The following is a 56,843-nucleotide window of genomic DNA, read 5'->3' on the forward strand; positions in this document are numbered from 1 at the left end:
TAATATGCCAGTAGCCCTTATTTCTAAAGGTACAACACCGGACCAGAAAGTGGTGGTAGGAACTTTGGCAGACATTGCATCAAAAGTGACAGAACATCAAATTAAGGCACCCACCCTGACCATTATTGGTGAAGTAGTAAGTTTGCGCGAACAGTTACAGTGGCAAGGCTAATTCAAGCTTGTCATTTTATTTAAAGTAGAGAAATCCCGTGATTCATGTTGTATTGTATGAGCCAGAAATTCCTGCAAATACAGGGAATATTATTCGTTTATGTGCCAATACCGGTGCGCAACTTCATTTGGTAAAACCGCTTGGTTTTGAGCTGGATGATAAAAAGCTCAGACGTGCAGGTTTGGATTATCATGAATGGGCACATATGAAAGTTTGGGAAAACTTTGCAGAATGTGTTGCTCATTTAAAAGAGCAGGGTATTGAAAATGATGCAATTTATCCTTTAACCACCAAAGGTGTTGAAACCCCGCATACTTCAAATTTAAACCGTCCGGTAGCATTATTGATGGGACCTGAAACACGGGGTTTGCCTGAAGATGTACGTATGATGTTCCCGAAAGAACACTGGATTCGGTTGCCGATGGCAGAAAATTCACGCAGTTTGAATTTATCCAATGCAACTGCTGTGATCCTTTATGAAGCATGGCGTCAGCAAGGCTTTCAAGAATTAAAATAAGTTCTTCAAGTTTTATAAAAACCACTTTCGGGTGGTTTTTTTATGTAAGTTTCATTGATTTATCTTCAAAAAATGATCAATTTTAGTTATAAAAACTAAAACAGCGAAATAAGATAATCAACATGTTGAACTTTATAAGAAGCGTAAAATTTCAAAGTAGCTGGGGTGGTTTAATTAAGATTGTAGCACTTACTGCTTCTATATCTGCTTTTGCTAATCCGACAGCAGAGCGTGTATCTGAAAAAGTAGAACCACTTACACAAGCGGAAATCCAACAAAGCCTAAAAGATATGCAGACACGTATGAACCAGCAGATTGAAGCTTGGGGGAAGACATTAAAAGCAGAGGATTTTGAGCGGAGTTGGACGGGGCGGCAGTTGAAGAAATACAAGCGTCAGGAAGTGTGTGGAATTTATCAAAACATCATTAATGATATCTACCGGATGGCGGTTGAAAACAAGGCACGTTTAGCGGAGCAAGATCAAAAACTGTTGCATGATCGAAATGCCTTTATTCAGCGTCTGGGATATAAGGACAATATTGTAGATACCCAGATGGATTTTAACTGCCGGATTAAATAACAGCTATAAATAAAAAAGACGCATCAAGCGTCTTTTTTATGCAGTGAATGAAGCTATTAATGAGAATCATCAAACTCGTTATGTTGGGGAGCTGGGTGTTTAAAACCTTTGGTTTTATAACCAAGATATAAAATACCGAACATTGCCCACCATAAGCCATATTTCAACGATGTTTCTTCAATTTCTAACCACAGTGCAAACACACTAATGAAACCCAGTAATGGCACAATCACAAAGTTTAAAATATCTTTAAAGTTTTTGGTGCGTCCATCACGCAGTGCATAACGTGAAATGACTGACAGGTTAACAAAGGTAAATGCAGTTAAAGCACCGAAACTGATCAGTGAGATCACTGTATCAAGATTCATAAAGCCTGCAGTTAAAGCAACCGCACCGACAATTAAAATATTGTATGAAGGTGTCAGGCTTTTAGGACTGATATGGCCAAAGATTTTCTTGTTAATGACGCCATCACGACCCATAGCAAACATTAAGCGTGATACACCAGCATGTGCTGAAATACCTGATGCCAAAACCGTCACAATCGCAAAAGCAAGCACATAGGATTGGAATAGTGAACCCCCCACCAACATTAAAATATCGGGCTGAGTCGCTGCAATATCCTCAAAATATGTTTTTGGATCGTTCGGGAAGTAAATTTGCATGAAGTAGGTGCTGACAATAAAAATCACACCGGCAATCAAAGCAGTCAAGAAAATGGCTTTAGGCAAAGTCTTTTCAGTATCTTTGGTTTCTTCAGCAAGTGAACTTAAGGAGTCAAAACCGGTGAAGGAGAAGCACAGTAAAGTTGCACCGGTAATCAGTGCACCGACTGAAGTCAGCTCGTTCCAAAACGGTTCAAGGCTCCAAAGCTGATAGCGCTGATCTGCAGAGATTGGACCATCTGCATTAAAGCCCGCTTGTAGCTTGGTGTAAACCAAATAGGTAAATACAGCAATTACCACCAACTGTACCAACACAATCAAGCTATTGAAGTTCGCAACAAAGCGCGCACCCTTTAAGTTAACACCAGTCATGAATGCTGTAAGTACAACCACCCAAACCCAGTGGTTTACATCCGGGAAGAGCGCTTCCAGGTAAATTACTGCAAGAATGATGTTGACCATTGGGGACAGCAAGTAATCTAACCAAGATGACCAGCCGACCATAAAGCCGACATTGGGATGAATCGATTTTTGGGCATAGGTATACGCCGAACCCGAAGAAGGATAGCGACGAATCATATGACCATAACTCAGGGATGTTAATAAAATTGCAACGAGTGCAAATATGTAGGATGTCGGTACGTGAAAATGACTTTCTTCCGATACTAGGCCGAAAGTGTCAAATAACGTCATGGGCTGTATATAAGCTAAACCGATAATAATGATGTGCCAGAGTCCCAGCGTTTTTTGCAGTTTAGCTGCCGATGGAGTCCCAGAGATATTTGTCAACGGCGTTATCCTCTTAATCGTTGATCAAGGATCAGTCATGTTTATAAGGATCGTTTGAGACGAACGATCCCCCCTATACGAATAAAACAAAAGTGCGCCAATCTACTCTAGTTTGGTATCTTTTGCCAGTATCTTTGTAAATTGTTAATGCAGAAAATATGCCATTCGATATAAATAATTAGCTTTATCTTTCCACAAAGCAAAAGCCCGATGCTTAAAAAAACATCAGGCTAATATTTTGCTATATTGGCTTATTTTTCAATATTTACCAAGCTTTTTTTAGAATCGCTTTTAAATCACTTAAGGTCGCTTCTTTAGGGTTATAAATAATAGAACCATCATTTAATGCTTTTTCTGCTACTTCATCTAACTGTGCTTCAGATACCTTACCTGTTTCACGTAATGTACGTGGTAATTTGGTCAGGGTATTTAAGCGATCACGCATGGTGAGAATTGTTGCAATGGCCTTATCTGCCCGTAAGTGCGCAGGGGTCTGGGCGTAAATATCTGCACCGGCTAAAGGAAGCAATAATTCTGCTATTTTGTCGCCATTCACTTCTTTATTGTATTCCAGTACATACGGAAGGAACAGGTTCATGCATAAACCATGCGGTAGATGCGCAACAGCACCCAAGGCATGTCCTAATGAATGCACCAAGCCCACCATTGAGTTAGAGAAGGCGATACCTGCCATGGTAGACGCTTGAGCCAATTCCAGGCGACCAAACTCATCTGTTGGATTGTTGAGTACATTGAACAAACTATTGCTGACTTTTTTGATCGCAGCAGTGGCATAGGCATCACTAATCGGATTTGCAGCCATACAGGTATAAGCTTCAACTGCATGGGTCAATGCATCCATTGCAGTCATTGCCGTGAGGTGTGGTGGCAAGGTTTGGGTCATGCGCGGATCAAGAATGGCTGCATGCGGCATCAAATAATAAGATGCAAATGGCATTTTGACATTTTTTTCAAGGTCAGAAACTACAGCCACCATGGTCACTTCTGAACCGGTGCCTGAAGTCGTTGGAATAACGAAAAATGGTTTTAACGGTTTTGGAAGATTATGCGCACCTGAGAACTTCAGCAGGTCATCACCGCCTTCAGTCACCAAAATATTGGTGGCCTTAGACGTATCAATGACTGAGCCGCCACCGACCGCAATAATCGCATCACAGTTGTTGTCGCGATAGGCTTTTGCCGCATTACGAACGGTTTGTACGCTCGAATCAGGTGGTACATCATCAAAAATATAACCAATCACGGCATCGGTAGATTCAAATGCAGCTTCGATCGGTATTAGTAAATTATTTGCGCGTACGCCTTTATCGGTAATGATCAGTGGGCGTTTGGCACCCAAAGTCGCAAGTTCAAATGGGATGTGTTCTAACGCGGCATGACCTGCGATAACTTTTACTGGGCAGAAAAATTCGTAATAAGGCTTAGCCATGTTATGCACTCCGTTTAAAATATGATTGAGCTAGTTTCAAATAAATATTTGCAGCTCCGCTAAGTTTTTGTTTTAGGCTCAATTCCGTTGGATATTGTTTTACCGCAAGTTCGGCCAGGAGTTTAGGTAAAATCAGCGATTCCATTTTATTTAAGCAACGGACCAGACGAATGGCGTTTGACACATCACCATCTGCAATCATGCGGTCGTGCGCAAAGGCTTGTGCAGTACTTTCTTGAAAAGAAAAGACTAAAAAAGCATGGGTTAAATGCTTAAAAGTAATGGTTAAATCAGGCTTGATGTCTACAGATTTTAGTAATTTTAATTGATGGTCTTCCGTGACTTTCGCAATAAAAGCTGGGCCATTGGGAAATACTTTCATCGATAGAACAAAACCGACAGGGAAGTTGGCGACTTCCTGTTTTACTTCATCATCGACTTGACTCGCCATTACCAGACCTCTGCCAATCACATCCATCATGAGTTTGACATAGGTCAGTTGTAAAGCGGGCTTTACGGATTTGGTTGAAATCACTCGCGCATCCCTTATCTAAAAGTATTTTATTGATTTAGAGTAAATACTCTAATTTATTTTTATGTCAAAAGCAAAGTTATTGTTGCATGACTTGAATGTGATTAAAGTAACCGCTGTTGTTTAAAGTTTCAATGATGTCGACGCACAAGTTCTCGAATTTGGGATAGTTTGGCACCAAGTCCATGACACGGATCATTTCCAGTCCTGCATAACCGCATGGGTTAATTGTGTGGAAGCCCGACAGGTCGCAATCAATATTCAGTGCCAGCCCATGATAGCTGCGTCCTTTACGGATTTTAAAACCTAGAGAGCCAATTTTACGTTCCGTGACATATACGCCGGGTGCATCCGCTTTGGCGTAGGCTTCAATCCCGTATTTTTTGAGCAGTTCAATCATAAGGTTTTCGGCATAAGATACTAAGGTACGCACATTCCAGCCTAAACGGTTAAGGTCAAACATAAAGTAGGCAACCAACTGACCGGGGCCATGCCAGGTGACTTGTCCGCCACGATCGGTTTGCACTACTGGAATGTTGCTGGGCATCAGAATATGTTCAGGTTTTCCGGCTTGACCTTGCGTTAAAACTTGATGATGCTGCAAAATCCACAGTTCATCGGGAGTGTTTTCATCTCGGCTCTCCGTCAGGTTTTTCATGTCCTGAAAACGATCGAGATAGGGGGTGAGCTGGTTGAACTGACGAATAATCAGGGTTGGTTTTAGAACAGCAGCAGTCACGTAAAGTGCGTCCTTAAAGAAGTTTAATATTGTGAATGATTATAATGAAATCATGCTGGGATAGGGGCAATCCCCAGATGATTTGCCATTTTTATTGAAAAGGAATTCCATGATTTTCTGTAGATATAAAAAAACACGCCTCGAAGCGTGTTTTTTTATTTGTCTTAAAGCGCTGTTTTAATCAATGGACATGCGGCTAAATCGGCATAAAGCGCATGAACTTGTTCAAGCTCCAAGAAAAGCAGTTGTGCAGTTAAAGAGTGATATTTACCTGTGCGAGATACTTGAATTTTAATACTCGTGCTATCAAAGTCAGGAAAGTGTTTCACTAAAATGTCTACAACAGCGACATGTAAATCATCACTTGCTTCACCAATCAGTTTGATTGGATAATCCATAGGGAAAACCCATAGATCTTCTTGAAGTTCGCGAGATGGCGTACGGTCTAACATGGTCATAGTGGACCCCTTTATATCAAACGCCTGCATGAATGCAGGCGTTATATGTCTTCTGAATACTAAATGGGGATACCTGAATCGTTTTCAAGTCCCCATCGGTATCATCAAGGATTAGTCATTTTCTAGGAATGAACGTAAGTGTTCAGAACGAGAAGGATGACGTAATTTGCGTAATGCTTTGGCTTCAATCTGACGAATACGCTCACGTGTTACGTCAAACTGTTTACCGACTTCTTCCAAGGTATGGTCAGTTGGCATATCAATACCAAAACGCATTTTCAAGACTTTGGCTTCACGTTCGGTCAAGTTTTCAAGTACTTCACGAGTCGCTTCTTTTAAGCCTTCTGAAGTTGCAGCATCAATTGGAGAGGTAATGTTGCCATCTTCAATGAAGTCACCCAAATGCGAATCTTCATCATCACCAATCGGCGTTTCCATGGAAATCGGCTCTTTGGCAATTTTGAGTACTTTACGCACTTTAACTTCATCCATTTCCAGACGTTCGCCCAATTCTTCAGGAGTCGGTTCACGGCCCATTTCTTGAAGAAGTTGACGTGATACACGGTTGATCTTGTTAATGGTTTCGATCATGTGTACTGGAATACGAATGGTACGTGCCTGATCGGCAATAGAACGGGTAATCGCCTGACGAATCCACCAAGTTGCATAAGTCGAGAATTTATAACCACGACGGTATTCAAACTTGTCTACGGCTTTCATCAAGCCAATGTTACCTTCTTGAATCAAGTCAAGGAATTGCAAACCACGGTTGGTGTATTTTTTCGCAATCGAAATTACCAGACGCAAGTTTGCTTCAACCATTTCTTTTTTCGCGCGGCGTGCTTTGGCTTCACCAATCGACATGCGTTTAGAAATGTCTTTAATGCCTTTAACATCAAGACCCAGTTCTTTTTCAATGTCTGCAATCTTTTGTTGGAATGCAAGCACATCTGGACGTACTTTTTCTAAATAAGCTTTTTGATCAGCAGGTGCTTTGGCAATTTGTTCATCTAACCAGGCTGGATTTGATTCCTGACCCGGGAACGACGTACGGAAGTGGTCGCGGTCCATACGACCACGACGTACTGCGTAACGCATAACTTCACGTTCAGAAGCACGAATTTGTTCATGCGTACCCCGAATCATTTCTGAAATGATATCAAATAAACGTGGGGTAAATTTAAACATCATAAACACAGTTGCAAGCGCTTGCTGTGCTTCTTCAGCCTGTTTGCTGCCACGACCATACTTTTCAATCGCGATTTTGGTTAATTTCCAGGCATCTTCCAATTCGGTGAAGCGAATGCGGGCAATTTCTGGATCTGGACCTGACTCAACTTCAGAATCATCATCACTTTCAGCTTCTTCATCCTCGTCATCATCCAGTTTTACATCTTTGGTTGTTTTAGTTGCAGCTTCAGGTTCTTCAACAACAATTTCAGCTTCTTCTATAACTTCTGGAATTTCTTCATTAGATTCTGGGTCTAAATAACCAGATAAAATATCAGCAAGACGACGTTCGCCTTCGGCAACATCGCTATATTCTTTTAATACAACTTCAACCGCATTTGGCCAGTACGCAATAGAGTGAAGAACGTCACGAATACCTTCTTCAATACGTTTAGCAATGCTAATTTCGCCTTCACGGGTTAAAAGTTCAACCGTTCCCATTTCACGCATGTACATACGTACTGGATCCGTGGTACGACCAGGTTCGCTTTCAACTGAAGCAAGAACAGCAGCCGCTTCTTCTTCAGCGACTTCATCGGTTGCTTCTGCATTGTTACCGTCGAACATGGTGTCATCAGATTCAGGAGCACGTTCATGCACAGGAATACCAACGTCTTGAAGCATTTGAATAATGTCTTCAATCTGTTCGCTTTCCGTAATCGAGGCTGGGAGATGATCGTTAACTTCAGCGTAAGTTAAGTAACCTTGCTCTTTGCCTCGCTTAATCAGAGCCGCTACTTGCGAAGTAGGGGAAGTTATATCGCTCATCTTTGCTTACTCTTCATTGAATCTGTGGCGGTGAAAAACCGTGCATGATAGCACAATTCGCTTAAAATAGTTCTGAATTGATTGTTCAAGTCTCATTCGGAAAGATGACTTTGATTTAACAGTTGTTTTCAATATTGGGTTGGAATTTTATTTTTCAAGTCTGTTTGCTGGAATGTATTCAAAATATAATGCGTTTCTGCATGTGTCATGAATAAAATTCTACATCTTCATGAATACACAATTTTAGGGTCAAAAAACAAGACTAAATTGAGTTTGTTATATAAAAAATTAAAAAAAACTTGACAATAATTCGGAACAAAGATAAATAGCGCCTAGACCCATTCACTTTTTTTCACCATGAGGTAGTTTTAGTGTCTTCTACAGATTTTGAACTAGATGATAGCTTCAGTGAGGATGACGTTAGCTTTGATGAAGCCTCAAGCAAAATTAGTGCTAAAGAGTCTTTGGAAAAACGTCGTCTGATTGATGACCTGCTCGCACAACGTCGTTTGGAGCGTGAACTGAAAGATTTTGATTATGATCTGGATGATGACGACGATTTTGACGATGAAGAAGACTAAATTGTGATTTAGCATAGCCGGCTAAAATGCTATGCTATCCGCAGTTATTTTACTGAACTTGGATTTTAAATGAGTGCTTTAGATTTAGACCTATTGAGCGAATATCTAGATGGCGACCAAAATGAGCATGGTCTAGATTTTGCGGCAACTCATGGTTTTTTATGTGCAACTGCTGTTGGACCAACTTTTGATAAATGGCTCGATGAACTTTTCGATAACAATCAAAAGAAAGTACCTGCTGAAATGATTGCACAGGTAAAAGCATGGTTAGAAGCAATTCGTCAAAACTTGGCCAATGAAGAAGGGATTACATTCCCATTTGAAATTGAAGAAGCAGATACTGAATCAAGCTTGGGTGACTGGAGTGTGGGCTTTGTAGATGCCATGTTCTTAAATGAAGATGCTTGGTTCACACCTGAACATGAAGAACAGGTGGTCGATTTAACTTTACCAATGATGGTATTCAGCGGTGTGGATGACGAAGACCCACAAATGGAATCTTTCCGTCGCAATGGTCAGCTTATGGACGAAATTGCTGAAGAAATTCCAGAAAACTTAAATGAAATTTATTTGATGTATCACACACCAAAATAATTCAGACAAGTTTTAAAAAAGCACCTTTTGAGGTGCTTTTTTATGGGGCGTTTTTTTTCATTTTATGCTGAGAGGAATTCATCAGCAAAATTTATTTAAGCTATATCGGGCATAACCATTATAGGCGATATGAAAGATCAGTCCATGTAAAGCAATGGCAATCGCGACCAGAAATGAATTGCCGGCTCTACCAGCATAGCCTATGGTAATCAGAATTTCTTCAGCACGCGGATGTAGAAATATCAAGATAAAGCCTATGCTCATGGCGATGACTGTGGATCCCCAAACCAGTTTGTTTTTTTCGTTGTTGTTGGGTAAGTGCTGTTCTTTTTTAACAAAATGTCTGGTACTTAGAAAAGCAGACGCGATCAGAGCGGGTAGCAAGGTAATGGCACCGAGCTTCAGAGCATAAATCAATATGCTGAACAAAAGGATCAAGGCAATACTATAAACGATTGCAAAATATTTAAGATAATGCGACATCGTCTTAGTCTCCTGACAAGAGTCTGTGATCAGGATGGATGATTTTTACGCTGATGTCTACGGTATAGAATCCAGATAATAATGGCGGTTACGAGGATAATAATAAAATGGCTGATTTGGCTAAAAATATTCTGCATCAAGGCTTGGTTTTCGCCAAAATAAAAACCCACACAAGCCAACAATGTCGTCCAGATGACCGTACCTAAGCTACTGTAGAACATAAATTTCCAGAACGGCATGTGACTCATACCCGCAGGGATGCTAATTAACGAACGAACAGCTGGAATCATACGACCAAAAAACACAATACGATCTCCATATTGCTCAAACCAGTCGAGTGATTTTTTGACATCGAGGGATTTTATAAAAAGATATTTGCCGTAGCGATCTACAAAACGAAAAATACTGGCGTGATTAAACTTATAGCCAATCCAATACAGTATGGCAGCAGCGATGAGCGAGCCTATAGAACCCGCAATAATCACACCCACTAAAAAGAGTTGACCTTGTGATGCAGAATAGCCAGCGGATGGCATAATGATTTCAGAGGGAATGGGCGGAAAAATATTGTCGAGAAACATGAGTAGGGCAATACCGAAGTAGCCCAATTGTTCCATAATGGAAATAATCCATTCAGTCAGATTCATAAGTTTATAAAAATAATAATATCTGAACTATCCTAAAGTTTATTTATTGCAGGGTAAAGTATAGCCAAGTAATCAAAGTTGTTTATTCTTGGCTATATACCAGTGTGTGAATGTAGACCTTTCTTAAACTATACGACAATGCAAAAGGAATCACACTGAGCATTGCATATTCCAGTAGATTGGGTTTTAAGTGGTATGCAATAAATATAGATAAAATAGTGCCAATGACAGCGCCTAAGATCACAATAAAAAGATGTGATTCTTGTTCTAAAACTCTTTTTATTTCTTCTAATTTTTGATAATTTTTTTCACGAATGATATTAAAACGTCGCGTATAGTTGGCTGAACGGCTAATTGATCTTGGCATAATTTAATTCCTTTTCACGTTATAAATGAACAAGTTAGCTATTTATTGTGTTTTAAGTTTCAGATTATCAAATATTGAGTGACTTAATAAGCATTAATGGTGAAAATTGGTGATGTTTTCTTATCTATTGTTTATTTTAGGTAAATAAAAAACCCTCAAATGAGGGCTTTTTATATAACTTTACAAATCAGAGATTACAGACGTTTGCGTTTAGCTGCTGCAATTTGAGACTGACGCATACGGAAACCGGCTTTCTGTTGTTCTGTGGTTTTTTCGATGCAGTATTTGCACGATACCCCATGTTCGTAACTTGGAAGTTCAGCTTCTGCAGGGAGTAAAGGCCAACCGCAAGCATGACATTTAGTATTCTGACCTTCTTCTACGCCATGGGTAACCGCAGTACGACCATCAAATACGAAACATTCACCTTCCCACATACTTTCTTCAACAGGCGTTTCTTCCAGATATTTTAAAATACCGCCTTTCAGGTGATACACCTCATTAAAGCCTTCTTGAAGCAATAACGATGTTGATTTTTCACAACGAATTCCACCAGTACAGAACATCGCAATTTTCTTGTCTTTATGCTGTGCAAGGTTTTGTTTTACATAGTCTGGAAATTCACGGAAAGTTTCTGTTTTAGGGTCAACCGCACCTTTAAATGTACCGGCTTTATATTCGTAGTCATTACGTGTATCGACCAGTATTACGTCATCACGTGCAATCAGTTCATTCCATTGTTTAGGATCAAGATAATGACCTACAAGATCACGGGGTTTAACTTCCACACCTAAGGTTACAATCTCTTTTTTAAGCTTGATTTTCATTTTACGGAAAGGTTTTTCATCGCTATGAGACTCTTTGTACTCCATAGCGTTAAAGCCTTCATTCAAAAGAAAGGCATGAATTTGGTCAATCGCTTCACGATTCCCAGCCACAGTACCGTTAATCCCTTCACCAGCTACAATTAGAGTTCCACACAAGTTAATGCTGTTGACCAAGTCTAAAAGACGTTGCTGAAGATCGGCAGGATCTTGAACTTCTTTAAATTGATATAGTGCTGCAACAACCCAACTTGTGGTCGCTTGCTGTTCTACAGGTGCAAGCTGTTCTACAGTAGCGTTCATGGAATACTCCAAATGTATTATGATAGGACAAAATTCAAGGCGCGTATTTTAACGTGAATTGTATGAATAAGCGAGAAAACCATAACTAAAATATGGTTATTAAGCGAAAGGTGCCGATATAGGCTGTTATTGATCAAATCGATCTTGAATTAAATGAATTTGATAAATGATTTTATTAATGTCTAAAGTGTGTAGGAGTGTGTTTTGAGTACTGACCGTCGAATTACTTCTTTGACCCCATGTGCAGGGCGTTGTTCTACGGTATTTGGCGATTCAGTATGCCGTGGCTGTCGTCGCTTTAACCATGAAGTGATTCAGTGGAATACTTACACGCCTGAACAGCACACTGCGGTGTGGAAGCGTCTGGATGCACAACTGGATCAAATTTTAGTACCCATGCTTCCCCATGCCGATTTGCGTCATGTGGAAGGCTTTGTTCTCTCTAAACGGGTGCGTTTACGTGATGATGCATCCAAGGGGCGCAAGCTTTATCATGCACTTAAAATTTGTGAGAAGAATAAAAATTTAGCTGAAGAAAGCGGTTTGGGGATTCACGATAAACAGGTAAAACCATTGTGGCAGGAATTTGAACGTCGGGTACTCGCTTTGGCTACAGCAAGTTATGATTTTGCTTTTTTACGTGCCGATGGGATTAGCCATAATTTATTACAGATGATGCAAGAAGATTAAACCCATTATTTTTATTTAAAGTTTTAAAAAATTAAATTTGATTATTCAAGAGTTGAAAATGTGAATATCGCAGAATACCTGTTGTATTGCATGGCTGTCATTCTCATGATTGCGATACCTGGACCCGTCATGCTGTTGGTTGCAAGTGCAGGACTCAAAGGCGGTTATCGCAAAGCCCTGCAAACAATATTTGGAACTAATTTTGCATCACTCATTTTAATTATAATTTCCATTTTGATGCTCAAAGGCTTACTGGATATTAATAAACTGTGGTTTAACAGTATTAAAATTCTAGGCTGTTTCTATATTGCCTATTTGGGCCTTCAAATTTTAAAGGAAGTTTGTTGCTCAAAAGCAGATGAAGGTGAATCAGCGTTACCATTCAAATCTCGGTCAATGAATGGTGGTTTTAAACAGGGATTTCTGGTCGGTATTTCCAATCCTAAAGATATTATTTTCTTTGCTTCATTTTTCCCACAGTTTGTACACATCACGCCTCGTTTGGATATTAGTCTTGGGATGCTGACTTTGAGCTGGATTGTTTTAGACTTTGCCACGTTATCTTTCGTTTATTTAAGCTTTAATCGTTTATCCAAATCTAAGATTTATAGTAAATTGTTATTGGCTTGTGGTGCATTTCTAATCTTAATTGCTATATATGGTTTGTATTCGATATTGTTCTAAATATTCTGAATAATAAAAAGCCCCTAAAGTCAGGGCTTTTTATTATTTAAGTTTAAAGATTATGTGCTAAACGATACTGCACAATTTCTTCAATGGTAATCACGGTTAGATCATGAGTTTGTGCATACGACAGAACTTGAATGCCTGATGCCATTGTGCCATCAGGGTTGGTCAATTCACACAAAACACCAGCTGGTTTTAGACCCGCCAAACGTGCTAAATCAATTGTGCCTTCAGTATGCCCACGACGGGTTAACACACCACCATTAAGGGCGCGTAAAGGGAAAACATGACCTGGACGATTTAGGTCGCTGGCTACAGCACCATCCTTGATTGCAGCTTTAATTGTGGTGGTGCGGTCTTTTGCTGAAACACCAGTGGTTACGCCTTGTGCCGCTTCAATCGTTACGGTAAATGCAGTTTTAAACTGGCTGGAGTTATCCGCCACCATCGGTGGAAGTTGCAAATGATTGGCCAGTTCATCCGTTAAGCATAAGCAGACAATACCTGAACCATCACGAATCATACGTGCCATGGTTTCAACATTTAGTGTTTCTGCAGCAACAATGAGATCGGCTTCATTTTCACGGTCAAAGTCATCCATCACCAAAACCGGTTTGCCTTGGCGGATATCTTCTAATGCTTTTTCAATACGTTGCTCAGCTGGGGGAAGGGCTGAAAAGAAAATTTCGGGTTGAATCAAACTAGACATTGAAACGCTCTCGTAAAATAAAAATACGGTTGAACATTTCAGGACTGATGCAGAAATGGGGTCGCAGCGATATATCAAATATAAATATCCGTTACGTCGTCTTCTTTCATCCGGACTATACCGTCGGCTTTGGTTTTTCACCAAATCTGCGAGGCAATCTATTTATAACAATTGACAGGCTCGTGGGCTGATTTAGTCATTGCGCATGCAAGCTGAATTTTACCACCGGTGGGGAATTTCGCCCCGCCCTGAAGCGATGTGCAATGATTATAGACCTGTTTTAAATCAAGGGCGCAGCTTTCTATAGATCAATCAGTCATATTGATAGTAATTATGTGAATAATAAAATAAAAATCATTAGGCAATAAAAAAGCCCGCATATTGCGAGCTTTTAGTATCTTTAAATTTAAGCCACTTGAACAGGAATACAGTTCGCAGTGTGATTTACGGTATTGTTTGGGTTGGCATAAACAAGACGTGGTTTATGGGCATTTGCTTCGGCTTCAGTGAAATCACCAAATGTTGCGATAATCATCAAATCGCCAACGTCAGCTTGAAGGGCGGCACCGCCATTGACTGAAATAATGCCTGAGTTTTCTTCACCACGAATTGCATAAGTGGTAAAACGCTTACCATTAGTCACGTTCCACATATGAATTTCTTCATATTCGCGGATACCGGCTAAATCCAATAACACGCCGTCAATTGCACAAGAACCTTCATAATGTAATTCTGCTTGTGTAACGACACAACGGTGAATTTTAGCTTTTAATAAACGAGATAGCATGGCTAGCGTCTCCTTAGTGGGCCTAAGATTTTATCTTATGGTTAAATCAAATCACTTCTTACTGGATCAGTAATCCGCAGAAAACGCATTTTGCTCCGAAATAAGCAACATGGCAAGCAGGATTTTTCAACAATTTATGGAATGATCAGTTCGGTTTATAAGCATTGATTTGATTCATTGCTTGCTGTATGTCACCGCTTACCAGCAATTTAATGCGAGATAAAGCGTGAGCAATGGCCTCATCCATTAAATCTTGTTCGCTGCTCGGCGCTTTACTGAGTACATGTCCAGATACACGTTCTTTTGAACCAGGATGACCAATACCAATACGTAGACGATGGAAATTAGGACCTGTATGGGGAACGATATCGCGTAAACCGTTATGACCACCGTGACCACCGCCTGTTTTTAGGCGAATTACACCGGGATTCATATCCAGCTCATCATGCGCAATCAGCATCGCTTGTGGGGCAACTTGATAGAATTTTGCGAAGGGCACAACACTTTTGCCAGAGGCATTCATAAAGGTTGTGGGTAAAAGCAGACGAACGTCCTGACCTTCAATATTACCGCGACCGCTGATTCCGTAGAATTTAGGATCGGTTTTGAGGGAAATGCCATATTGTTCTGCAAGCCGTTCAACGAACCAAGCGCCTGCATTATGGCGGGTTTGGGCGTATTCCTTACCAGGATTGCCCAAACCGACAATTAGCGAAAGTTTTGACACTAATTATACCGTTAACACTTATGCGCGTTTAAAGTCAGCGTGCATAGGCGTGTTTTTAGCTGGATGACGTTGTAAAGCTTGGATTTTAACGCTTTCAACTTTGTCGCCCACTTGAATTTCAATCACTTCTTCAAAGAAAGAATTGTCTTCAAGGAATTTAACAAGTTGACGAAGTTCTAAAGTAACAGTTACAGGAGCAGCTTCGCCACCGTAAATGATTGCTGGAACTTTTTGTTCTAGACGAAGGCGGCGGCTCGAACCTTTCCCTTGTACTGATTCGTCACGAGCTACTGCATTTAATACGAAGTTTGCCATGATGACATTTCCTCATTGATTTTAATGGACTGAACCTTCGACCAGTTCAGTGATAGAAAGCCCTGCCATAGGGCAGGGCTTTTAAAATTTAGCGCTGTATTATAGATAACTATCGAACATTGCGCTAATAGATTCTTCGTTGTTAATACGACGAATTGTCTCAGCAACCATACCAGCGACTGAAACTTGGCGAATCTTGCCAATTTCTAATGCTTCTTGAGATAAAGGAATCGTATCTGTGACGACGAGTTCGTCGAGTACAGAATTCTTCAAATTCTCAAGTGCTTTACCAGAAAGTACAGGGTGTGTTGCATAAGCAACGACACGGCGAGCACCGAATTGTTTCAATGCTTCAGCAGCTTTACACAAAGTACCGGCAGTATCGACCATGTCATCCACGATTACGCAGTCACGATCTCTTACATCACCAATCAAATGCATCACTTGTGATTCATTTGCTTTTTGACGACGTTTATCAATGATTGCAAGATCGATATCACCCATTTGTTTAGCTACAGCACGAGCACGAACTACACCGCCAACGTCTGGAGAAACAACCATAAGATTATGGTGTTGCTGTTGACGAAGATCAGCAAGTAATGCAGGAGTACCGTAGATATTGTCTACAGGGATGTCGAAGAAACCTTGAATCTGGTCGGCATGAAGGTCGATCATTACAACGCGGTCAATACCTACAGTTGTTAGCATATCTGCTACAACTTTTGCAGTGATTGGCACACGGCTTGAACGAGGACGACGGTCTTGACGAGCATATCCGAAGTAAGGGATGACAGCAGTAATACGACCTGCGCTTGCACGGCGTAAAGCATCGGCCATTACGAGGACTTCCATAAGGTTGTCATTCGTTGGGGCACAAGTAGGCTGTACGAGAAATACGTCTTTACCACGAACATTTTCAGTAATTTCGACAGCAATTTCACCGTCAGAAAAATGACCTACAGATGCTGCACCTAAAGGAATGTGCAGGTGGCTTACGACTTTTTGGGCGAATTGTGGATGTGCAGTTCCACTAAAAACGACAAGATTGGGCATGAAGCACCCTTGGCGGTTGGAATGTTTGAAAATAGATGGCAGGGGTAGCTGGATTCGAACCAACGGATGCCGAGATCAAAACCCGGTGCCTTACCACTTGGCGATACCCCTAATGCGGCAGAACTTTAATATTTTTGCGGGTCTATGTCAAGGTAAATTAACAAATGAACTTGCAAACTCTATTCTATCTTTTTTGAGAAAATGGCAGGGGTAGCTGGATTCGAACCAACGGATGCCGAGATCAAAACCCGGTGCCTTACCACTTGGCGATACCCCTAAATTTGATTACTGTAATTTTGATTTAAACGCTGGGTTTAAATGGCAGGGGCGGCTGGATTCGAACCAACGGATGCCGAGATCAAAACCCGGTGCCTTACCACTTGGCGACGCCCCTAATACAGCAATCTACAGATGAAATAAATGGCAGGGGTAGCTGGATTCGAACCAACGGATGCCGAGATCAAAACCCGGTGCCTTACCACTTGGCGATACCCCTATCATATAACCTTGAAATGACGTAATGGTGATTCATTTAAACTATTGACCAAGTAAGCTTTACAAGGTGAATGAGCCAAAATCTCATCAATATTCATATCAGGAGTTACTTCAGTAAAAACACAAGCACCTGTACCTGTAAGTTTTGCAATACCGAACTGGTCTAAATATTGCATTGCTTCATTCACTTCAGGATATAGGCTTCTTGCCAAAGGCTCAAAGTTATTTCCAAAGTTAAATGGCGTTAACTGATAGGCGCAAAATTTAGTAGGCTTCGTGTCTCTTGTCAACGTTTTTTGTGAAAAAAGCAGTTGAGTGCTGATAAAACAGTCAGGTTTTAACACAATGTATTGTTTTTGATCTAAGTCTATGAATGTTAAGTGTTCACCAATGCCTTCTGCCCATGCATTGCGACCATGTATAAAAATAGGAACGTCTGCACCGAGTTTTAGCCCGAGTTCAGCCAATTGTGTAATATTTAGACCACACTGCCACAATTGGTTTACCACAATCAGGGTGGTGGCGGCATTGGAAGAGCCCCCTCCGAGTCCTGCACCCATCGGAATGTTTTTCTCAATAATGATTTTTAAACCCGTGGGCTGTTTAGCATAAGGTTCTAAAATTTGAGTGGCTTTATAGATCAGGTTTTGCTCTAAATCCACACTATTCAAACCATTAATTGAAATTGTTAGATCATCTGTTGGGGTGAATTCCAACCAGTCGGTTAAATCAATCAGCTGGAAAATAGTTTGCAATTCATGATAGCCATTGTCACGACGACCGGTGATATGCAAAAAAAGATTGAGCTTGGCAGGAGAGGGCACACGAATCATAGGATTTTTAACTTTTGCAGATTTAACGATTTTGAATAACCATTGTAATACGGTTTTCCTGACCCGATTCAAGTGCTTGCTTTAAAATCAATTTATTCGGCAATTGCGCCTGATCATTATAACTTAAATCCACAGTCCAGCCATCTTCCAGAAATTGGATGGGACGATTGCTTTCATCCTTACTGATTTTTGCTTGCGTAGTTGCAGGTTTGGCTTGAACCCAGTCGACTAAATGGGTAATCGGTGCTTGCCACCCGGTTGCACGTTGCAGTAATTCTTCTGGGGTTGCAGCTTTAATCAGCCCAGTTTTGGCGCTGTTTAAGGTGACTTGACCTGGGGTGCCTGAAATCTGGGTTTTGCCTACACCTAAAATTCCGCTTAACTCGATGTCAAATTCATTCTGCTGTTGTACCCAGGTGAAAAATGCACTACCAGATTGTGCCGGTGTTTTTACCCCAATTTTACCTTGCAGGCTGAAATTATTTGCTGCTTCGGGTATTTGCGAGACGCTCGGAGCTTGAGGTTGCGTATATTGTTGGCAACCTGTCAGTACCAGTGTACTTGTGGCGATTAGGGTTAAGCTGAATTTGGAAAAAATACGCATAAAGATCATTAACTCTTTTTCAGGTTTGGCGGTAACAATAACGATTTCAGTTGTTCTAATTGAGGATCATTGAGGTGTTTTTTTTGTAATTGTTGTAACACATGATTAAATTTTGTCAGATTGCCTTGCATATACAAGGCTTTTGCATAGCGCACTCCAATTTTGACACTTTGACTCATCTCATATGCTTTTTCTAAAACCAGCGCAGAGGTTTTAAAGTCATTCTGTAAAAAGGTGATATAGCCGAGCGTATCCAAAATAGACGCTTGTTCTGGTGCAAACTCCAAGGCATGTTCAACATATTGTCTGGCTTCCTCCAAACGTCTGTTTTGCAGTGCTAATGTGTAGGCATAAGCATTCAGATAGGTTGGGCTATTTGGCTCAATTTCCAGTAATTTTTTCAATAATTTATCAAGCTTCTCTTGGTCTTGATAAGCATCAAGCAGTAGCACTTCTGAATAGATCAGTTCAGGATCATCCGGTATATTTTTGATAGCTTCATCGAGCAGTCGCATGGCTGCTTTTTTATTGTCCATACGTTTTAGAATATCGGCCTGAGCCTGATAGAGGAAACTGGCATGTTGAGGGTAGTTGACGCGTTCTTGGGTTAAAAACCGTAGCGCATCAGTAAGCTGTTTTTGCTCTGAAAAAATATTAATCATGTTGCGGCGTGAAACGGTATAGAGACTGCCATCCACCAAACGGTAATAGGCTTTTGCAGTTTCAAAATGTTGTTTTCTTTCTGCATTTACAGCCAGATAATAATAGGCTTCATTTTGATATTGGTTGGAATATCGAAGCTCAACTAAAAACTTTTCCGCCTTTTCATATTCTTCTAAATCGATACTGGTTAAGCCGGCAATGAAAAGGGCTTCTTCCTCATGTGGCCATTTCTTAAGAATGGTTTCGAGTTTATCCAGCGCTTCTGTAGATTTATTAATTTTAATCAGATATTTAATTTCAGCCAAGCGTACTTCTAAATTGGATTTATGTTTACGGCTGGATCTGTCATACCATTTTAGAGTGACTTCTTCATCACCTAAGGCACTAAGTAGATTAGCTTTCATTAAAATAAAGCCGGTAACTTTAGGGCGTTTTTTAAGCGCACGATTAATTGTAATAAGCGCTTGCTCTAACTGTCCATTTTGCGCTTCCAAGCCTGAAATTAATACCAGGACAGAAGGGTTGTCGCGTTCTTTACTCTTGCTTAACGCCTCCAGTAGAACTTCTCGATCTTCCGCTTCTTCTGGCACAATGCCGACCAGGATTTTTTCCAGGTCGGCATTAGGGTCAATATTTAAAATTTTATCGAGTGTTTCGGATGCCAGTTCATACTCATGCGATTTCAGGGCAATATGTGAAAGATAAAATAAAGCCGGAACATCTGTAGGTTCCTGAACCACCCAATGCGTTGCAATGTCGAGCGCAGCTTTTAGGTCATTTTGTTCCAGTGCAACATTTAAAGCGCGCTGTTTAACCGTAGTCGAACTGCTTTTAATTGCAAGCACGGTGTAGTTGTGCAATGCTGTTGGAATGTCATGATAGGCCAGTGCAAATTCAGCAATCATGCTTTGTTTTATGGCATTATAGTTTGAATTGGCATGATAAATTTCTTCGGATGCTCTAATATGAACACTCGAAGCCATGCTACCCACAAGTAAGAATGTGGTAGAATATTGCTTAATTGTCGCGCCGTTTATTCGGCTATTTGTTTGACGCAATTTTTCTTGATCCAAGTAATGCTTTTTATGACACCAATATTGCACAATAGCATAAATTTAGCGAAATGATGATCTGATATGTCTTTCTTTGCACTAGGTGTCAATCATCAAACCGCTTCTGTAGAACTGCGTGAACAGATTGCCTTTAACCCGGAAAAGTTAACGCAATTGCTTGCCGAGCAAAGCCAAAACCATGACTTGAATGATATGGTTGTGGTTTCTACATGTAACCGAACTGAAGTTTATGCCATGTCTGAAAATGCAGATATGGTAATGAATTGGCTCGCCCAGACAAATGGCCTAGATGCTAAACAATTATTAAATCATATTTATCGTTATGAAAATGCGCAGGCTGTAACGCATCTGATGCGGGTTGCCAGTGGTCTTGACTCCTTGATGCTGGGTGAACCGCAAATTTTGGGACAAGTAAAGTCCGCGCTTTCTCTGGCGAAAGATGCCCATACCGTTTCTCCAAATTTAAACCGAATTTTTGAATATGCTTTTTACGCAGCCAAGCGTGTTCGCTCGGAAACTGCGGTCGGTAGTCATGCGGTTTCCATGGGGTATGCGGTGGCCCAGTTGGCACTTCAAGTCTTTAGCAAACCTGAAAAACTGACTGTAATGGTGGTTGCTGCAGGTGAAATGAATAGCTTGGTGGCGAAACATTTAGCCGAAATGGGCGTGGGAAAAGTGCTGATTTGTAACCGGACTCGTGCCCGCGCTGAAACTTTGGCGCAAGAAATTGCCCATCGTGTGGATGTGGAAATTATCGATTTTTCCGAGTTGGCTGCAAATTTATATCGCGCAGATGTCATTTCAAGCTGTACCGGAAGTTTGCATCAGGTCATCGCGTATCAGGATGTTAAAACTGCATTAAAAAAACGTCGCTATCAACAAATGCTGTTGGTGGATTTAGCGGTTCCGCGTGATATCGACCCCAAAGTTGAATCATTGGATGGCGTGTATTTATATGGCGTCGATGATTTGCAAAGTGTCATTGATGACAATCTGGCCCAACGTCGCCAAGCGGCTGTTGAAGCAGAAGTCATGGTCACCCAGTTGGCCACAGAGTTGCTCACCCAGCAAAAAATCAACAAAGCTGGCAGTACGATTCATGCCTATCGTGAACAAGGCGAAATCTTAAGACAAGAAGAGTTGGCTCTAGCAATGAGTCGAATTGCAGCGGGTGAAAATGCCGAGCAGGTGCTGCAAGAATTTTCACATCGCTTAACCCAGAAATTACTCCATCCGACCTCTATATTGTTGCGTCAAGCAGCAAAGTCTGAAGATCCAAGTTGTTTTGAATGGATGCGTGATGATCTGGACGCAATCTTTGCCAAGCGTCGTAAAACAAAAAAAGAAAAATAAGGGATTTTTTTAGCGTTTGATTATTCGTCAATTAAGGTCAGTGCTCTTTTTTTTGCAATCTCAGAAATGCGCAGTTTTAGATTCTTCATTTCTGCAATGCTGCTAAATTTTTTTGATTTCATCTTTTTCGTTAGATATTCATACTGTAATTTTGTTGATAAATCTGCTGCAAGCTTATCTGCTTGCTCTGGTGATGAAGTGTAATCGCTGACATTCGCATTCTGTAAAATATGCTGTAATTCATGGTGGTACGCTGCACAGGCACCCAAGACATAATATTGCGATAATTCAGGATCATCCGGCAAATCATCAAAAATCACATTAAAGATATTCAAAATTTTAGATAGCAATTGATCTTGTGAAATTAAAGCACTCAGCGGTTCAAAATGAATATACAAATAGGGGTGATTCATCAAAATTGCAAGCACATATTCTTTCGCATCAATTTTGGTACTAAAGCTTAAGGAGGCATCATTGTTAACTTGCGGTTGCCATTTACGGCTATAACCGAGCTTTTCACGGAAATATTGCTGTAATAAATAACGGTAAGAACCATGTTTTGGTAACAGTTCAGTGAGCTGTTTGAGTTCCCCCATGACCTGACTTTTACCTTCAGGCGATGTGCTGTTATAGTTCTGAGTTAAATGGGCAAAAATAAATTCGGATAATAAAGGCGCGGCTTGCAACATGCGTTGAAAGTTTTCTAAGCCTTCACGGCGAATGAGTGAATCCGGATCGTGATCATTCGGCAGTACGAAGAACTTGAGTTCACGACCGTCATTCAGTAATGGCAAAGCAATTTCTAAAGTACGTCGCGCTGCTTTTTGACCGGCAGCATCGCCATCAAAAGCCACGGTGATGCGATTATTTTGCTTAAATAAAATATTCAGATGGTCGGTGTTGCTGGCTGTACCTAGTGTCGCTACAGCACCAAAAACACCATATTGCTGTAAGGCAATAACGTCCATGTAGCCTTCAACCATCAGCCAGTCTTGGGCTTTTTGCTTGCGGCCTTCATATAGGCCATATAGTAACTGGTTTTTATGAAACACTTCAGAATCGGGTGAGTTGATATACTTGGGTTTGATTTCGTCATTTAAAGCACGACCGCCAAAACCAACCACACGACCTTTGGAATCACGAATCGGAAAAATGACCCGATCACGCAGCAGGTCAAAATCTCGCCCTTTGTCACTGGTACGGATTAAGCCCAGTTGTCTTAAACCTTCAATATCATAAGGGAAGGCTTTTTCCAGATGTTGCCAGTCTTCGGGCGCATAACCCAAACGCCAATAGGCAATGGTTTCAGCGCTTAAACCTCGTTGTTTGAAATATTGCTGTGCAGTCTGACTATGCGGTAATTGCTGTTCATAATACAGCGCAATATTTTCCAATAAATCGTATAAGTTACCGTCTTCAGTAATATCTTCAAATTGTGCGGTAGTTTGCTCAAACGCTGCAAACGGATCATTGCCATAGAATGTGTCCTCTTGCATTTGAAATTCTGCAAAAGGGTCATGATCAAGCGTGACCGGTGCCGGGTTATTAGAATTCTGTTGTAAATTTGCCGAAGCATTTTGAGTATGCGGTTCAATTTTTTTGGCAACAGGCTGCGGCTTGGCTGCTTCACGTTTGTATTTGATTTTATTTGAATCTTGATTGTCTTTGGGCAGCTCTATGCCGCTTCGACTTGATAGATCCTTCATCACATCGACAAAATTACGACCGTCGATATCCATTAAAAAGCGAATGGCATTACCGTTGGCCTGACAACCAAAGCAATGGAAGTACTGTTTGTCCCGATAAACATGGAACGATGGCGATTTTTCCTGATGAAAAGGGCAGCAGCCTGAATAGGTGCGACCAGTTTTCTTAAGTTTCACGCGCTGACCAATCAGATCGACAATATCTGTGCGATCTAGTATTTGATCAATCGTGTGTTGAGGAATAGCCATACGTATGCAATCGGGTTGTGATCTATCTATTAAAAATGGCTGACAAATAAGCTGTCAGAAGTTAGCTAAGTAAAAGTGCAGCAGTTATTAAAAGTTAATTTGTATACCTTTTGCGCACAATGATCAATATGATCGGTTAAAATAACAAAAGGGCAAGTATGATAACTTGCCCTTCATGAAAATGCGACCAATAAGCTCAGCTTATTTGGTTGCTGGCGCTTCTTCTGTAGTCGGCTCTTTAATCATTTCCTGTGTCGGTGCAGGAATAGTGCTTTCAGTTTTTGGTCGATCTAACAAACCAAAACTTAAACGATTGGTCATACTGCGTTTTTCGCCATCTTCAGAGTTTTGTTGTTGCTCTGCTTCTGTTGAATTCTGCGCTTCACGTCCAAATACACCTAACGTTGCGCGGTTAATCCAGCTACCTTCACTGCGTGCAGCACGAAGATTCACACTGCCATCGGCTTTAACAAGGTTTGGATAATTCAGCTTTAACACTTCAATATATTGTTGTGAAGTTTGCTTGTCACCTAGTTTGTCATATCCATAGGCAATCGTCGCCAAGGCTTCAGGCACTTGAGGGGTTTGTGGATAGTGTTCCACCACCCATTGAGAGCGTTCAACGGCAGCCAACCATGCCTTACGTTTGATATTAAAACGCGCTGCATTCATCTCGGCTTCAGCCAGTTCGGTACCAATAAACTTCATACGCTGTGCTGCATCGACGGCATAGCTGCTAGATGGGAAGCGACGAATGAAATCGACAAAGTTCTGATAAGCCACTTTTAAATAGCTGACATCACGATGGGCCTGCTTTAATGAGGTATAGCGCAATAGGCCATCATAGTTTTGTTCCATATTTGCTACGCCACGAACATAGTAGGCATAATCCACATTTGGATGTTGTGGATTCAAACGAATAAAACGTTCGGCAAGGGCGATTGCACCTTCATAATCTTTTTGTTGAAATTTAACGTACAACAATTCTAATTGTGCCTGTTGCGCATAGTCACCTGTAGGATAGTAGGTATCTAAGGCTTCAAGATGCTTAGCTGCGTCAGTATATTGACCACGTTCAAGAGCTTTTTCAGCTTTTTGAATATAAACTTGCTCGCTAGATTGTGGTCCTGTGTCCACAACATCTTTCTTTGGATTACTGCTACAGCCCGCTATTGCCGACGCAACGCCTAAAGATAAAGCAAGCATTGTCATTTTATAACGTGGTAACGACATAAAAATTCCTCTGTTAATACGGGCAATGAGCTACAATTGCACTATTAAACCACTTTTGTCTGAATGAGCAAATGAGTCAAGCACAATCTTCTAATTCTAATTTCCCTGAAACTGATTTCAATTTACTTGAAGATTCTGAGGATGCAGATAAACATACTTCAGACTCAACTGCAACACGTTTATCGTTGCAATTTCAATTGGATGAAAGCTATTTAGGGCAGCGTATCGACCAGGTTGCAGCGGTAGTCTGGAACGATTTTTCCCGTGAAAAACTGAAGCAGTGGCTGAAAGATGGCCATTTGTTGGTAAATGGTAACACTGTTAAACCCAAGTATAAATGTGAAGGTGATGAGCTTTTAACCCTCAATGTTGAGCTGGAAGTTCAAACCAAAAGCTTGCCTGAAGATATTCCATTAAATATTGTGTATGAAGATGACGATATTATTGTCATTAATAAACCGGTAGGCATGGTCGTTCATCCAGGTGCGGGTAATAGTTCGGGTACCTTGGTTAATGCCTTGTTGCATCACTATCCTAAATCGGCTGAGTTAACCCGTGCCGGTCTGGTACACCGAATTGATAAAGACACCAGTGGTTTGTTGGTGGTTGCGAAAAATCTGGAATCTCAATTTTCCCTAAGCAAGCAATTGGCGAAGAAAAGCGTCTATCGTGTTTACGATCTGGTGGTGTACGGTAAAATTATTGCCGGTGGCACCATAGATGAGCCAATTAAACGTCATCCGGTGGATCGAGTGAAAATGGCCATTTTGCCTGGCGGGAAAGATGCGGTCACCCATTACAACGTGAAAGAGCGTTTCCAGCATTTCACCCGTGTTCAAGCGCGTTTGGAAACTGGTCGTACCCATCAGATTCGTGTTCATTTTAGTTATTTGGGCTTTGGTTTGGTCGGAGATCCGGTGTATATGAGTCGTATCCGTGTTCCAGCAGGCGCATCAGAATTGCTGAGTGACACTTTACGTGGCTTTAAACGCCAAGCCTTACATGCATCTAAACTTGGCCTGGTTCATCCACGTTCAGGTGAAGAGATGATGTTTGAAGCACCATGGGCAGATGACTTCACTCAATTGGTTGAAGTGTTACGTAGCGAAAACAAAGCCTACTAAGGTATTTTATCGCGCGCTATGAATCATAAGGAAAGAGACATGCAATTTGTTCAAGGGCTTCCACAAGGCATATTTGTTGGGCAGACACGAGTGCATCATCAAAAAACTCAACCTTCTGCTCAACCTGAACTTGCAGGATTTAACTTGGCCTTGCATGTCCACGATGATGCAAAGCGTGTACAACAGCATCGTATGGTGTTACTGCAAGAGTTTGCGGAATTCGGGGTCGATAAAATCACCTGGATGACGCAAACTCACAGTACCATTTGCCATAGCATCGATGAAGAAATTCCTTTTACAGCGCTGGAAGGTGATGGGTTGGTCACACAGCGTAAAAAGCATGCGTTAATGATGATGACTGCGGATTGCCTGCCTGTCGTGCTCGGTAATGCTGATTGTACGGAAATAGCGAATCTACATGCCGGTTGGCGAGGGTTGGCGGGTGGTATTGTGGAAAATACTATTGCGACTATGCAAAGTCAGCCGACTTGGGCATGGTTAGGCGCTGCAATTAGTCAATCATGTTTTGAAATTGGTGAAGAAGTTAAATCTGCTTTTTGTTCAAAATATCCTGAACTCGACAGTGCTTTTAAAGTCAGTGAAAAAACCGCTAAGTTTTATGCCGATTTATATGCTATTGCACGATTTATTTTGCAGCAACAAGGTGTTGACCTTGTGTTGGGTGGGGATCAGTGCAGTTACCTGCAAGCGGAAGAATATTTTTCTTATCGCCGTGAAGCAAAAACAGGACGCATGGCCACATTCGTGTTTATGGCGTGAAAATGTTAAACTTGCTTAAAATTTACTGCCTTTATTGATATGTCTTTATCTTCGAAATCACTTGTCATCGTTTATCACAGCCCCTATGGACATACTGCAAAAGTAGCCTCTTTTATTGCTCAAGGTGCTGAGCAAACAGGCATTCATGTGCACTGCATGAACATCGAACATGTAGATTGGGATATATTGGATCAGGCGGATGCGATTGTTTTCGGTTGTCCGACCTATATGGGAAGTCTAACTGCTGCGTTGAAGTTGTTTATGGAGCAGTCTTCCAAGCGCTGGTTGGCACGCACATGGCAAGGCAAAATTGCAGCGGGTTTCACCAATGGTGGCGGTTTAAGCGGAGATAAGTTGGCTGTATTGCAACAGATCAATTTGTTTGCCATGCAACATGGCATGTTATGGACAGGCTTACCGATGATGCCTACCGGACGTAGCACACAGGATTTGAACCGGATGTCGAGTTTTTTAGGTTTAATGACACAGTCGGATAATGCGCCGGTTGAAATCACTCCGCCACAGGGCGATTTGGATACAGCCATCTGGTTTGGGGAATATATCGGCTTATTATTGGGTAAGCTAAAATAAACCCACATTGATGTGAATATTAAAAAACCTCCAGATAGAGGTTTTTTTGTTTTATGGATAGAAACTTTACTTCTAAAAAATTATTTATGGAAGATGCGGGCTTTATCACGTTGCCAGTCACGATCTTTTTCTGTAGCACGCTTATCATGTAATTGCTTACCGCGAACCAAGGCAATTTCAATTTTGGCTAACCGACCTTTCCAGTAACAAGCAAGCGGTACACATGAATAGCCTTTTTGATTGACTGCACCCATCAACTTTTCAAGTTCACGACGTGAAAGCAGCAATTTTCGGGTACGGGTCGCTTCAGGAGAGACATGCGTAGAAGCCGACAACAGCGGTTGGATCTGTGCGCCAAACAAGAATGCTTCGTTGTCTCTAAAAAGAATATAGCTTTCAGTAATGGTCATACGTCCAGCACGCAAAGACTTTACTTCCCAGCCTTGTAATGAAAGACCAGCTTCAAACTTCTCTTCAACAAAATAATCGTGACGCGCGCGTTTATTCTGCGCAATAGTGCCACCAGTATTTTTTTTAACTACGATTGATTTCGACATAATACGAATATTCCCAAGTTAACTATATTTTGCCTCAAACTGGCCGCAAGGTGAAGTTTTTTCAAAATTAAGGAGATTCTTCACTAAAAAAACAAGTTTTTGTTAAAATAAGCATCTACACAATAAACTGAGTACAAATGGATGTCTAAAACTCGCGTCATTTATCCGGGCACATTCGATCCTATCACCAATGGCCACATCGATTTGGTGTCCCGTGCAGCGAAAATGTTTGATGAAGTGGTGGTCGCCATTGCCATTGGTCATCATAAGAATCCAGTCTTTAGTTTAGAAGAGCGAGTAGATTTGGCGCAGAAATCCTTAAGTCACTTGCCCAATGTTGAATTTGTCGGTTTTGACGGCTTATTGGTCAATTTTTTCCGCGAACAAAAAGCTACAGCAGTGCTGCGTGGTTTACGTGCAGTATCTGACTTCGAGTACGAATTTCAGTTGGCCAATATGAATCGTCGACTTGATTCAAATTTTGAAGCGGTGTTTTTAACCCCTTCAGAGCAATATTCTTTTATTTCATCTACCTTAGTACGTGAAATAGCGCGTTTAAATGGTGATGTAAACCAGTTTGTACCGCATGGTGTGGTTGAAGCCTTTAAACGGAAACAGCAGCAAGGTTGGTAGCGTGTCTTTATATATTACAGATGAATGCATCAATTGTGATGTGTGTGAGCCGGTGTGTCCGAATGAGGCCATTTTTATGGGTGAAATCATATATGAAATTCATCCGGATTTATGTACCGAATGTGTCGGACATTTTGATGAACCACAGTGTCAATTATTCTGTCCAGTCGATTGTATTCCGCTAGACCCACAGCATGTGGAATCTCAAGATCAATTGATGGATAAATATAAAAAACTGATTGCTCAAAAAAGCACAAGCAATTAGTGCAGAAGTTTGATAAGATGCGCCCCGAAGTGAGCTAGACGATCGCTGCTGTGTAGATCTTCGTGATTGAAACAGGGGAGGAAAGTCCGGGCTTCATAGGGCAGGGTGCCAGGTAACGCCTGGGCGGCGAAAGCCGACGGCAAGTGCAGCAGAGAGTAGACCGCCATCTTTGCAATTTTCCTTCGGGAAGACCGAGAGAGATGGTAAGGGTGAAAGGGTGCGGTAAGAGCGCACCGCGTGTCTGGTAACAGTTCACGGCAAGGTAAACCCCACCAGAAGCAAGACCAAATAGGAATCCTGAGGCACGGCCCGTGCTGGATTCGGGTAGGTCGCTTGAGCGTACGAGTGATTGTGCGCCTAGAGGAATGATCGTTCACGACAGAACCCGGCTTATCGGCTCACTTCACCAAATATATTACAATTATTGTGTGATATTTCTTGACATATAGCATATGGAAATAGATAATACGCGCACAGTTTTGGCTATGTAGCTCAGTTGGTTAGAGCATCGCACTCATAATGCGGGGGTCACAGGTTCAAATCCCGTCATAGCCACCATTTTCATAGGTCACGCTTCTATAAGCGTGACCTTTTTTTATGTTTAAAATTTATATATAAAATTATTTATTCACATTGAATAGCGCTTGCCGCCAGTTTAATTTGTGGAAATTCTTGAGCATATTTTTCTAAAATAGCGTCTTTTTTATCTTGACCGAATACCATTGCTTGTAACTGTTTAATTTTATGTTCAGTTAGCTGTTGATAGTGTAAGTTTTCGGCCTATTTTGCACTATTTTGTTTTTTATTTTGCACTAAATATTTGCAGTTATTCTGCACTACCTAACGCTTTGCCAGATAGTGCAGGGCACTAAATTAACTCGTAGTAACGATAGCAAAACCAATACCGCCATCCCCACCAGAATTACCACCATTCTTCCACCCTTGGCCTTTGGCGCCGACAATAAGATTAAATGTAATAACTTCTCCAGTTGTGTTTGTGAATTTTACCTTCACGCGACCACCAGAACCGCCACCACCGCCAAATGACCAACGATCATCACCAATCCCTGTTGCACCATTACCGCCACCATTCACAGCACCAATGCTTGAAGCAATAGCAGTACCACCTTTTTGAGTTTCCCAACGTGAACCGATGACTGCATCATTACCTTTCTGGTTAATTTGGATCTCGAAACTTGAATCAGCAGTAATTGTATGTGTACCGCCAAGGCCAGCAGTACCATTTGAATAGCTTGAACCGTTACCCCAAACACCACCTGTACCTTTCTTACCTCCGCCCACTGTTAATGTATTGGCTAAGTAGGTTAGAACAACATTTCCACCATCTGACCCGTCAGGGCTTGCTGATGGTGAATAAACAGAACCAGCGCCACCAGCACCTGCACCATACATGTCTAAAGTAATGACCTGATTTGGTTGTACCTCAATAGTATGTGTGCCTTCATAATAGGTCTGAAGACCTTCAGGGTATTTGCTTGTATCCATTATTAATACATTTACATACTTGTTTGGAATATATGAAAGTGCAAATTTTAGCGTTTCGTTGCCTTCAGTCTTTTGATCCACAACCGCTGTAAGTGTATATGTAGCTTTGCCATCAGAGCCAAGTGTGAATTTACCCGTTAGAGCCGAAGGAGTAATATCAGCCTCTTGAACCCCTGTAATGGCCCAATCAACAAGAGTGCCAGCAGGCAGATCCGTGGTTGCTAATGTAAAAGTGACTTGCTCACCTTCATTTAATGCACTTTTATTGGCTGTCAGTGTATAAGTTGGAGCCGTAGCACCATCGGACAGACGCTGCCAAATTCGTGTAGTTTTACCCTGTACAGAGCCAACATTACTTAAAAGTGAAATTTGCCCAATCGGATCAGCAAAGTTTTCTACACCCACTGGAACATGAGGCCACAGCATCCAGGATGTTTGATAGCCAAAATAGGTTTGGAGTTCTACCGCTGGGTTCCAGTCAGTGTTATCCGTTATATGCTTTGAACCAACATGATAAATGCGCTGTACTAACGCTTTATTATGCAAGTTGAATAATTTGAACAGCTGACTTGGATCATTTGGATCTAAATTAAGTCCAGACTGCTCAATTGCATTTGCAAGCTCTTCCTGAACTACATTAAGCCAACCCGGTGTTAAATATGTTGCATCTTGCCCAGGTAAGTCAGCATTGTCATGAAAACCTTTTTTTCCTGAACCATTAGCATCTGGACGAGCGTTTACGCTATCAATTCTTTTCATGATATTTCCTTAAGTTCTTAAAGTTTTGTTTTGGTCAAATTGAGAGCGTAGATTTGTAGGTTTTACAAACTGTTTTGATTCATCAGCATTAAAAATACTCTTTGCTACTTCCTCAATATAGACTTGAGCAAGTAGAAAAATGCCTTGGTCGGATGATTCAGCATTTAAAATTACTTGAGCAGCAACAACATCAAGCGGCAAAGTTTTTTCTTCTTGTTCTTCAATTGGCTCAGTGCGAGCAACTCTCTGAGTAGGTTGATAAGAATCATATCTCTTTTCTTCAGCGTTAAAACCAACGCAAACAGGATATTCGCGTTCAGAATTTGAAACAGAATGAAAAGCCCATGCAGGAGCAAATTGTGACCAAAATTCACGACATACAGTAGTAGCAGAGTTATATCGAACACGGTTATAAATCCACTGATAATCCGGATCAGATGGATCGGAATTAGGCGGATAGTATTGAATCTGATTATTTGCTGGATTAAGCACCCAATCATTAACACCAGTCAATTGATTACCAGCATCCTTCACCGCTTGCCATTGCTGCATATCAGTATCATGCAATGATCGTACAATAGCGGCAGTTAAATCCAAATTTGCATAACTATCATAATATTCACGCTGATTGGTTTTATACGCTGTGTAGTGGGCAACACCGTTTGTGTTTACAGCTACACCAGAATTAAGAATCCAGTCGCCCCAAGGCATATCAATCACCCACTCAATACGCAAGTAACCTGGTAAATAGTTTTCAATAATGCAGCTCATATCCGCATTAACCGGATATTGAAGTCTTAAAAAGACCTTATAGCGCAGCTGTTCTGTATTTGCTGGCGAATCACATGCTGCGGTGCATAGCAAAGGCTTAAACTTCATCACATCAATTAAAACCACGCCAAAAATAGCCAAAATCTGTTCTAAATAAGCTCGATTAAATACATTTTGACTGGTACGCACCCACTTCAGAACCTGTAACCGTTCTTCAATCGTTCTGCTCGTATTCACCGCACATTTCAGCGGTAAGCCATACTCTAGTTCATATTCATTGATCAGCTCTTGTGGAATTGCTTCCAAAACACTGAGTATGCGTTTTGCATCTAAATCAGCTTGAGCAAACAGCTTTGCATGTGCATAAACATCTACAGAGAGTGCCTCAGTGTGAGGAGATGTGTCATAACCGCCGACAGGCAATAATTGACGCAATACTGATGCATAAAGGTCAGTTGTTTGCTCTAAGTTCATAATGCTGCGCTCACTGAAATAGTGCCTGCGCGAACCCAGTAGGTATGCATCCAGTTCACAATCGGCTGAATATTGGTATTTGGTGACAGTGTGACATCTTCAACATTTGCTAAAGCCATAATGCGTGAAACCAGCACATTGGCTTGGTATTCCTCCACTGGAGCCAACTCAGCAATGTAGGTACGAATTGTGGTTTCAACATCGGTGTAATTAATACCAATACCTTTGACAACTGCACTAATATCTAATAATTGTTCTGTTGGAGAATACACACGACAATCAGCCCAGAAACCAGCTTCTGCATCTAATACAAGTTGAGCAATATCTTTTAATGCTTGAGTCGGCAATGTTGGAGGATTACCCACAGCAGTAATTGCAACGTCCAATGAACCAAGGCCACGACGCTTTTTATAAATATAGATACGTCCAATACCAGGTATACTTTTCATTGCCCGCTCAAGATCAGATTCACGGTCACGTGCTTGTCCAAGCTGCTTGCTTTCCAGCATACGAGCACGCCAGGCCTCTAGCTCTTCTTCATCTGAACCACCTGCAATGGATACAACTGAGGCTGTACCATTTAAGCTCGCAATTGGACTGACCCAAAGTAATGTTGCTCCAGTAAAGTTCCAGGAAGCTCCGACCTGATCTGCTGAAACACTGATCACCGTTTCGACATTGGCATTCAAATTAGTGCTGGTAATCACACTCCAATAATGACCTTTACCATCGGTAATCTTGGAGCCTGCTTCAATAGTTAAATCAATATTAGAAGTCGCTTTAATTGAGCCTGAAGCACGCGTACCGCCTGAACGTGGAACCTGTAATTCTTCAGCATGAATATACAAATAAGGCTCGTCAGCTGTACGTACAAACAGCTGGCGTTGAATGTAAAGCTGATGATGATATAAACCTTCAACAATCGAAGCTTCGCCATCTGCACGAATAGCAGCATCAGAATCAGAGCTTATGCTTAGACCTGTTTTATTACGGATCTCTTGAACAATAGTCAGATGTAATTGATTGAATTTTGGAATTAGATACACGTTTAACCTCCGACTGGTACGAAATACATAATTTTTTGGATTTCGCCTGTTAAGCGGACAGCATCAACAATTAAATCAATTCGGCTTCTTTCAGACTGCTTGGCACTGACAACAATTGAATCAAAACGCTCTGGTACTAAATCGCTGAGTGCTTCCTCTGCATATTGCTTTGCCAGTAAGATATTTCGAGTTAAATCCTTGGATCGTTTTAATAAATATAAACGGCTTCCCAAGTTCGGATCTGCCCAATATTTACCGCGATGAATTCCTAAACGTGAACATACGCATTGCACGTCATCCTGGTTGAATGCAGCATCAAGACTGAGCAGGACATAATCTTTATTTTCTAAATTAATATTCGCCATGATTTCACCTACATTTTTTGATTTGGGGCAGGGGTATTACCATTGGTATGCTCGTTATATATCTCGCGCATTTCCTGCATAGAGCCTTTCTTATCAATGACTTCACCATTCAACACATGCAAATTACCGTCATCAACAAACAGATCACCGCCTTTGACGTGCGCACCATCTTCCTTCAGCCAAATTGCATGCCCAAATTGGTCATAAATGCAGGTTTCACCTTCTAGAACATCGACCACAATTGCACCGCCTGAAGTGGCAATAACCACCGATTTGGACGTTTTACCTTGTAATGGAATCACCACAACACGCGCATCTTTAGGTACAAAAGAACTAAAACCCACATGTTGAATCAGCTCCACTTCATCCATGACTTCATCTGAAAAACCAGTGAACTGAAGCATCTTTGAACCGCCACGAGCCACAATGCCAAGGAACGTTTGTCTAATTTGACCCAGACCTTTTTGTATTTGACGCTGAACCGCTTCAATCACTTTTTAGCTCCTTTTTTTGCATCTATTTTTTTAGGTTTTTTTGCCTGTGGATCTTTATATAAAAGTGGTTGTGCCCAATCGCCCTGGCGGTTTAGCTTTAGTACAGTTTGTTTGCCGTTAGAACGTGAAAGGTTCAGTGTGCGCCCCATCACAGCCCATTTTGCCGTGGCACGGTTTAAACGATTGGTTTCAAAGTGAAGATGCCAACCTGTAGACCAGGCTTTATTGTCAATTGACCAGCCCTGAACAGTTGCAGTCATGGCATAGGCTTGAAGATTATTATCTTTCGCTATTTTTTTAATTGCGGCATCGGCTTCAGCTTTAGTTTCTACATCACCCATAGCAATAATTTTTAGTCGCTTATGCTGATATGGGGTATCGGCTTTGGTACTTGCCAATATATGTTGACCTTTACCATCCTGACTCAGGATTTTGATTTCAGAAAAAACGTTAGAAATGTCTTCAGTGTATTTAGCATCAAGGACATTATTTGAATTACTGTACTTAATTAGCTGTAAAGCAGTTTCAACTTGATAGGCATTTAAGAAGGGATCACCAATCATTAAAGTGGCATCAGGCTCAAGCCATACATGCTGACCTGTTACTTGGGCAGCTTTTACAATGGCATCCCAAAGTGATTCACCTGGTTCAATAGAAGCTTTATTCTTAAGCCAGCTGTTATTTTGAATCTTAAAATTTTTAAATAAGCTGCCTAAATTGCCAGACAAAACAAACTTATTTACCAATTCTTCCAGGCTGATTTGACGACCATTAGAGATAGGAACTGAGCAATCAATAAGTTGACCAACTAAATCCCGACCTGAAATTTTAAGCGCATACCCAGAGCGATCACAGCCTTCCTCAACTGCATCTGCAATAGTGGTTAGGATCAGTTCATCACCATAAAAAGCCTGAACTTTGGCACCTGATTTCACCGTATCCGGCAGGACTAAATCTTCTAAACTAAAAAGACTAAAGCTCCATGCTTCAGAGGGTGTATCAATGACACTATCAATCGACGCATTATCCCAAGTGTTAATTTCATAACCACCGATGATTAAGCGAATCGTTTTGTTCTGATTATCGAGCATAGACGGTAATCTCCATGCCAGTTTGCAACACAGCAGGATTGACCAAATCAGGATTCAAACGACGGATTTCACTGGCACGATTCATATCTTCATAAAGATAATGAGCTAACCAATGTAGGGTGCAAGGCACTTCAATTTTTGCAGTGGTAATCGGAGGATGGATTTCAATGAGTTCTTGGATCTGTAAGTGAACTTGATCCGCCACATCTTTATAGACTTGAATCTGAACAACAGTATCAAGTTCCTCAAGTGGCTGTTGACGTTCAATCTGAATAATCTGTTGTAGGGTTTGACGGTTCTGCTGACGAATGACCGCAAGCTCGACTGGAGTAAAGCTTGTTTCTTGATTCTGAGCCATTTCATTGCGCATAGTTGCAACCACACTTTGAGTGATCGAAATCACTGAAGCGACTTGTGTTGCACGCCAAAGCTGTTTGAATTCTTCAGGTTCATGCTGGGCATCATCCGTATCAAATAGCTTATCAAAACGTTGAATGCGTTTAATTACATCACGCCATTTTGAAATCGCTGAAATACTGGTGTCAAAAGTGACTAGCTTTGTAATGTCATCAATTAAGCTAGTTGCCCAGGTCTCCGGAGATAAAATATTTTCAATGGCATTTTTGGCAATACCCATGACATTACGTACAGTTTGTATGCCTGTTCTGATTTTATTAATGACATTAAAAAATGCATTATTGTCAGTCAGTTTTAATTTTTCTAACGCTTGTTTTAATGCCGAAGCTGGATTTGAAACAAGATAAATAGGCTGAATTAAGTTTTGAGTTTTGACGGGGATAAAACGTTTTTTCTTTTGGTTTTGAGTAATTACAAACTCAATTGAGAACGTGCAGGCATCATAATTATCAACATCATGATTAACACTATGATTGGCAACCTGAGCATAACAAATACCAAAAATGGGATGAACTAACTCACCTGGACCCTTCTCTTCTAATGCAGCTAAAAGTGCATTTAACCAAGTTAAATAGTCATCACCCGCATACACAGCCTGAATAGAAACACGACGCGGTTCATTCCCCATGTCTTCAACTGAAGCATCGTTAGAGTAGGGTGCTTGCTGAATAGAAACAGTTTTGGACATAGAGTCACTGATGGTCGTACATTCAAACTGTACGCCACGGAAACTTGCATCATGTAATTCAGTTGCCCAGCCCATAAAAAACCCCACTTTCTATGAGGTCTATTGTTACAGCGATATGGCCTAATTTAATTTGGAAGAATTTCCTTAAATCCTATGATTAAAAAAGAAAAAGTGATAATTATTTAAAGGCCGGTTGGCATAAATTTCTTTATAAAAAAGGCGGTAAAAATGAGTAAGTATAAAATTGCCCATCTTCGAAAGCAGGGGCAGAATATGATTATTATTCCATTGGATAAAAATTTCGAATATAAAACTAACAATGAACAATCTGAAATTGTAGATTCTTTACAATCTTATGCAACAAGTGCTGGTTTAGCAGGTACGGTTGTTCCTGTGTGGCTGCATGGTCCTCAAATGAAGTTTATTGCACCGAGACCATGGCATCCATTTTTTAAATCGTTGACCTGGAATGCTGTTATAAGCAATTTAAATAAAGAACTTACTTGTGGCTAGGTAAATCTTCAACTTGTAAAAGTGCATCTTGTAGCTGCGCTTTTACAACTTTTAATACTTCAGGATCTAAAGGAGTAACGCCTCCGGTTTTACCTTCATGACTGAAACATGAAAACTGTGTATCACCATCAATTTCAACTATTACACGGATATTTTTATTTGACATTAGAATGCTTCTCAATGGATTGAAAAGTCATTTTGGCAATAACCCTAGTGATTGTTCTGGAGGAAATATTTCCTTATTTTCTGAGTAAATAAGCAGGTGGTGCACCATGTCTCTTTTCTTCATTTGCTGAATTCATCGACTGCATCAATGGACTTGAACCAGAAGGGAATGACATTGGCAAAGGTTTGTTTTGTGCTGTTACATTAATTAGCGTGCTAATTTTACTGACCATATCTTGAGATATTTTATTGGTCTGTTCTTGTTGAGCAATCATCTGGTCATATTTAGCTTGGTTTTCAAGGGCTTCTTTAGCATCATCATTGCCAAAAAGAGCTAAAGTTTTTGCAATAGTTTCACCGAGCTTGTCATCAAAATTTTGACCTGCTTCGGTCGTCATATATGCACCACGGATAAATGGCTTGAACCACAGTCAGAAGTAAAGTATCCATAGCACCCAATGGACGGGCATTATTTAAAGCATTCAGTAAAAGCCAACGCATATTTTCACGACGTGCACGGACTAAATCAGTCATTTTTGGGCCATTCCTTGTTTAATTTGTACGGTTTCTAATTTTGAAGCCAAAGCATCAAGCTTGGCTTCAATCACGGTTTGACCTCGGATATAGTCTTCACGAGCAACATAGGAGTGTGGCAAATCAATCTGAAACTGATAGAACTTACGTTCTAATTCACGAACGTCCTGCTGACTTTTTGCTGCCTGCTTAGAAACATCTTCAAGTTGGTTCTGTACAGTTTTAAAGTTGGTGTTTAGATTGAGTTCGATACGTCCCCAAAGAATTTTGACTGTTCCAACCACGGTACTAATGACCGTGATCAGAACTAAAATCCATTGGTAGGCTTCTAATTGAATCGCCACATAACCCCCTTAACCCACAAATGCTTGTAATACTGATCGACCACTGTTCAGCATCGTAATTAATTGATCAATAAACCAGGACACAGTGGTTCGCCAGCCAGTCCAAATCAGCTTAATTTCAGCTTTGGTTTCTACATATTCTTTTTCAATAAAGTCCAGTACGGCCAGTTTCTTTTCCAGACCTTTTAGTACCCCTTCATTTTCTACCGATTGCATGGCATTGGCTGTTTCTTGCAGCAAGTCATAGACGGCTACCAAGGTCAGCTTTGAATTGGTGTAAGTCTGTTTTGTTGCAATAATTCCGGCTTCAATGGTTGCGCTAATGTGTCCATAGTTTTTCAGAACAAAGTCAGCTAAACCAATGATGGCGTTTTTTGAGAATTTGACTTGCATGATTGTTTTCTCATTTTAAATTGTTGTATAGGACTGCGTATCCAGTCGTAAGCATCCATCACCGCATAGACCAGAACAGCAGCAAAATTCTTCCGTACAAATATTTTTAAGGCCATAACTTAATTGCTGGACTTTGATTGATATAACGCCCGACAAAACCACAAAAAGCAGTCCAGGCAATAACATAGAAACGAACATGCTCGGGTAACAATGCAAGCAATGCATCAGGAATAGGGGTCACAGCAAAGAACATCACCAGACCAAAACACCAGTTACTGACCCATTTCCACGAATCACGCCAGTTGTGGACAACGACGCTGTTATTCACAAATGGCAACAGCTCGCCTGTAACAAACTGACTCCGGGAACGATCTAGATCGTTATTTAAGCGGACAATGGTTTGTTGTTTTTGACTGACTTCATGTTTTAAATCACGAACACGTTCAGACAGTTCATTAGAACGTTGTCCCTGAGTGGTCAACAGTTTCTTTTTTTCAACAAGATCAAGCTGTAAATGATCAAGCTGGCTTTCGCGTTGGGATAGCGTTAGACGTAACTTTTGAATCTTGTCGGACTCGTTAGAGCGTGCTTCAGAATCCTGTTGCTTTAATATTTTTTCATACTCAAGGGCTTGATTTGAAAGTGCCAGTGCAACTTCAGCTTCAACACGTTTATGAACTTTGACAGATTGCGGGACTTTGCGTCCCTTATGTTTTGACTGCATTATTATTTCCCCCAAGGTAGTTGAAAATGTGGACCATCTTTAAAAGTTCTCCAGTCGCCACCCCATTCAATAGGGACATTGAGTTCTTTAATGTTTAATTAAAATCATGGCAGTTCTGTAGTCAGTCAATTGAATAATTAACCGAAGGTTCTCAGGTAGTTTGTCCAGGTAAGTCAATCGACCAGCCGACCAAGCGACGTGTTGCGACATCAATAATGGCTGTGATTTCAGGGCGAAAAGGTTTACCATGCATCGGATGTGCAATTTCAGCATCAAAGCAATGACCATCTGCGGTATACACATCCGTCGGCAAAAGTTGCTCAGTATCACGACGGATAAAAGGCTGTAAGTTCTTTAACTCACGGTTACCCATACGTCCGCGCTGAGCTTCAACATTGCCCATTTTTTCCTTAATAAAACGGTATGCCTGGTTATACGTTGGACAAGGTACATCGGCTTTTAAATAGCTTGGAAGTAATTCCAACACAGCAGCTAATGTCGGTTTTTGTGGTTGTGCCCAAAGCTTTAATAAATCCATTGCCCAGACAGGAATCTCTGAACGACGAGCTTTAGGTGCTAAGACACTGATGACATTAATTTTGTGTTGCTCAGATTCTTCAACAGCTTTCACCCAGTCAAAAACACTGCGACGTGATACAGTTCGGCCTTCACCAGCTTTAGCATTCGCTTTCTGAACAGTGAGCTGCATTTCTTTAGGCAAAATAAGAGCCTCTGCATCAGCAATGAATTTCTCGATTGCAGGTGTCTTTTTGGTTCCTTGCTTAATTTGCTGCTGGATATAGCGCACAACAAATAAGCGGCTTTCAGCTATCTCTCGTTGCCAATTCAATAGTTCATTAGATTGCTGATTACATATAACTTGTGTTGGGATTTCCTGTACTTTTACTTCAGAATTAACTTGGCTTTTAATTTCATTTAAATGCAAAATTGATTTAATTTCACTATTAACTTCGTATTCCTTTCGGATACCACCTTTTCCTCGGCTGGGAACTTCTCTATACTTCCAATTATTAGTTTTTACTAGATATTCCCAACCTCTACGTGTAGTAGGGAAGCCCTCTAGTTTTAAAGCTAATAGGTCAGCAATATTGTAGTGTGTTTTCATCAAGCACATTCCTTATTGCTGTAACGTGGGTAGATACGTTGGTTCTCTTTAGTCCAACGCTCTGGAAAGAGTATGTACAAAGGCTTTCCCAGAAAGTTGGCAATAACTAATTCGCCTTTTTTACTTGGGTGATACAGTGCATTACGGACTGTCCTGTCAGACAGTCCGTAATCTTTAGCGAGTTGAGTAACGCTTTTTCCCCGTCTCTCAATTTCTGCTTTAATACTGTATCTATCCCATTGTTCTGTGTGGATTTCCTTGAATCCCATAAGAACCTCCTTATGCCGTAATGGCTTTTTTTAACTCGTTAGAATGGGTATTTACCCTTTCACGAACAAAGATACTTCGTAATAACTTCGCAGTCAACACTTCGCAATTAAATTTACGAAGTAATTTTATGGGGATTTTATAAGTGGTTGATAATAATGATATTAATTTACTTCGCAATTCTAATTTTAATTGTGCCGAGTTTTCGCAATTTAAAGAATTTAATTGCGAAGAAGATTTAACCCCTATTCAGTCTCGTATGTACTTTTTGATGCTTAACGGTTTAATGCCTAGAGGTATAAGTGAGTCTCTATACGGTTGGTGTGGGCGTTTGGGATTATCCAACTCAACAGTCTTTGGTATTTTTAAGAAAAATAATAAAAATATGCACTTATCTGTAGCAGAAAAAATTGCGAAGACAACTGGTGCAAATGTTGAATGGTTACAGCATGGGACTGGGGAGCCAATTAAAATATGGACTTCAGAGGATATTCTTCAAAGACAAATCGACGAAGCTTTTGAACAAGATGAACCAAATTTAGTTTCTGAATTAGACACTTCATTACTCAAACAAGCTTTTGACACATTAGAACAGGCACTTGAAACAACTGGTCGCGTAATGCAACCTAAAGGTGTGAGTCGCTTCGTGGCAACGGTATACGCAAGTTTAAAAGAAGATGAAGAAATGGATACAGTTGTTTTACAAGACTGTATTCTGACCGTGGAAGAGGCACTTAAGGCTAAGCGACGAACCATGTCGTCGAAAGCAAAAACTGATTTGATTCTAGCTATTTACGAGCTGTATAGTGGCAATGCTTTATATAAGGAAGCAATGACATCAACAATAAACCAGCTAATAAGGAGCGTGTCTTAGTATGCTACAAACCAGTAATGATAAAAGCTTTGGATTGAATGATTTAAAAGGACAGGGTATTAAGCTAAGTACCAAAGCTATGGAAATATTTAAAGAAGAAGCAAAGGATCAAAATACTTCAGTACAGGTGAAATTGTTTGGAGATGAGCTATTCATACTCAAATTTAACCTGGAAGATATATATAATCCAGATAAAGCCGTTACACATATTGTAGGGGCAACTGTAGAAGCACTACTCAATCAAATCTCTCTTATTAAAACGGTGCAAAATAAAAACTAAGAAAACACCACATTCAGAGAAACTCTAAAATTCAGTGCAAAATAAAGGGCAAATCAAGTTCAACCTGGTTTGCCCTTAAAAAATCTTTCAAATCCTCATCAGCTCTAGCTTTCATCCCACATCATCCCAGAACTTCCCGAATCTTCCCACATCACACTAGTGCAGAATAAATAGATAACTCACAGATAGGCACAATGCAATGCGATCTGGTTTTGTTTGGCAATTGCCAGTTTTTGATCTTCTGGAATTTGTTCAATTTGATACAGTTTTTGCTGGGCTTTACTCAGCTGTACCAAGCTGCGTTTCTGTTGCATGCTTAGTAGCTGCTGATTGTTGATCCAGCTTGCCACATCACCACGTACGCCATTGTAGTCCACAAATAGAGGAGATATCAGTTGACAGCCTGTACTCAGCACAGCAATTAGATTTATAGCTATTAATTTAAAGTGATTCATATTTTTCTCGCTCTGTTAAGATTTTTATTTTCGGGATAATAAGAAAAATAATATGAATAAATACAGGTTTTGTATAAATATTAACTGAAGTTTCTTAAACTGCTTAAAGTCTGAACACTTGCAAAATAAAGGGGTTGACGCTACTCATTGAAATTTAGATAATGCGCACACAGTTTATGGCTATGTAGCTCAGTTGGTTAGAGCACCGCACTCATAATGCGGGGGTCACAGGTTCAAGTCCCGTCATAGCCACCATTTTTATAGACCACGCTCTCAGCGTGGTCTCTTTTTTTGTGGCTCAAGAAAATGTAGGTTTATATAAAAATATCATTAAAGACTTACAATTTATCTTGAATATACTGCTCAATAAACTGCTGTGTAGTTTCGCTTAAATAAAATGGCGAGATCAGTTGCTCCAGAATCCCGTCTAATAAACCTTGCTGTTCTAGTGCCTGAATGGTGTGCGGCAAGAAACGCAGCGCTTCCTGATGTAAATCATCTTCATCTAGTCCAACAGACTGCAATAATTCTTGTAAGTTATAATCGGCGAAATAATCATAGAAAACGGTCACAACATCTAAAATCATCTGTTGTAAATGTTCGCCTTGTCGCAACTGTCGCCAGGTTTCATAAACCAGAATGAAAAACTCTTCAAAGTCGATGGCCTGAAATTGAGAGAAAGTTTCTTTCAGCGTTCTTTGCTTAATATCATCCCATAAATGCAGGCTAATATCGGCCAGTTCTTCATTGGGCAATAAAATGATGTTGCCCAGTTGTTTGACCAGAGCTTGTGCCAATTGCTGTTCAAGTTTGAGTTCAATATTTTGTTGCTGGTCTTGAATAAAATTGAGTATTTTAGAGCCTAGACCTTGTTGATGGGTATTGAGTCTACGCAGATGATCAAGCCAAGGCGTGTTGCTTTCCAGAATCTGATTAGCCAACTGCAAACTGACATGCTTTACCTGTGGGTCATGCAGTAAATTGCTGTGGATGTAATGACGCAACTGGTCTAATTCAAGTATTTTATACAACCATAATTCAAAAGATTCATCTGACAGCAGTTGGTTAATTTGAGTTTGGCTATTGCTGGAAACATGATGGATTCTTTGTGCCACCATCCCAATAAACTCTAAAATTTCCGCGCCTAAATTTAATTCAAAAGCATATTTTTGAACCACATCTTGTAAGGATTCAAGTTGAATACACTGTTTTAATGAAACTTGATCTGAATGGGTATAAAGATGATGGACAAATTGTTCGATGTATGAATTATTTTGTTCTGCTAATAATTGTTTTTTGATAAAGCGAGTTTGCTCAAGCATAAGCGCTTGAGCAAACTGTTGAGCAAAGTCCTGCTTAGGCACCCGGTGCCCATCCATTAACAATTGGATAGCGACGTTCGCGGCCAAATGAGCGTGGACTAATGCGTGGACCAATCGCGGCTTGACGGCGTTTGTATTCGTTACGATCAACCAGACGAATTACTTTTTCCACCACTTCTTTCTTAAAGCCTTTGGCAATGATGTCATCTTGACTCATATCTTCTTCAATATAAGCATAAAGAATCGCATCAAGTACGTCATAAGGAGGTAGAGAGTCTTGATCTTTTTGATCAGGACGAAGTTCAGCCGAAGGTGGACGGGTAATCACACGTTCAGGAATCACAGGTGTTTCAGAAATGCTGTTACGGTATTTGGCCAGTTCAAAAACAATGGTTTTATATACGTCTTTAAGAACCGCATAGCCACCCACCATATCGCCATACAAGGTGCAGTAACCTACAGAAAGTTCTGATTTGTTACCGGTTGCCAATACAAGGTTGCCAAATTTATTCGACAGACCCATTAGCAGTGTACCGCGTGCACGTGCCTGTAAATTTTCTTCAGTAGTATCTGCGGGGCTGTTACCAAAGAAAGGATACAGGGTTTGCATGAAGCTGTTTACAATCGGATTGATTTCGGCAATACCAAAAGTCACGCCCATATTTTTCGCTTGTGCGGCAGCATCTTCAACACTGATTTGCGCGGTGTAGGTATACGGCATCATCACGGCTTGGACTTTATCTGCACCGATCGCATCAACCGCGATTGCAAGGGTTAATGCCGAGTCAATCCCGCCAGATAAACCAAGAATCACACCCGGAAAACCGGAACGTTGAATATAATCACGCGTCGCTAAAACTAGGCCTTGATAAATTTCAGCCATGGTATCTAAAGCAGGAGTCAGTGTTCCAACTTTATAAGCGTGTTGTTCGGCTTCATATTCAGCGTAATAAAGATCTTCTTTAAAGCTTGGTGCCTGTAAAGCAATGTTGCCGTCTTTATTGATGACAAAACTGGTGCCATCAAAAATAAGGTCATCTTGACCGCCGACTTGGTTGGCATAAACCAAATTAATATTTAACTGTTTAGCCAGCTCGCTCATGGTGGTCAGGCGATGTTGCGGTTTGCCGACTTCATAAGGTGAAGCATTTAAGACTAAAGCAGTTTCAACATTCAGCTGGGATAATTGATGTACGGTACTGAGTGACCAAATGTCTTCACAAATCAAAACACCGAATTTGTGTCCGAGATATTCAAAAACAAGATGTTGATGTCCTGCGCTAAAATAACGATTTTCATCAAATACGCTATAATTTGGCAAGTTCTGTTTGTTATAAATTCCCAGCACTTGACCATCTTTCATGACCGCTGCCGAATTATAGCGGTGACCATCTTCAGTTTGATTGACAAAACCAAAGACCATTACAATGTCTTTCACTTGGCTCAGTTTCTCAAATGCTTTTTGAGTGCGTTTAGCGAGGCTAGGGCGAAGTAACAAGTCTTCGGCAGGATAGCCAACGGTTGAAAGCTCTGGGAAGATAATTAAATCAGCTTTTTCTTTTTTGGCTTCATTTACCCGGTCAAGCATTTTTTGAGCATTTGCTTCGATATTGCCAGTATGTGGAGAGAATTGTGCAAGGGCAATTTTAAAACTTTTCATTCCAACTTAATCCTATACCTATAGGGATATATACACAGAGTTATGATTTATTATGGCTATTGGTTCAACGCTGTGTACGCGACGACAAACAAATAGATGTTTAATCAATAATTAGCAATTCGATACTATATACGAATTGCAGCATTTATTGAGATAAAAACAAAAAAAAATCCGAATTTAGACAAAAAAACTACAGCGTTAATGAGAGAATAAAAACACTAAAAACATGTGATTATTGCCAGATAAAATGACATTATTTATGAAGCCTCTACTGCATGCTTTGAATCAGTTATTTGAGGTTAAGAATCGAAAATTAACCCAAGGTGAAAAAAAACTTGCGCAGTCTGTTTTTGGTGCGCATTTGCAGCTGAATGCCATTAGAATTGTGGCACATCGCGGGGTCATTAAAAATTATGCGATTAGTCCCAACGGTAATATTTACTTCCACCCTCAAAACTGGTGCGAAGATTTCTCGACACTGTCTTTAGCCAAGCAGTCATGGTTAATTCATGAATTGACCCATGTCTGGCAAATTCAGCAGGGTTTGGCTGTAGTGCGTAAAGCAATATTTGACCGTAAATATCAGTATGTTTTAGAGCAGGGTAAGCTGTTTTTGCAGTATGGCATCGAACAGCAGGCACAGATGGTGCAGGACTATTTTATTAAAAAATCACAGGGTCAAGAGTGTTCGGCCTATGAGGACTGTATTCCTTTTTTGTCTCAAAAAGCATGATTCTGTACCGAGCTTAAAATAAAAATTTGATTCGTTAGGACATTCTGAATAATAAAAGTATTTTTGAATCATAAAAAAACCGCCCAAAGAGGCGGTTTTTTAAATCATTAAATTCTTAAAGAATTAACGACCTTGGATGTCACGTTGAACTTCACCAGTGTAAAGTTGACGTGGACGACCGATTTTGTAAGGGCCGCTGTGCATTTCTAACCAGTGGCTGATCCAGCCCACTGTACGTGCAAGAGCAAAGATTACAGTAAACATGGACGTCGGGATACCAATCGCTTTAAGGATGATACCTGAGTAGAAGTCTACGTTAGGGTATAGGTTACGTTTGATGAAGTATTCGTCAGACAACGCAATACGTTCAAGTTCCATTGCAAGCGCAAGTTGTGGATCTTTGATACCAAGAGCAGCAAGAACTTCATCACAAGTTTCTTTCATTACTTTTGCACGTGGATCGAAGTTTTTATAAACTCGGTGACCGAAGCCCATAAGTTTAACTTCTTTAGTTTTCACTTTTTCCATGAAGTCAGCAACGTTTTCTACAGAGCCGATTTCATCAAGCATCTTAAGAACAGCTTCGTTCGCGCCGCCGTGAGCAGGACCCCAAAGTGCAGAAATACCCGCAGCGATACATGCGTAAGGATTAGCACCAGTAGAACCCGCTAGACGTACAGTAGACGTAGAGGCATTTTGTTCGTGATCAGCATGAAGCGTAAAGATACGGTCCATTGCTTTCGCAAGAATTGGGTCAACTTTGTAATCACGATCTGCAGGAGTAGCAAACATCATGTACAGGAAGTTTTCAGCGTAGCTTAAGTCGTTACGTGGGTAAACAAACGGTTGACCAACTGTGTATTTGTAGCTCCAAGCTGCAAGCGTAGGAACTTTAGCAATCAAGCGGATTGCTGTAATTTCACGGTGATCAACATTTTCGATGTCTAGGTTGTTGTGATAGAACGCAGAAAGCGCACCCACTACACCAACCATGATTGCCATCGGATGAGCATCACGACGGAAACCATTAAAGAAGCGGCTAACTTGGTCGTGAACCATTGTATGGTTGCGAACTTTAGCGTCAAATTCTACTTTCTGTTCAGCTGTTGGAAGTTCGCCGTTTAACAATAAGTAGCAAGTTTCTAGATAGTCTGCTTTAGTTGCTAACTGGTCGATCGGGTAACCACGGTGTAAAAGAACACCTTTACCGCCATCGATAAATGTGATTTTAGATTCACATGCAGCTGTTGCCATAAAACCAGGATCAAAAGTAAAGTGACCTGCAGTCAACACATCTTTAACGTCGATTACATCTGGGCCCAATGTGCCGCTGTAAATTGGTAATTCAATTTCTTTGCCATCAAGCTGTAAAACGGCTTTTTTGCCAGTTGCTTCAGACATTCAATAGATCTCCTGTCCCGGTGAATGTTTTATCCGACTCGTAGTACTCATCTTTTAATGCGCGAATCAGATGGATCAAAAATTTGCTATAAGATTAGTGTGTACTGAAATTTTGTCAATTATACTTATGGATAAAAAGAGACGCTCTCACAGGGAGCTGGTCAAAAAATAATCCAGTAGTCATGAGGAAAATATCAGTATCGACGCAGTATAATAAGTCATATAAAGATAAGTTGCAGAAAAAAATATGCATACTGTTGGAATTTTAAGCAATTTTTAATTGTTAAAAACTCTAGCTGTCTTGAGGTTTTAGAATTTTTTATATCACTAAACTAGTCTAATTCCCATAACTTACCTAGATTGTTTTAAAGGGAAGTGGCGCTTTCTTATTCATAATAAAAAGCGATTAATCATTCGCAAAAAAATGTTCGTTTGTATAAAAAATAACTTGTTTAATGGAGTGTGAATGCTCACTTATTCATCAATTGGGTAGAGATAAGCCACTTTTTTGCATAAAAGTTAAACGTAATAAGAGTGGAATATGGAGTTATACACAGACTAAGTGGTTATTTCGTTTCATGATGTTGCTATCATGTATTTATAAATAAATACCATATATTTATTTTGTGAATATAGAATGTAATTCTGATAATTGTCATTATTTAAGGGGATAATAAGTTTTCGCGATGATTTGTTTATCTTTAGTCTAAATATATTTATTTAATTATCCAAGCAAAAAACGATCAATCAAATAGTATTTTAATTAATAAAAACCAACTATATAGCTATGTTTTGTTAGATCTATTTTGTCTGCTTTAAGGGGGTAATTCATGTTAATGATTCTTATTTAGGGCTTTTTTGAGGAAAAGGTAAATGGGATCGTTTGTATTTTAATAGTTGACGTTTTATAATTCCCTGTCGTTTTAAGTTTAGGTATTGCTGCAAATTGCAAATACCTAACAATGCTAGCTTTCCTTCGAATTAATTCCAACAAACTCCAGATGGAGTTTTTACTTACAGGATGCCCGCTGTGAAAAGCAACAGACCTGTCAATTTGTCCATGGGTCAAGTTTTAGAAGTAAACTTAAAATCCCCTGTGGCTATTGCATCAATTCTACACCGTCTTTCTGGTGTCATCGTATTTTTACTCGTACCGGTGCTTTTGTGGCTTTTAGACAAATCCCTGTCTTCGGCTGAAGGTTTTGCTCAAGTGCAAGAAATCTTCGGTAGCTTCATTGTGCGTTTTATCGTATGGGTATTTGTAGCCGGTTTAATATTCCACTTTATTGCGGGTATTAAGCATTTACTTGCAGATAACGGTATTGCCGAAGAACTGCAAAGTGGTCGTATAGCAGCTACTATTTCATTGATCTTGTCTGCGATTGGTATCATCGCAGCATTTGTATGGATTGTTCTCTAATGAAAAGTGCTACAGGTTTTACGGGTTCAGGTTCACGCGATTGGTTTATCCAACGTGTTAGTGCTGTTGTATTAGCTGTTTATACTGTTGTGGTATTTGGTTGGATTCTCTGCAATGGCGGATTTAACTACGAACAATGGTTTGGCTTTATGATGACATTACCAATGAAGATTTTATCTTTGTTGGCAGTCTTATCTCTTGTCGCACACGCTTGGATCGGCATGTGGCAGGTATTCACAGATTATGTGACTACTCGTCAAATGGGTCCTTCAGCTTCAGGTTTACGCCTAGTGTTGACGTCAGCAGTCATTATTGCTGTATTTGCATATGCAATCTGGGCGATCCAGATTTTTTGGGCGAATTGATAGGAAAATATCATGGGCGCAATAACCCCTAAAGAAGATTATACAAACATTCAACACCTCACTTTTGATGCAGTCATCGTTGGTGGGGGTGGTTCAGGTATGCGTGCTTCATATCAGCTTGCTCAAGCAGGTTTGAACGTTGCAGTCCTGACCAAAGTATTCCCGACACGTTCGCATACTGTTGCAGCGCAGGGTGGTATTGGTGCATCTCTTGGGAATATGCAGGAAGATAACTGGCACTACCATTTCTATGACACGGTAAAAGGTTCGGACTGGTTAGGTGATCAAGACGCAATTGAATTTATGTGTCGTGAAGCCCCTAAAGTTGTTTACGAACTTGAACACATGGGTATGCCATTTGACCGTAACGCAGACGGTACGATTTACCAGCGTCCATTCGGCGGTCACTCTGCAAACTACGGTGAAAAACCGGTTCCACGTGCATGTGCTGCGGCTGACCGTACCGGTCATGCGCTTCTTCATACGCTTTATCAAAGCAACGTGAAAATGGGTACACAATTCTTCGTAGAATGGATCGCGCTTGATCTGATTCGTAACGAAGCTGGCGATGTACTTGGTGTAACTGCAATTGACCAGGAAACCGGTAATATTGCGGTATTCCAAGCAAAAGCGACATTGTTTGCAACTGGTGGTGCGGGTCGTGTTTACCGTGCATCTACCAATGCGTATATCAATACTGGTGACGGTCTTGGTATGGCGGCGCGTTCTGGTATTCCATTACAAGATATGGAGTTCTGGCAGTTCCACCCAACGGGTGTTGCGGGCGCAGGCGTATTGTTGACTGAAGGTTGTCGTGGTGAAGGTGCAATCCTTCGTAATAAAGACGGCGAACCGTTCATGGAACGTTATGCTCCGACTTTGAAAGACTTGGCACCACGTGACTTCGTATCACGTTCAATGGATCAGGAAATCAAAGAAGGTCGTGGCTGTGGTCCTAAAGGTGATTATATCTTATTGGATATGACCCATTTGGGTGCTGATACGATCATGAAGCGTCTTCCGTCTGTATTTGAGATTGGCAAGAAGTTTGCAAACGTCGACATCACCAAAGAGCCAATTCCTGTAGTGCCGACAATCCATTATCAAATGGGTGGTATTCCAACCAATATTCATGGACAAGTTGTTGTTCCTGAAGGTGCGGCGGATACTAACTTTGAAGCAGGTTATGATAAAAGTGGTGACGTTTACTCAAGCAATGGTGGTGAGCGTAACTATACAAAACCTGTTAAAGGCTTCTATGCAATTGGTGAATGTTCTTGTGTGTCTGTACATGGTGCAAACCGTTTAGGTACCAACTCACTGCTTGACTTGGTTGTATTTGGTAAGGCTGCTGGCGAACACATCATTGATTACGTGACTAAACATCATGGTGATGAGTATCAACCGCTTCCGACCACTGTGTTTGAAAATACAAGAAAGCGTATGCGTCACTTGGATGAATCAACTGCGGGTGAAAATGCTCAAGAAGTTGCTGATGCAATTCGTGATATCGTTCAAGACCATGCAGGGGTATTCCGTACTCAAGCATTACTTGATGAAGGCGTGAAGCAAATTCTTGCGATTGAGCCGCGTGTTCGCAACATTCATTTAAAAGACAAATCTAAAGTATTTAACACTGCACGTGTTGAGGCTTTGGAAGTTGAAAACTTGTATGAAGTTGCTAAAGCAACCTTAATTTCGGCTGCTGCTCGTAAAGAATGTCGTGGTGCGCATACTGTTGTTGATTATGAATTGCCAGCAGATCACCCAACTTATTCTTACGGCCGTCGTGATGATGAATGGATGAAGCATACTTTATGGTTCTCTTCAGACAATCGTCTTGAGTACAAACCAGTCCGTTACAAACCAGTATCGGTTGATGCGATTCCACCAGCTCCACGTACATTCTAATCAGGAGAATAAAGATGAGTAGAGGTATCCGTACATTCCATATCTACCGCTATGATCCTGACAAGGATAAAGCACCGTACATGCAAACGTTTAAACTTGAGTTGACTGACAAGCACCGTATGTTGCTTGACGCTCTTCTTGCGTTGAAAATACAAGACGAATCTTTAACGTTCCGTCGTTCATGTCGTGAAGGTATTTGTGGTTCTGATGGCGTAAACATCAACGGTAAAAACGGTTTGGCGTGTTTGTGGAATCTTAACGATTTACCAAACGAAATCACCATCCGCCCTTTACCTGGTTTGCCTGTGATTAAAGATTTGGTTGTAGACATGAATCAGTTCTACGATCAATTCCATAAAATCCAGCCATTCCTGATTAACAATCAGCCTGCACCAGCGAAAGAGCGTTTACAGTCTCCTGAAGAGCGTGACCACTTGAATGGTCTTTATGAATGTATTCTTTGTGCATGTTGTTCAACAGCATGCCCATCATTCTGGTGGAACCCGGATAAATTCTTGGGTCCTTCAGCATTGTTGAATGCATACCGCTTCATTATTGACTCTCGTGATTCTGCAACGCAAGATCGTTTGGCTCGTCTTGACGACCCATTCAGCTTGTTCCGTTGTAAAGGCATCATGAACTGTGTATCGGTTTGTCCTAAAGGTTTAAATCCAACTAAAGCGATCGGTCACATCCGTAGCATGTTGTTAGACCAAGCAGGCTAATCTGTACCTGTTAAAAAAGCACACCTAAAGGTGTGCTTTTTTATATTTTAAATCACATAATGATTTATAGATTTATGCAAAAAATGTATGTAATGGGAGTGGGTGGTTGCTATTGGTAAAAAGCCAAATGACTGGAATTGTTTAAAATTAAGCCTAAATGACATGAAAGCTAAATTGAATTGTAGTGAAGTTGTTCGAATTGACAATTAAAGCACCAATCTCCAGCTTCAGTCTGCAAATTTGCTCTTAAAATGTTATCCTATAACATAAGCAAAGAGGGCCAGTTTAAAGAGTGCGCTCTCTTTTGTTGTATTGGAATGATTGGCTTGGGACTATGGTCTACATTGAATCCAATTATTAAATAAAGCACCATATGTTAGCTGAAAATAGTCATTATGTATTTCGCTAATTTATGAGAGGTATGTGTCAAAAAAATCAATTGTAACCAGATATCATGTTACGATTTGATACATCGCTATATTTAAAAAAAGCACCTTGTTTACGTACATTTTTTCAACATTTTAGAGGATGTAGAAGGTTTATAAGTAGAGATGAATCGTTTTAGAAAAACTAGGTCGCGTAGTTATTTTTTCTAAGTCGATTTGCAAAAAAATTGCTCGGTTTCGGTCGAGTATTTATGAGTGATGATGCCAATGAGGGCGTTATTATTCATTATTCACATTAGGTTATTCCTAGTGTAGTGATAACGCCTCATGGCTTATGCCTGCTGGGGACTAATGTCATGTTACCAATTTGACATTACTAATCATGGGTTCGCTTAAAAAGCATCCTGAAAATGTTTTTGCAATAGGAAATGGGTCCACAAATGCAAGAAGTTGCTGACGCACTGCGTCTTGACACTGAACTAAGCGCTGACAGTGCAGCGTATATTGAAGAACTTTATGAACATTATTTGACGTCACCAGACTCGGTTGGAGCTGACTGGCGTGAATATTTCGATAAATTCCCTAAAGGTGATCAACCACATAGCAATGTACGTGAGCAATTCCTTTTATTAGGCCGCAATTCAAGCCGCGTACAACCTGTTGTTCAAAGTTCTGTAAGTTCTGAGCATGAACGTCGTCAAATTGGCGTTTTACAACTGATTGCTGCTTATCGTAATCGTGGTCATCAAAAAGCAAAATTAGATCCATTAGGTCTGGCAAAACGTGAAGATGTGCCTGATCTTGATCTTGCTACGCACGGTTTGACTAAATCTGATTTCGATACAGTATTTAATACAGGCAACCTTGCACTGGGTAAAACACAAGCGACGCTTGGTGAAATGGTTGAAGCAATGGAAGCCGTTTATTGCGGTTCTGTTGGTACTGAATACATGCATATTGTTGACACCAAAGAGAAACGTTGGATTCAACAACGTCTTGAAGGTGCGAAAGGTCAATTTAACTTTACTGCAGAACAGAAAAAACACGTTCTTGAGCGTTTAACTGCTGCTGAAGGCTTGGAAAAATTCCTGGGTAACAAATACGTTGGTGCTAAACGCTTCGGTGTTGAAGGCGGTGAATCGTTTATCCCGATGGTAAATGAAATCATTCAACGTGCAGGTGCTGTAGGTTGTAAAGAAGTTGTGATTGGGATGCCACACCGTGGTCGTCTCAATCTTCTTGTTAACATCATGGGTAAAAATCCGGCAGATCTTTTTGGTGAATTTGAAGGTAAATCGATTCATAAAAAAGGTTCGGGTGACGTTAAATACCACCAAGGTTTCTCATCTAACGTGATGACTCCAGGCGGCGAAGTTCATTTGGCATTGGCGTTTAACCCATCACACTTGGAAATCGTTGGACCTGTAGTTGAAGGTTCTGTACGTGCTCGTCAGGTGCGTCGCAAAGACATTGGTGGCGATGACGTATTGCCAATCATTGTTCATGGTGATGCAGCATTTGCAGGTCAAGGTGTAAACCAAGAAACCTTCCAAATGTCACAAACTCGTGGTTATACAGTAGGTGGTACAGTTCACATTGTGGTGAATAACCAAGTGGGTTTTACAACATCTGATCCACGTGATGCGCGTTCTACAGAATACTGTACTGATATCGCGAAGATGATTCAGGCACCAGTATTCCATGTGAATGGCGATGATCCTGAAGCGGTGATTTTCGTTACTCAATTGGCACATGACTTCCGTCATACCTTCCGTAAAGACGTTGTGATTGACTTGTTCTGCTACCGTCGTCGTGGTCATAACGAAGCGGATGAGCCAGCAGCAACCCAGCCAATGATGTATCAAGTGATCAACAAAAAAGTGACTACACGTGCACTTTATGCAGATCAACTGGTTAAAGAAGGTGTGGTTGACCGTGCAGCTGCGGATCAAATGATTGAAAATTACCGTTCAGATCTTGAAGCCGGTAAACACGTTGCCAATGCATTGGTACTCGAACCAAATACAAAAATGTTTGTGGACTGGAAACCTTATTTAGGTCACGAATACACAGATATTTGGGATACTACTTTCCCAATTGAACGTTTGAAAGAACTTGGCGCAAAAATGCGCGAGCTTCCTGAAGGTTTCGTGATGCAACGTCAAGTCTCGAAAGTGATTGATGAACGCTTAAAAATGCAGACGGGTGAAATGCCATTGAACTGGGGTGCGGCTGAAACTTTAGCTTATGCTACCTTGCTTGATGAAAGCTATATGGTTCGTATTACTGGTGAAGACGTGGGGCGTGGTACGTTCTCACATCGGCATGCAAAATTGCACAATCAGGTAGATGGTTCGACTTATATTCCGCTTTGTCATATCAAAGAGAATCAGCCACGTACTGCAATTTATGACTCATTGTTGTCAGAGATGGCGGTGCTTGCGTTTGAATATGGTTATGCAACTACTATTCCGCATGGTTTAATCGTTTGGGAAGCCCAATTTGGTGACTTCGCGAACTGTGCACAGGTTGTGATTGACCAATTCATCGCTTCAGGTGAAACCAAATGGGAACGCGTATGTGGTTTAACCATGTTGCTTCCACACGGTTATGAAGGTCAGGGTCCAGAGCATTCATCTGCACGTTTAGAGCGTTTCTTACAGTTATGTGCTGAAGACAACATGCAAGTGATTACACCGACTACACCTGCACAGATTTTCCATGCATTGCGTCGTCAAGCAGTTCGTCCAATCCGTAAGCCATTGATCGTGACTTCACCGAAGTCATTGCTTCGTCACAAACTTGCAACCTCTACTTTAGATGAGCTTGCAACGGGTACATTCCAGACCGTGATTGATGAAGTCGATCAAATCAACCACGCTGACGTGACTCGTTTAGTCCTTTGTGGCGGTAAGGTTTACTACGACTTACTTGAAAAACGTCGTGCGGAAAATCTAGATAACACGGCAATCGTTCGTATTGAACAATTGTATCCATACCCAGAACAACGTATTGCTGAAGTACTTGCTTCTTATCCAAACCTGAAAGAAGTGGTTTGGACTCAAGAAGAGCCGAAAAACCAAGGTGCTTGGTTATTCATCGCACCGCGTCTATATGACGATGTGATGAAATCTGCTAAACAAGTCCGTATCAGTTATGCAGGCCGTCCAGCTTCTGCTGCGCCAGCTTGTGGTTCACCATATTTGCATGCAAAACAACAAGCTCAGCTAGTAAATGACGCATTGGCGATCGTAGCTGAACAATCAGGAGATTCTAAATAATGGCAACCGAAATTAAAGCACCGGTATTTCCAGAGTCAGTTGCAGACGGTACGATTGCAACTTGGCACAAGCAACCAGGTGAAGCTGTAGCACGTGATGAAGTGATCTGCGATATTGAAACCGATAAAGTTGTTTTAGAAGTTGTTGCTCCTGCTGACGGCACAATCGCTACCATCATTAAAGGTGAAGGCGAAACTGTTCTTTCTAGCGAAGTGATTGCGCAGTTTGAAGAAGGTGCGGTTTCTGGCGCTACTCAAACTCAAGCAGTTCAGTCTGAAGGACAAGTTGAACAAGCTGCTTCTCAAACTGAAGCGGGTGCTGCACCTGTTGTTGAGCGTGCTCAACCTGTTGCTGATCAAGCGCCTGCAGTACGTAAAGCACTCACTGAAACGGGTATTTCGGCTGCTGATGTTGCGGGTACTGGTCGCGGTGGTCGCATTACTAAAGAAGATGTTGCAAGTCATCAAGCTAAACCAGCAGCTCCTGCTGCTGCACCACTAAGCGTTGCAGTTGGTGAGCGTATTGAAAAACGTGTTCCAATGACTCGTTTACGTAAACGTGTTGCTGAACGTCTTCTTGCTGCTACACAAAACACTGCAATGTTGACAACGTTCAACGAAGTCAACATGAAACCAATCATGGAAATGCGTGCTCAATACAAAGATGCGTTCGAAAAACGTCATGGTGCACGTCTTGGATTCATGTCATTCTTCGTTAAAGCGGCAACTGAAGCACTTAAACGCTACCCAGCGGTAAATGCTTCAATTGATGGCGATGATATTGTGTATCACGGTTACTATGACATCGGTGTTGCAGTATCTTCTGAACGTGGTTTAGTGGTTCCTGTACTTCGTGATACAGACCGTATGAACTATGCTGAAGTTGAAAACGGTATTCGCGGTTTTGCTGCTAAAGCACGTGATGGTAAACTGGGCATTGAAGATATGACTGGCGGTACATTCACCATTACTAATGGTGGTACTTTCGGTTCATTGTTATCTACCCCAATCTTGAACACGCCACAAACTGCAATCTTGGGTATGCACAAAATCCAAGAACGTCCTATGGCTGTAAATGGTCAAGTAGAAATTTTACCAATGATGTACTTGGCGCTTTCTTATGACCACCGTTTAATCGATGGTAAAGAAGCTGTAGGTTTCCTTGTGGCAATTAAAGAATTGTTAGAAGAGCCAGCTCGTCTTATCCTTGATCTTTAATTCTAAAGAATAAATTCATGGGCTTAGGGCGATCCTCTAAGCCCATTTTTGGAGATAAAAATGTCTCAACAGTTTGACTTAGTTGTAATTGGCGGTGGACCAGGTGGTTATGAAGCAGCGATTCGTGCGGCTCAACTTGGTTATAAAGTTGCTTGTATCGAAAAACGTATTCATAAAGGCAAACCATCTTTGGGTGGTACTTGCTTAAACGTAGGTTGTATTCCGTCTAAAGCTTTACTTGATTCTTCACATCGTTATGAAGATACCGTTCAGCATTTAGATGACCACGGTATTACTACCGGTGAAGTT

63 protein-coding genes, 6 tRNA genes, 1 other RNA gene, 2 pseudogenes and 1 riboswitch (2 of these 73 cut by a window edge) are annotated in these 56,843 nt (G+C 40.8%); of the genes and pseudogenes, 27 read left to right on the forward strand and 45 right to left on the reverse strand.

Going from position 1 to position 56,843, the window contains the following annotated elements:
• The 3 genes from cysG to AY606_RS00515 all read left to right on the forward strand — a co-directional run.
• On the forward strand, positions 1–172 hold the end of the coding sequence (gene cysG / locus AY606_RS00505) for a siroheme synthase CysG (protein WP_067863154.1). 1,205 nt of this gene lie to the left of the window's left edge; only the last 172 of its 1,377 coding nucleotides appear in the window; its start codon lies beyond the left edge, outside the window; the stop codon is at positions 170–172.
• Between the two features lie 37 nt (positions 173–209).
• On the forward strand, positions 210–689 hold the full coding sequence (locus tag AY606_RS00510; RefSeq protein ID WP_067863157.1) for a tRNA (cytidine(34)-2'-O)-methyltransferase: 480 nt from the start codon (positions 210–212) through the stop codon (positions 687–689).
• Between the two features lie 122 nt (positions 690–811).
• Positions 812–1,270 carry a hypothetical protein gene (locus tag AY606_RS00515; protein ID WP_067863160.1) on the forward strand — a complete coding sequence of 153 codons (459 nt, stop codon included), beginning with the start codon at positions 812–814 and terminating at the stop codon, positions 1,268–1,270.
• Positions 1,271–1,326: 56 nt separating this feature from the next.
• On the opposite strand, the gene AY606_RS00520 is transcribed toward AY606_RS00515, so the two are convergent.
• From AY606_RS00520 to rpoD, 6 genes are all read right to left on the reverse strand, one after another.
• Positions 1,327–2,724, reverse strand: coding sequence for an APC family permease (locus AY606_RS00520; RefSeq protein WP_067863163.1), 1,398 nt, complete (start codon positions 2,722–2,724; stop codon positions 1,327–1,329).
• 265 nt (positions 2,725–2,989) lie between these two features.
• Positions 2,990–4,174, reverse strand: coding sequence for an iron-containing alcohol dehydrogenase (locus AY606_RS00525; protein WP_067863166.1), 1,185 nt, complete (start codon positions 4,172–4,174; stop codon positions 2,990–2,992).
• A gap of 1 nt (position 4,175) precedes the next feature.
• Positions 4,176–4,709, reverse strand: a complete 534-nt coding sequence (locus tag AY606_RS00530; protein WP_067863169.1) for a hypothetical protein — start codon at positions 4,707–4,709, stop codon at positions 4,176–4,178.
• A gap of 76 nt (positions 4,710–4,785) precedes the next feature.
• Complete coding sequence (gene lipB / locus AY606_RS00535) at positions 4,786–5,445, reverse strand: lipoyl(octanoyl) transferase LipB (protein WP_067863172.1); 660 nt, start codon at positions 5,443–5,445, stop codon at positions 4,786–4,788.
• Positions 5,446–5,609: 164 nt separating this feature from the next.
• A complete protein-coding gene (locus tag AY606_RS00540) occupies positions 5,610–5,897 on the reverse strand; it encodes a YbeD family protein (protein WP_131267048.1) in 288 nt (95 codons plus the stop codon).
• Between the two features lie 117 nt (positions 5,898–6,014).
• Positions 6,015–7,901 carry an RNA polymerase sigma factor RpoD gene (rpoD, locus tag AY606_RS00545; RefSeq protein WP_067863178.1) on the reverse strand — a complete coding sequence of 629 codons (1,887 nt, stop codon included), beginning with the start codon at positions 7,899–7,901 and terminating at the stop codon, positions 6,015–6,017.
• A gap of 371 nt (positions 7,902–8,272) precedes the next feature.
• Here rpoD and AY606_RS00550 point away from each other — a divergent pair, with 371 nt between their 5' ends.
• Together AY606_RS00550 and AY606_RS00555 are read left to right on the forward strand one after the other, a co-directional pair.
• Positions 8,273–8,482 carry a PA3496 family putative envelope integrity protein gene (locus AY606_RS00550; RefSeq protein ID WP_067863182.1) on the forward strand — a complete coding sequence of 70 codons (210 nt, stop codon included), beginning with the start codon at positions 8,273–8,275 and terminating at the stop codon, positions 8,480–8,482.
• 69 nt (positions 8,483–8,551) lie between these two features.
• On the forward strand, positions 8,552–9,076 hold the full coding sequence (locus AY606_RS00555; RefSeq protein ID WP_067863184.1) for a YecA/YgfB family protein: 525 nt from the start codon (positions 8,552–8,554) through the stop codon (positions 9,074–9,076).
• 81 nt (positions 9,077–9,157) lie between these two features.
• Here the strand turns inward: AY606_RS00555 and AY606_RS00560 are convergent, their stop codons facing one another.
• The 4 genes from AY606_RS00560 to trhO form a co-directional block, all read right to left on the reverse strand.
• Positions 9,158–9,559 (reverse strand): ABZJ_00895 family protein, encoded by a 402-nt coding sequence (locus AY606_RS00560; RefSeq protein ID WP_067863187.1) that lies wholly within the window; start codon positions 9,557–9,559, stop codon positions 9,158–9,160.
• Between the two features lie 29 nt (positions 9,560–9,588).
• Positions 9,589–10,206, reverse strand: coding sequence for a DedA family protein (locus tag AY606_RS00565; protein WP_067863190.1), 618 nt, complete (start codon positions 10,204–10,206; stop codon positions 9,589–9,591).
• 82 nt (positions 10,207–10,288) lie between these two features.
• A complete protein-coding gene (locus tag AY606_RS00570; RefSeq protein ID WP_067863193.1) occupies positions 10,289–10,573 on the reverse strand; it encodes a hypothetical protein in 285 nt (94 codons plus the stop codon).
• 194 nt (positions 10,574–10,767) lie between these two features.
• Entirely contained in the window at positions 10,768–11,700 is a 933-nt protein-coding gene (gene trhO / locus AY606_RS00575; RefSeq protein ID WP_067863196.1) for an oxygen-dependent tRNA uridine(34) hydroxylase TrhO, read from the reverse strand.
• 204 nt (positions 11,701–11,904) lie between these two features.
• Between trhO and AY606_RS00580 the strand changes: the two genes are divergently transcribed.
• Together AY606_RS00580 and AY606_RS00585 are read left to right on the forward strand one after the other, a co-directional pair.
• Entirely contained in the window at positions 11,905–12,390 is a 486-nt protein-coding gene (locus AY606_RS00580) for a DUF1289 domain-containing protein (protein ID WP_067863199.1), read from the forward strand.
• Between the two features lie 60 nt (positions 12,391–12,450).
• On the forward strand, positions 12,451–13,074 hold the full coding sequence (locus tag AY606_RS00585) for a LysE family translocator (protein WP_067863202.1): 624 nt from the start codon (positions 12,451–12,453) through the stop codon (positions 13,072–13,074).
• 52 nt (positions 13,075–13,126) lie between these two features.
• Here the strand turns inward: AY606_RS00585 and ribB are convergent, their stop codons facing one another.
• The 12 genes from ribB to AY606_RS00645 all read right to left on the reverse strand — a co-directional run bounded on the left by ribB (position 13,127) and on the right by AY606_RS00645 (position 20,321).
• Positions 13,127–13,786 carry a 3,4-dihydroxy-2-butanone-4-phosphate synthase gene (gene ribB, locus AY606_RS00590; RefSeq protein WP_067863204.1) on the reverse strand — a complete coding sequence of 220 codons (660 nt, stop codon included), beginning with the start codon at positions 13,784–13,786 and terminating at the stop codon, positions 13,127–13,129.
• A 94-nt stretch (positions 13,787–13,880) separates the two neighbouring features.
• Positions 13,881–14,045: riboswitch (FMN riboswitch) on the reverse strand.
• A gap of 147 nt (positions 14,046–14,192) precedes the next feature.
• Positions 14,193–14,573 (reverse strand): aspartate 1-decarboxylase, encoded by a 381-nt coding sequence (gene panD, locus AY606_RS00595; RefSeq protein WP_067723997.1) that lies wholly within the window; start codon positions 14,571–14,573, stop codon positions 14,193–14,195.
• Between the two features lie 145 nt (positions 14,574–14,718).
• Positions 14,719–15,300 carry an aminoacyl-tRNA hydrolase gene (pth, locus tag AY606_RS00600; RefSeq protein ID WP_067863206.1) on the reverse strand — a complete coding sequence of 194 codons (582 nt, stop codon included), beginning with the start codon at positions 15,298–15,300 and terminating at the stop codon, positions 14,719–14,721.
• A gap of 18 nt (positions 15,301–15,318) precedes the next feature.
• Positions 15,319–15,615 (reverse strand): 50S ribosomal protein L25, encoded by a 297-nt coding sequence (gene rplY / locus AY606_RS00605; RefSeq protein ID WP_067863208.1) that lies wholly within the window; start codon positions 15,613–15,615, stop codon positions 15,319–15,321.
• Between the two features lie 99 nt (positions 15,616–15,714).
• Positions 15,715–16,668, reverse strand: coding sequence for a ribose-phosphate pyrophosphokinase (locus AY606_RS00610; protein WP_067863211.1), 954 nt, complete (start codon positions 16,666–16,668; stop codon positions 15,715–15,717).
• A 36-nt stretch (positions 16,669–16,704) separates the two neighbouring features.
• Positions 16,705–16,779 (reverse strand) — tRNA-Gln (locus AY606_RS00615).
• 91 nt (positions 16,780–16,870) lie between these two features.
• A tRNA-Gln gene (locus tag AY606_RS00620) sits at positions 16,871–16,945 on the reverse strand.
• 42 nt (positions 16,946–16,987) lie between these two features.
• Positions 16,988–17,062 (reverse strand) — tRNA-Gln (locus AY606_RS00625).
• A 27-nt stretch (positions 17,063–17,089) separates the two neighbouring features.
• A tRNA-Gln gene (locus AY606_RS00630) sits at positions 17,090–17,164 on the reverse strand.
• Between the two features lies 1 nt (position 17,165).
• Positions 17,166–17,996, reverse strand: coding sequence for a 4-(cytidine 5'-diphospho)-2-C-methyl-D-erythritol kinase (gene ispE, locus AY606_RS00635; protein ID WP_067863214.1), 831 nt, complete (start codon positions 17,994–17,996; stop codon positions 17,166–17,168).
• A gap of 22 nt (positions 17,997–18,018) precedes the next feature.
• Positions 18,019–18,600: a lipoprotein insertase outer membrane protein LolB gene (lolB, locus tag AY606_RS00640; RefSeq protein ID WP_067864462.1), complete on the reverse strand. Its 582-nt coding sequence runs from the start codon at positions 18,598–18,600 to the stop codon at positions 18,019–18,021.
• 8 nt (positions 18,601–18,608) lie between these two features.
• The gene (locus tag AY606_RS00645; protein ID WP_081408348.1) at positions 18,609–20,321 is read right to left on the reverse strand and encodes a tetratricopeptide repeat protein; all 1,713 of its coding nucleotides are present in this window, start codon (positions 20,319–20,321) and stop codon (positions 18,609–18,611) included.
• 78 nt (positions 20,322–20,399) lie between these two features.
• Between AY606_RS00645 and hemA the strand changes: the two genes are divergently transcribed.
• The gene (gene hemA, locus AY606_RS00650; RefSeq protein WP_067863220.1) at positions 20,400–21,689 is read left to right on the forward strand and encodes a glutamyl-tRNA reductase; all 1,290 of its coding nucleotides are present in this window, start codon (positions 20,400–20,402) and stop codon (positions 21,687–21,689) included.
• 20 nt (positions 21,690–21,709) lie between these two features.
• On the opposite strand, the gene AY606_RS00655 is transcribed toward hemA, so the two are convergent.
• Both AY606_RS00655 and AY606_RS00660 read right to left on the reverse strand, forming a co-directional pair.
• Positions 21,710–23,644: a DNA primase gene (locus tag AY606_RS00655; protein ID WP_067863223.1), complete on the reverse strand. Its 1,935-nt coding sequence runs from the start codon at positions 23,642–23,644 to the stop codon at positions 21,710–21,712.
• Positions 23,645–23,845: 201 nt separating this feature from the next.
• Positions 23,846–24,877: an outer membrane protein assembly factor BamD gene (locus tag AY606_RS00660; protein ID WP_067863225.1), complete on the reverse strand. Its 1,032-nt coding sequence runs from the start codon at positions 24,875–24,877 to the stop codon at positions 23,846–23,848.
• 71 nt (positions 24,878–24,948) lie between these two features.
• On the opposite strand from AY606_RS00660, the gene rluD reads away from it, so the two are divergent.
• From rluD to AY606_RS00675, 3 genes are read left to right on the forward strand one after another with little or no spacing between them, the layout of a single operon-like run.
• Positions 24,949–26,001 carry a 23S rRNA pseudouridine(1911/1915/1917) synthase RluD gene (gene rluD / locus AY606_RS00665; RefSeq protein ID WP_067863228.1) on the forward strand — a complete coding sequence of 351 codons (1,053 nt, stop codon included), beginning with the start codon at positions 24,949–24,951 and terminating at the stop codon, positions 25,999–26,001.
• 39 nt (positions 26,002–26,040) lie between these two features.
• Positions 26,041–26,781: a peptidoglycan editing factor PgeF gene (gene pgeF / locus AY606_RS00670; RefSeq protein ID WP_067863231.1), complete on the forward strand. Its 741-nt coding sequence runs from the start codon at positions 26,041–26,043 to the stop codon at positions 26,779–26,781.
• 39 nt (positions 26,782–26,820) lie between these two features.
• Positions 26,821–27,372: a flavodoxin family protein gene (locus AY606_RS00675; RefSeq protein WP_067863234.1), complete on the forward strand. Its 552-nt coding sequence runs from the start codon at positions 26,821–26,823 to the stop codon at positions 27,370–27,372.
• Between the two features lie 80 nt (positions 27,373–27,452).
• Here the strand turns inward: AY606_RS00675 and smpB are convergent, their stop codons facing one another.
• Positions 27,453–27,929 carry an SsrA-binding protein SmpB gene (smpB, locus tag AY606_RS00680; protein ID WP_067863237.1) on the reverse strand — a complete coding sequence of 159 codons (477 nt, stop codon included), beginning with the start codon at positions 27,927–27,929 and terminating at the stop codon, positions 27,453–27,455.
• Between the two features lie 141 nt (positions 27,930–28,070).
• On the opposite strand from smpB, the gene coaD reads away from it, so the two are divergent.
• The 4 genes from coaD to AY606_RS00700 all read left to right on the forward strand — a co-directional run bounded on the left by coaD (position 28,071) and on the right by AY606_RS00700 (position 29,385).
• A complete protein-coding gene (coaD, locus tag AY606_RS00685; RefSeq protein ID WP_067863240.1) occupies positions 28,071–28,562 on the forward strand; it encodes a pantetheine-phosphate adenylyltransferase in 492 nt (163 codons plus the stop codon).
• A 1-nt stretch (position 28,563) separates the two neighbouring features.
• Complete coding sequence (locus AY606_RS00690; RefSeq protein WP_067863243.1) at positions 28,564–28,827, forward strand: YfhL family 4Fe-4S dicluster ferredoxin; 264 nt, start codon at positions 28,564–28,566, stop codon at positions 28,825–28,827.
• Positions 28,828–28,853: 26 nt separating this feature from the next.
• Positions 28,854–29,236: RNase P RNA component class A (rnpB, locus tag AY606_RS00695), an RNA gene on the forward strand.
• Between the two features lie 72 nt (positions 29,237–29,308).
• A tRNA-Met gene (locus AY606_RS00700) sits at positions 29,309–29,385 on the forward strand.
• Between the two features lie 315 nt (positions 29,386–29,700).
• Here the strand turns inward: AY606_RS00700 and AY606_RS16440 are convergent.
• The 7 genes and pseudogenes from AY606_RS16440 to AY606_RS00735 form a co-directional block, all read right to left on the reverse strand.
• Positions 29,701–31,092, reverse strand: coding sequence for a hypothetical protein (locus AY606_RS16440; protein WP_067863246.1), 1,392 nt, complete (start codon positions 31,090–31,092; stop codon positions 29,701–29,703).
• 723 nt (positions 31,093–31,815) lie between these two features.
• Positions 31,816–32,337 (reverse strand): annotated as a pseudogene (locus tag AY606_RS15625) (hypothetical protein); the annotation flags it as partial.
• Complete coding sequence (locus tag AY606_RS00715; protein ID WP_067863252.1) at positions 32,334–33,383, reverse strand: baseplate J/gp47 family protein; 1,050 nt, start codon at positions 33,381–33,383, stop codon at positions 32,334–32,336. The pseudogene AY606_RS15625 and the gene AY606_RS00715, both read right to left, overlap by 4 nt.
• A 2-nt stretch (positions 33,384–33,385) precedes the next feature.
• Positions 33,386–33,748, reverse strand: a complete 363-nt coding sequence (locus tag AY606_RS00720; RefSeq protein WP_067863255.1) for a phage GP46 family protein — start codon at positions 33,746–33,748, stop codon at positions 33,386–33,388.
• Positions 33,749–33,756: 8 nt separating this feature from the next.
• Positions 33,757–34,242: a phage baseplate assembly protein domain-containing protein gene (locus tag AY606_RS00725; protein WP_067863258.1), complete on the reverse strand. Its 486-nt coding sequence runs from the start codon at positions 34,240–34,242 to the stop codon at positions 33,757–33,759.
• Positions 34,239–35,333, reverse strand: coding sequence for a phage baseplate assembly protein (locus tag AY606_RS00730; RefSeq protein WP_067863262.1), 1,095 nt, complete (start codon positions 35,331–35,333; stop codon positions 34,239–34,241). The genes AY606_RS00725 and AY606_RS00730 overlap by 4 nt, the downstream gene beginning before the upstream one ends.
• Complete coding sequence (locus AY606_RS00735) at positions 35,323–36,513, reverse strand: DNA circularization N-terminal domain-containing protein (protein WP_067863265.1); 1,191 nt, start codon at positions 36,511–36,513, stop codon at positions 35,323–35,325. Before AY606_RS00735 ends, AY606_RS00730 begins: the two co-directional genes overlap by 11 nt.
• Positions 36,514–36,666: 153 nt before the next feature.
• Between AY606_RS00735 and AY606_RS00740 the strand changes: the two genes are divergently transcribed.
• A complete protein-coding gene (locus AY606_RS00740; RefSeq protein WP_067863268.1) occupies positions 36,667–36,951 on the forward strand; it encodes a hypothetical protein in 285 nt (94 codons plus the stop codon).
• On the opposite strand, the gene AY606_RS00745 is transcribed toward AY606_RS00740, so the two are convergent.
• From AY606_RS00745 to AY606_RS00775, 9 genes are all read right to left on the reverse strand, one after another.
• Positions 36,938–37,117 carry a hypothetical protein gene (locus AY606_RS00745; protein ID WP_067863271.1) on the reverse strand — a complete coding sequence of 60 codons (180 nt, stop codon included), beginning with the start codon at positions 37,115–37,117 and terminating at the stop codon, positions 36,938–36,940. The two genes, AY606_RS00740 and AY606_RS00745, sit on opposite strands and share 14 nt — an antisense overlap.
• A gap of 73 nt (positions 37,118–37,190) precedes the next feature.
• The gene (locus AY606_RS00750) at positions 37,191–37,514 is read right to left on the reverse strand and encodes a hypothetical protein (RefSeq protein WP_067863274.1); all 324 of its coding nucleotides are present in this window, start codon (positions 37,512–37,514) and stop codon (positions 37,191–37,193) included.
• Positions 37,486–37,650, reverse strand: a complete 165-nt coding sequence (locus tag AY606_RS16015) for a hypothetical protein (RefSeq protein WP_155858087.1) — start codon at positions 37,648–37,650, stop codon at positions 37,486–37,488. Before AY606_RS16015 ends, AY606_RS00750 begins: the two co-directional genes overlap by 29 nt.
• Positions 37,647–37,994: a hypothetical protein gene (locus tag AY606_RS00755; protein WP_067863277.1), complete on the reverse strand. Its 348-nt coding sequence runs from the start codon at positions 37,992–37,994 to the stop codon at positions 37,647–37,649. The genes AY606_RS16015 and AY606_RS00755 overlap by 4 nt, the downstream gene beginning before the upstream one ends.
• Positions 37,995–38,003: 9 nt before the next feature.
• On the reverse strand, positions 38,004–38,387 hold the full coding sequence (locus tag AY606_RS00760) for a hypothetical protein (RefSeq protein WP_067863280.1): 384 nt from the start codon (positions 38,385–38,387) through the stop codon (positions 38,004–38,006).
• Positions 38,388–38,493: 106 nt separating this feature from the next.
• On the reverse strand, positions 38,494–39,111 hold the full coding sequence (locus AY606_RS00765) for a DUF7940 domain-containing protein (RefSeq protein ID WP_067863283.1): 618 nt from the start codon (positions 39,109–39,111) through the stop codon (positions 38,494–38,496).
• A gap of 2 nt (positions 39,112–39,113) precedes the next feature.
• The gene (locus AY606_RS16825; protein ID WP_212838711.1) at positions 39,114–39,203 is read right to left on the reverse strand and encodes a M15 family metallopeptidase; all 90 of its coding nucleotides are present in this window, start codon (positions 39,201–39,203) and stop codon (positions 39,114–39,116) included.
• A 59-nt stretch (positions 39,204–39,262) separates the two neighbouring features.
• Positions 39,263–40,237, reverse strand: a complete 975-nt coding sequence (locus AY606_RS16345; RefSeq protein WP_067863286.1) for a hypothetical protein — start codon at positions 40,235–40,237, stop codon at positions 39,263–39,265.
• A complete protein-coding gene (locus tag AY606_RS00775; RefSeq protein WP_067863289.1) occupies positions 40,237–40,506 on the reverse strand; it encodes a helix-turn-helix domain-containing protein in 270 nt (89 codons plus the stop codon). Before AY606_RS00775 ends, AY606_RS16345 begins: the two co-directional genes overlap by 1 nt.
• A gap of 143 nt (positions 40,507–40,649) precedes the next feature.
• Between AY606_RS00775 and AY606_RS00780 the strand changes: the two genes are divergently transcribed.
• The gene (locus tag AY606_RS00780) at positions 40,650–41,378 is read left to right on the forward strand and encodes a hypothetical protein (protein ID WP_067863292.1); all 729 of its coding nucleotides are present in this window, start codon (positions 40,650–40,652) and stop codon (positions 41,376–41,378) included.
• Position 41,379: 1 nt separating this feature from the next.
• Positions 41,380–41,658, forward strand: a complete 279-nt coding sequence (locus tag AY606_RS00785; protein WP_067863295.1) for a hypothetical protein — start codon at positions 41,380–41,382, stop codon at positions 41,656–41,658.
• A gap of 185 nt (positions 41,659–41,843) precedes the next feature.
• Here the strand turns inward: AY606_RS00785 and AY606_RS00790 are convergent.
• Positions 41,844–42,113 (reverse strand): annotated as a pseudogene (locus AY606_RS00790) (hypothetical protein); the annotation flags it as partial.
• Positions 42,114–42,291: 178 nt separating this feature from the next.
• Here AY606_RS00790 and AY606_RS00795 point away from each other — a divergent pair.
• Positions 42,292–42,368 (forward strand) — tRNA-Met (locus tag AY606_RS00795).
• Between the two features lie 83 nt (positions 42,369–42,451).
• Here the strand turns inward: AY606_RS00795 and AY606_RS00800 are convergent.
• Positions 42,452–43,477: a hypothetical protein gene (locus tag AY606_RS00800; protein ID WP_249409193.1), complete on the reverse strand. Its 1,026-nt coding sequence runs from the start codon at positions 43,475–43,477 to the stop codon at positions 42,452–42,454.
• Complete coding sequence (locus tag AY606_RS00805; protein ID WP_067863300.1) at positions 43,470–45,095, reverse strand: NAD+ synthase; 1,626 nt, start codon at positions 45,093–45,095, stop codon at positions 43,470–43,472. The genes AY606_RS00800 and AY606_RS00805 overlap by 8 nt, the downstream gene beginning before the upstream one ends.
• Before the next feature lie 247 nt (positions 45,096–45,342).
• Here AY606_RS00805 and AY606_RS00810 point away from each other — a divergent pair, with 247 nt between their 5' ends.
• The gene (locus AY606_RS00810; protein ID WP_067863303.1) at positions 45,343–45,828 is read left to right on the forward strand and encodes a type IV secretion protein Rhs; all 486 of its coding nucleotides are present in this window, start codon (positions 45,343–45,345) and stop codon (positions 45,826–45,828) included.
• Positions 45,829–45,951: 123 nt separating this feature from the next.
• On the opposite strand, the gene gltA is transcribed toward AY606_RS00810, so the two are convergent.
• Positions 45,952–47,229: a citrate synthase gene (gltA, locus tag AY606_RS00815; RefSeq protein ID WP_067863306.1), complete on the reverse strand. Its 1,278-nt coding sequence runs from the start codon at positions 47,227–47,229 to the stop codon at positions 45,952–45,954.
• Between the two features lie 1,021 nt (positions 47,230–48,250).
• On the opposite strand from gltA, the gene sdhC reads away from it, so the two are divergent.
• The 7 genes from sdhC to lpdA all read left to right on the forward strand — a co-directional run.
• The gene (gene sdhC, locus AY606_RS00820; RefSeq protein ID WP_067863308.1) at positions 48,251–48,649 is read left to right on the forward strand and encodes a succinate dehydrogenase, cytochrome b556 subunit; all 399 of its coding nucleotides are present in this window, start codon (positions 48,251–48,253) and stop codon (positions 48,647–48,649) included.
• Entirely contained in the window at positions 48,649–49,014 is a 366-nt protein-coding gene (gene sdhD, locus AY606_RS00825) for a succinate dehydrogenase, hydrophobic membrane anchor protein (protein WP_053579839.1), read from the forward strand. The genes sdhC and sdhD overlap by 1 nt, the downstream gene beginning before the upstream one ends.
• 12 nt (positions 49,015–49,026) lie before the next feature.
• Positions 49,027–50,925, forward strand: a complete 1,899-nt coding sequence (locus tag AY606_RS00830) for an FAD-binding protein (RefSeq protein ID WP_067863311.1) — start codon at positions 49,027–49,029, stop codon at positions 50,923–50,925.
• A 14-nt stretch (positions 50,926–50,939) separates the two neighbouring features.
• On the forward strand, positions 50,940–51,650 hold the full coding sequence (locus AY606_RS00835; RefSeq protein ID WP_067863313.1) for a succinate dehydrogenase iron-sulfur subunit: 711 nt from the start codon (positions 50,940–50,942) through the stop codon (positions 51,648–51,650).
• A gap of 826 nt (positions 51,651–52,476) precedes the next feature.
• Entirely contained in the window at positions 52,477–55,317 is a 2,841-nt protein-coding gene (locus AY606_RS00840; RefSeq protein ID WP_067864465.1) for a 2-oxoglutarate dehydrogenase E1 component, read from the forward strand.
• Positions 55,317–56,534: a 2-oxoglutarate dehydrogenase complex dihydrolipoyllysine-residue succinyltransferase gene (odhB, locus tag AY606_RS00845; protein ID WP_067863315.1), complete on the forward strand. Its 1,218-nt coding sequence runs from the start codon at positions 55,317–55,319 to the stop codon at positions 56,532–56,534. The genes AY606_RS00840 and odhB overlap by 1 nt, the downstream gene beginning before the upstream one ends.
• A gap of 60 nt (positions 56,535–56,594) precedes the next feature.
• Positions 56,595–56,843, forward strand: partial view of a dihydrolipoyl dehydrogenase gene (lpdA, locus tag AY606_RS00850; RefSeq protein ID WP_067863317.1) — the 5' end (the start) only. It continues 1,185 nt past the right edge of the window; the window shows 249 of its 1,434 coding nt (coding positions 1–249); it begins with the start codon at positions 56,595–56,597; its stop codon lies off the right edge, out of view.

Origin of the sequence: Acinetobacter sp. SFB, from assembly GCF_001647545.1 — a bacterium.
In the GTDB taxonomy this organism is placed as follows: domain Bacteria; phylum Pseudomonadota; class Gammaproteobacteria; order Pseudomonadales; family Moraxellaceae; genus Acinetobacter.

Excerpts from the sequence above, each read along its gene's own strand:
- AY606_RS00675 (WP_067863234.1), top strand. The coding sequence starts at position 26,821 with ATGTCTTTATCTTCGAAATCACTTGTCATCGTTTATCACAGCCCCTAT.
- AY606_RS00760 (WP_067863280.1), bottom strand. The coding sequence starts at position 38,387 with ATGCAAGTCAAATTCTCAAAAAACGCCATCATTGGTTTAGCTGACTTT.
- AY606_RS00570 (WP_067863193.1), bottom strand. The coding sequence starts at position 10,573 with ATGCCAAGATCAATTAGCCGTTCAGCCAACTATACGCGACGTTTTAAT.
- trhO (WP_067863196.1), bottom strand. The coding sequence starts at position 11,700 with ATGAACGCTACTGTAGAACAGCTTGCACCTGTAGAACAGCAAGCGACC.
- AY606_RS00745 (WP_067863271.1), bottom strand. The coding sequence starts at position 37,117 with ATGTCAAATAAAAATATCCGTGTAATAGTTGAAATTGATGGTGATACA.
- AY606_RS00775 (WP_067863289.1), bottom strand. The coding sequence starts at position 40,506 with ATGGGATTCAAGGAAATCCACACAGAACAATGGGATAGATACAGTATT.
- sdhC (WP_067863308.1), top strand. The coding sequence starts at position 48,251 with ATGCCCGCTGTGAAAAGCAACAGACCTGTCAATTTGTCCATGGGTCAA.
- AY606_RS00515 (WP_067863160.1), top strand. The coding sequence starts at position 812 with ATGTTGAACTTTATAAGAAGCGTAAAATTTCAAAGTAGCTGGGGTGGT.
- AY606_RS00540 (WP_131267048.1), bottom strand. The coding sequence starts at position 5,897 with ATGTTAGACCGTACGCCATCTCGCGAACTTCAAGAAGATCTATGGGTT.
- rplY (WP_067863208.1), bottom strand. The coding sequence starts at position 15,615 with ATGGCAAACTTCGTATTAAATGCAGTAGCTCGTGACGAATCAGTACAA.
- AY606_RS00555 (WP_067863184.1), top strand. The coding sequence starts at position 8,552 with ATGAGTGCTTTAGATTTAGACCTATTGAGCGAATATCTAGATGGCGAC.
- AY606_RS00730 (WP_067863262.1), bottom strand. The coding sequence starts at position 35,333 with ATGCTCGATAATCAGAACAAAACGATTCGCTTAATCATCGGTGGTTAT.
- ispE (WP_067863214.1), bottom strand. The coding sequence starts at position 17,996 with ATGATTCGTGTGCCCTCTCCTGCCAAGCTCAATCTTTTTTTGCATATC.
- AY606_RS00740 (WP_067863268.1), top strand. The coding sequence starts at position 36,667 with ATGAGTAAGTATAAAATTGCCCATCTTCGAAAGCAGGGGCAGAATATG.
- ribB (WP_067863204.1), bottom strand. The coding sequence starts at position 13,786 with ATGTCTAGTTTGATTCAACCCGAAATTTTCTTTTCAGCCCTTCCCCCA.
- AY606_RS16345 (WP_067863286.1), bottom strand. The coding sequence starts at position 40,237 with ATGAAAACACACTACAATATTGCTGACCTATTAGCTTTAAAACTAGAG.
- AY606_RS00525 (WP_067863166.1), bottom strand. The coding sequence starts at position 4,174 with ATGGCTAAGCCTTATTACGAATTTTTCTGCCCAGTAAAAGTTATCGCA.
- AY606_RS00830 (WP_067863311.1), top strand. The coding sequence starts at position 49,027 with ATGGGCGCAATAACCCCTAAAGAAGATTATACAAACATTCAACACCTC.
- AY606_RS00805 (WP_067863300.1), bottom strand. The coding sequence starts at position 45,095 with ATGAAAAGTTTTAAAATTGCCCTTGCACAATTCTCTCCACATACTGGC.
- AY606_RS16440 (WP_067863246.1), bottom strand. The coding sequence starts at position 31,092 with ATGAAAAGAATTGATAGCGTAAACGCTCGTCCAGATGCTAATGGTTCA.
- AY606_RS00565 (WP_067863190.1), bottom strand. The coding sequence starts at position 10,206 with ATGAATCTGACTGAATGGATTATTTCCATTATGGAACAATTGGGCTAC.
- AY606_RS00660 (WP_067863225.1), bottom strand. The coding sequence starts at position 24,877 with ATGTCGTTACCACGTTATAAAATGACAATGCTTGCTTTATCTTTAGGC.
- AY606_RS00560 (WP_067863187.1), bottom strand. The coding sequence starts at position 9,559 with ATGTCGCATTATCTTAAATATTTTGCAATCGTTTATAGTATTGCCTTG.
- gltA (WP_067863306.1), bottom strand. The coding sequence starts at position 47,229 with ATGTCTGAAGCAACTGGCAAAAAAGCCGTTTTACAGCTTGATGGCAAA.
- sdhD (WP_053579839.1), top strand. The coding sequence starts at position 48,649 with ATGAAAAGTGCTACAGGTTTTACGGGTTCAGGTTCACGCGATTGGTTT.
- coaD (WP_067863240.1), top strand. The coding sequence starts at position 28,071 with ATGTCTAAAACTCGCGTCATTTATCCGGGCACATTCGATCCTATCACC.
- AY606_RS00655 (WP_067863223.1), bottom strand. The coding sequence starts at position 23,644 with ATGGCTATTCCTCAACACACGATTGATCAAATACTAGATCGCACAGAT.
- AY606_RS00810 (WP_067863303.1), top strand. The coding sequence starts at position 45,343 with ATGACATTATTTATGAAGCCTCTACTGCATGCTTTGAATCAGTTATTT.
- odhB (WP_067863315.1), top strand. The coding sequence starts at position 55,317 with ATGGCAACCGAAATTAAAGCACCGGTATTTCCAGAGTCAGTTGCAGAC.
- AY606_RS00785 (WP_067863295.1), top strand. The coding sequence starts at position 41,380 with ATGCTACAAACCAGTAATGATAAAAGCTTTGGATTGAATGATTTAAAA.
- lolB (WP_067864462.1), bottom strand. The coding sequence starts at position 18,600 with ATGCGTATTTTTTCCAAATTCAGCTTAACCCTAATCGCCACAAGTACA.
- AY606_RS00735 (WP_067863265.1), bottom strand. The coding sequence starts at position 36,513 with ATGGGCTGGGCAACTGAATTACATGATGCAAGTTTCCGTGGCGTACAG.
- AY606_RS00720 (WP_067863255.1), bottom strand. The coding sequence starts at position 33,748 with ATGGCGAATATTAATTTAGAAAATAAAGATTATGTCCTGCTCAGTCTT.
- AY606_RS00835 (WP_067863313.1), top strand. The coding sequence starts at position 50,940 with ATGAGTAGAGGTATCCGTACATTCCATATCTACCGCTATGATCCTGAC.
- pgeF (WP_067863231.1), top strand. The coding sequence starts at position 26,041 with ATGCAATTTGTTCAAGGGCTTCCACAAGGCATATTTGTTGGGCAGACA.
- AY606_RS00840 (WP_067864465.1), top strand. The coding sequence starts at position 52,477 with ATGCAAGAAGTTGCTGACGCACTGCGTCTTGACACTGAACTAAGCGCT.
- AY606_RS16015 (WP_155858087.1), bottom strand. The coding sequence starts at position 37,650 with ATGACTGATTTAGTCCGTGCACGTCGTGAAAATATGCGTTGGCTTTTA.
- AY606_RS00610 (WP_067863211.1), bottom strand. The coding sequence starts at position 16,668 with ATGCCCAATCTTGTCGTTTTTAGTGGAACTGCACATCCACAATTCGCC.
- rluD (WP_067863228.1), top strand. The coding sequence starts at position 24,949 with ATGAGTCAAGCACAATCTTCTAATTCTAATTTCCCTGAAACTGATTTC.
- AY606_RS00750 (WP_067863274.1), bottom strand. The coding sequence starts at position 37,514 with ATGACGACCGAAGCAGGTCAAAATTTTGATGACAAGCTCGGTGAAACT.
- panD (WP_067723997.1), bottom strand. The coding sequence starts at position 14,573 with ATGCTATCTCGTTTATTAAAAGCTAAAATTCACCGTTGTGTCGTTACA.
- hemA (WP_067863220.1), top strand. The coding sequence starts at position 20,400 with ATGTCTTTCTTTGCACTAGGTGTCAATCATCAAACCGCTTCTGTAGAA.
- smpB (WP_067863237.1), bottom strand. The coding sequence starts at position 27,929 with ATGTCGAAATCAATCGTAGTTAAAAAAAATACTGGTGGCACTATTGCG.
- rpoD (WP_067863178.1), bottom strand. The coding sequence starts at position 7,901 with ATGAGCGATATAACTTCCCCTACTTCGCAAGTAGCGGCTCTGATTAAG.
- AY606_RS00765 (WP_067863283.1), bottom strand. The coding sequence starts at position 39,111 with ATGCAGTCAAAACATAAGGGACGCAAAGTCCCGCAATCTGTCAAAGTT.